Annotated in this window: 49 protein-coding genes and 1 pseudogene; 28 read left to right on the forward strand and 22 right to left on the reverse strand. The window is 35.5% G+C overall.

Annotated elements, in window-relative coordinates:
- Positions 1–137: 137 nt before the first annotated feature.
- The 7 genes and pseudogenes from O9307_RS01585 to O9307_RS01610 form a co-directional block, all read right to left on the reverse strand.
- Complete coding sequence (locus O9307_RS01585) at positions 138–425, reverse strand: hypothetical protein (RefSeq protein WP_298294658.1); 288 nt, start codon at positions 423–425, stop codon at positions 138–140.
- A gap of 219 nt (positions 426–644) precedes the next feature.
- Positions 645–845, reverse strand: a pseudogene (locus tag O9307_RS01590) (tyrosine-type recombinase/integrase); the annotation flags it as partial.
- Positions 846–861: 16 nt separating this feature from the next.
- Positions 862–1,038, reverse strand: a complete 177-nt coding sequence (locus tag O9307_RS14705; protein ID WP_366099854.1) for a transposase — start codon at positions 1,036–1,038, stop codon at positions 862–864.
- A 116-nt stretch (positions 1,039–1,154) separates the two neighbouring features.
- Positions 1,155–1,541: a DUF6444 domain-containing protein gene (locus O9307_RS01595; protein ID WP_298294660.1), complete on the reverse strand. Its 387-nt coding sequence runs from the start codon at positions 1,539–1,541 to the stop codon at positions 1,155–1,157.
- 315 nt (positions 1,542–1,856) lie between these two features.
- Entirely contained in the window at positions 1,857–2,618 is a 762-nt protein-coding gene (locus O9307_RS01600) for a succinate dehydrogenase/fumarate reductase iron-sulfur subunit (RefSeq protein ID WP_064715732.1), read from the reverse strand.
- 67 nt (positions 2,619–2,685) lie between these two features.
- Positions 2,686–4,695 (reverse strand): fumarate reductase/succinate dehydrogenase flavoprotein subunit, encoded by a 2,010-nt coding sequence (locus O9307_RS01605; RefSeq protein WP_298294664.1) that lies wholly within the window; start codon positions 4,693–4,695, stop codon positions 2,686–2,688.
- A gap of 11 nt (positions 4,696–4,706) precedes the next feature.
- Positions 4,707–5,372: a succinate dehydrogenase cytochrome b subunit gene (locus tag O9307_RS01610; RefSeq protein WP_298294666.1), complete on the reverse strand. Its 666-nt coding sequence runs from the start codon at positions 5,370–5,372 to the stop codon at positions 4,707–4,709.
- Between the two features lie 341 nt (positions 5,373–5,713).
- Between O9307_RS01610 and O9307_RS01615 the strand changes: the two genes are divergently transcribed.
- A complete protein-coding gene (locus O9307_RS01615) occupies positions 5,714–7,075 on the forward strand; it encodes a hydroxymethylglutaryl-CoA synthase (protein WP_298294667.1) in 1,362 nt (453 codons plus the stop codon).
- A gap of 105 nt (positions 7,076–7,180) precedes the next feature.
- On the opposite strand, the gene O9307_RS01620 is transcribed toward O9307_RS01615, so the two are convergent.
- Entirely contained in the window at positions 7,181–8,662 is a 1,482-nt protein-coding gene (locus O9307_RS01620) for an XRE family transcriptional regulator (RefSeq protein WP_298294669.1), read from the reverse strand.
- A gap of 120 nt (positions 8,663–8,782) precedes the next feature.
- On the opposite strand from O9307_RS01620, the gene aceB reads away from it, so the two are divergent.
- Both aceB and aceA read left to right on the forward strand, forming a co-directional pair.
- Positions 8,783–10,384 carry a malate synthase A gene (gene aceB / locus O9307_RS01625; protein ID WP_298294671.1) on the forward strand — a complete coding sequence of 534 codons (1,602 nt, stop codon included), beginning with the start codon at positions 8,783–8,785 and terminating at the stop codon, positions 10,382–10,384.
- Between the two features lie 522 nt (positions 10,385–10,906).
- Entirely contained in the window at positions 10,907–12,187 is a 1,281-nt protein-coding gene (gene aceA, locus O9307_RS01630) for an isocitrate lyase (RefSeq protein ID WP_298294673.1), read from the forward strand.
- Between the two features lie 525 nt (positions 12,188–12,712).
- On the opposite strand, the gene O9307_RS01635 is transcribed toward aceA, so the two are convergent.
- Positions 12,713–15,337, reverse strand: a complete 2,625-nt coding sequence (locus O9307_RS01635) for a glycosyl hydrolase (protein ID WP_298294675.1) — start codon at positions 15,335–15,337, stop codon at positions 12,713–12,715.
- Between the two features lie 210 nt (positions 15,338–15,547).
- On the opposite strand from O9307_RS01635, the gene O9307_RS01640 reads away from it, so the two are divergent.
- The 3 genes from O9307_RS01640 to O9307_RS01650 all read left to right on the forward strand — a co-directional run bounded on the left by O9307_RS01640 (position 15,548) and on the right by O9307_RS01650 (position 18,855).
- Entirely contained in the window at positions 15,548–16,840 is a 1,293-nt protein-coding gene (locus O9307_RS01640; RefSeq protein ID WP_298294676.1) for an aminopeptidase P family protein, read from the forward strand.
- Positions 16,841–16,996: 156 nt separating this feature from the next.
- Entirely contained in the window at positions 16,997–17,797 is an 801-nt protein-coding gene (locus tag O9307_RS01645) for a TIGR00266 family protein (RefSeq protein WP_298294678.1), read from the forward strand.
- 275 nt (positions 17,798–18,072) lie between these two features.
- On the forward strand, positions 18,073–18,855 hold the full coding sequence (locus tag O9307_RS01650) for an alpha/beta hydrolase (protein ID WP_298294680.1): 783 nt from the start codon (positions 18,073–18,075) through the stop codon (positions 18,853–18,855).
- On the opposite strand, the gene O9307_RS01655 is transcribed toward O9307_RS01650, so the two are convergent.
- From O9307_RS01655 to O9307_RS01670, 4 genes are all read right to left on the reverse strand, one after another.
- Positions 18,852–21,614: a PD-(D/E)XK nuclease family protein gene (locus O9307_RS01655; RefSeq protein ID WP_298294682.1), complete on the reverse strand. Its 2,763-nt coding sequence runs from the start codon at positions 21,612–21,614 to the stop codon at positions 18,852–18,854. The genes O9307_RS01650 and O9307_RS01655 overlap by 4 nt on opposite strands.
- Positions 21,615–21,683: 69 nt before the next feature.
- Entirely contained in the window at positions 21,684–23,168 is a 1,485-nt protein-coding gene (locus tag O9307_RS01660) for an OmpA family protein (RefSeq protein ID WP_298294684.1), read from the reverse strand.
- A 109-nt stretch (positions 23,169–23,277) separates the two neighbouring features.
- Complete coding sequence (gene kbl, locus O9307_RS01665) at positions 23,278–24,468, reverse strand: glycine C-acetyltransferase (RefSeq protein ID WP_298294686.1); 1,191 nt, start codon at positions 24,466–24,468, stop codon at positions 23,278–23,280.
- A 31-nt stretch (positions 24,469–24,499) separates the two neighbouring features.
- The gene (locus O9307_RS01670) at positions 24,500–27,658 is read right to left on the reverse strand and encodes a UvrD-helicase domain-containing protein (RefSeq protein ID WP_298294688.1); all 3,159 of its coding nucleotides are present in this window, start codon (positions 27,656–27,658) and stop codon (positions 24,500–24,502) included.
- Between the two features lie 429 nt (positions 27,659–28,087).
- Between O9307_RS01670 and rbfA the strand changes: the two genes are divergently transcribed.
- Both rbfA and O9307_RS01680 read left to right on the forward strand, forming a co-directional pair.
- Positions 28,088–28,480 (forward strand): 30S ribosome-binding factor RbfA, encoded by a 393-nt coding sequence (gene rbfA / locus O9307_RS01675; RefSeq protein ID WP_298294690.1) that lies wholly within the window; start codon positions 28,088–28,090, stop codon positions 28,478–28,480.
- A 1-nt stretch (position 28,481) separates the two neighbouring features.
- A complete protein-coding gene (locus O9307_RS01680; RefSeq protein WP_298294693.1) occupies positions 28,482–29,681 on the forward strand; it encodes an ABC transporter permease in 1,200 nt (399 codons plus the stop codon).
- Between the two features lie 51 nt (positions 29,682–29,732).
- Here the strand turns inward: O9307_RS01680 and dusB are convergent, their stop codons facing one another.
- Positions 29,733–30,725 carry a tRNA dihydrouridine synthase DusB gene (gene dusB / locus O9307_RS01685; RefSeq protein ID WP_298294695.1) on the reverse strand — a complete coding sequence of 331 codons (993 nt, stop codon included), beginning with the start codon at positions 30,723–30,725 and terminating at the stop codon, positions 29,733–29,735.
- Positions 30,726–31,008: 283 nt separating this feature from the next.
- Here dusB and lepA point away from each other — a divergent pair, with 283 nt between their 5' ends.
- On the forward strand, positions 31,009–32,805 hold the full coding sequence (lepA, locus tag O9307_RS01690; RefSeq protein WP_298294697.1) for a translation elongation factor 4: 1,797 nt from the start codon (positions 31,009–31,011) through the stop codon (positions 32,803–32,805).
- Between the two features lie 108 nt (positions 32,806–32,913).
- Here the strand turns inward: lepA and O9307_RS01695 are convergent, their stop codons facing one another.
- Complete coding sequence (locus O9307_RS01695; RefSeq protein WP_298294699.1) at positions 32,914–33,846, reverse strand: 1-phosphofructokinase family hexose kinase; 933 nt, start codon at positions 33,844–33,846, stop codon at positions 32,914–32,916.
- Between the two features lie 105 nt (positions 33,847–33,951).
- On the opposite strand from O9307_RS01695, the gene thiL reads away from it, so the two are divergent.
- Positions 33,952–34,998, forward strand: coding sequence for a thiamine-phosphate kinase (gene thiL, locus O9307_RS01700; RefSeq protein ID WP_298294701.1), 1,047 nt, complete (start codon positions 33,952–33,954; stop codon positions 34,996–34,998).
- Positions 34,999–35,308: 310 nt separating this feature from the next.
- Here the strand turns inward: thiL and O9307_RS01705 are convergent, their stop codons facing one another.
- The 4 genes from O9307_RS01705 to purN all read right to left on the reverse strand — a co-directional run bounded on the left by O9307_RS01705 (position 35,309) and on the right by purN (position 39,398).
- On the reverse strand, positions 35,309–37,207 hold the full coding sequence (locus O9307_RS01705) for an amidophosphoribosyltransferase (RefSeq protein WP_298294703.1): 1,899 nt from the start codon (positions 37,205–37,207) through the stop codon (positions 35,309–35,311).
- Between the two features lie 66 nt (positions 37,208–37,273).
- A complete protein-coding gene (locus tag O9307_RS01710; RefSeq protein WP_298294705.1) occupies positions 37,274–38,197 on the reverse strand; it encodes a PfkB family carbohydrate kinase in 924 nt (307 codons plus the stop codon).
- Between the two features lie 105 nt (positions 38,198–38,302).
- Positions 38,303–38,782, reverse strand: a complete 480-nt coding sequence (gene rnhA, locus O9307_RS01715) for a ribonuclease HI (protein ID WP_298294706.1) — start codon at positions 38,780–38,782, stop codon at positions 38,303–38,305.
- A 52-nt stretch (positions 38,783–38,834) separates the two neighbouring features.
- A complete protein-coding gene (gene purN / locus O9307_RS01720) occupies positions 38,835–39,398 on the reverse strand; it encodes a phosphoribosylglycinamide formyltransferase (protein ID WP_298294708.1) in 564 nt (187 codons plus the stop codon).
- Between the two features lie 175 nt (positions 39,399–39,573).
- On the opposite strand from purN, the gene O9307_RS01725 reads away from it, so the two are divergent.
- From O9307_RS01725 to O9307_RS01750, 6 genes are all read left to right on the forward strand, one after another.
- Positions 39,574–39,810 carry an acyl carrier protein gene (locus O9307_RS01725; protein ID WP_007137004.1) on the forward strand — a complete coding sequence of 79 codons (237 nt, stop codon included), beginning with the start codon at positions 39,574–39,576 and terminating at the stop codon, positions 39,808–39,810.
- Between the two features lie 188 nt (positions 39,811–39,998).
- Positions 39,999–41,252: a beta-ketoacyl-ACP synthase II gene (fabF, locus tag O9307_RS01730; protein ID WP_064715764.1), complete on the forward strand. Its 1,254-nt coding sequence runs from the start codon at positions 39,999–40,001 to the stop codon at positions 41,250–41,252.
- A gap of 6 nt (positions 41,253–41,258) precedes the next feature.
- The gene (gene rnc / locus O9307_RS01735; RefSeq protein WP_298294711.1) at positions 41,259–41,999 is read left to right on the forward strand and encodes a ribonuclease III; all 741 of its coding nucleotides are present in this window, start codon (positions 41,259–41,261) and stop codon (positions 41,997–41,999) included.
- Between the two features lie 114 nt (positions 42,000–42,113).
- The gene (locus O9307_RS01740) at positions 42,114–42,602 is read left to right on the forward strand and encodes an IPExxxVDY family protein (RefSeq protein WP_298294713.1); all 489 of its coding nucleotides are present in this window, start codon (positions 42,114–42,116) and stop codon (positions 42,600–42,602) included.
- Between the two features lie 5 nt (positions 42,603–42,607).
- Complete coding sequence (pyk, locus tag O9307_RS01745) at positions 42,608–44,038, forward strand: pyruvate kinase (RefSeq protein ID WP_298294715.1); 1,431 nt, start codon at positions 42,608–42,610, stop codon at positions 44,036–44,038.
- A gap of 134 nt (positions 44,039–44,172) precedes the next feature.
- Positions 44,173–44,943 carry a Bax inhibitor-1/YccA family protein gene (locus O9307_RS01750; protein ID WP_298294717.1) on the forward strand — a complete coding sequence of 257 codons (771 nt, stop codon included), beginning with the start codon at positions 44,173–44,175 and terminating at the stop codon, positions 44,941–44,943.
- Positions 44,944–45,093: 150 nt separating this feature from the next.
- Here O9307_RS01750 and O9307_RS01755 read toward each other — a convergent pair whose 3' ends face one another.
- Entirely contained in the window at positions 45,094–45,702 is a 609-nt protein-coding gene (locus O9307_RS01755; protein ID WP_064715769.1) for a superoxide dismutase, read from the reverse strand.
- Between the two features lie 169 nt (positions 45,703–45,871).
- A complete protein-coding gene (locus O9307_RS01760) occupies positions 45,872–46,555 on the reverse strand; it encodes a ComF family protein (RefSeq protein WP_298294720.1) in 684 nt (227 codons plus the stop codon).
- A gap of 97 nt (positions 46,556–46,652) precedes the next feature.
- Between O9307_RS01760 and O9307_RS01765 the strand changes: the two genes are divergently transcribed.
- From O9307_RS01765 to O9307_RS01805, 9 genes are all read left to right on the forward strand, one after another.
- Complete coding sequence (locus O9307_RS01765) at positions 46,653–48,194, forward strand: glycine--tRNA ligase (RefSeq protein ID WP_159689264.1); 1,542 nt, start codon at positions 46,653–46,655, stop codon at positions 48,192–48,194.
- Between the two features lie 211 nt (positions 48,195–48,405).
- The gene (locus O9307_RS01770) at positions 48,406–50,007 is read left to right on the forward strand and encodes a hypothetical protein (RefSeq protein WP_298294724.1); all 1,602 of its coding nucleotides are present in this window, start codon (positions 48,406–48,408) and stop codon (positions 50,005–50,007) included.
- Between the two features lie 17 nt (positions 50,008–50,024).
- A complete protein-coding gene (locus tag O9307_RS01775) occupies positions 50,025–50,453 on the forward strand; it encodes a hypothetical protein (protein WP_298294726.1) in 429 nt (142 codons plus the stop codon).
- A 4-nt stretch (positions 50,454–50,457) separates the two neighbouring features.
- Entirely contained in the window at positions 50,458–50,868 is a 411-nt protein-coding gene (locus O9307_RS01780) for a hypothetical protein (protein WP_298294728.1), read from the forward strand.
- A gap of 89 nt (positions 50,869–50,957) precedes the next feature.
- Positions 50,958–51,374 carry a hypothetical protein gene (locus tag O9307_RS01785; protein ID WP_298294730.1) on the forward strand — a complete coding sequence of 139 codons (417 nt, stop codon included), beginning with the start codon at positions 50,958–50,960 and terminating at the stop codon, positions 51,372–51,374.
- 49 nt (positions 51,375–51,423) lie between these two features.
- A complete protein-coding gene (locus tag O9307_RS01790; protein ID WP_298294732.1) occupies positions 51,424–51,843 on the forward strand; it encodes a hypothetical protein in 420 nt (139 codons plus the stop codon).
- An 86-nt stretch (positions 51,844–51,929) separates the two neighbouring features.
- Entirely contained in the window at positions 51,930–52,355 is a 426-nt protein-coding gene (locus tag O9307_RS01795; protein WP_298294734.1) for a hypothetical protein, read from the forward strand.
- Between the two features lie 41 nt (positions 52,356–52,396).
- Positions 52,397–52,810: a hypothetical protein gene (locus tag O9307_RS01800; protein WP_298294736.1), complete on the forward strand. Its 414-nt coding sequence runs from the start codon at positions 52,397–52,399 to the stop codon at positions 52,808–52,810.
- Positions 52,811–52,889: 79 nt separating this feature from the next.
- Positions 52,890–53,153, forward strand: a complete 264-nt coding sequence (locus tag O9307_RS01805) for a hypothetical protein (protein WP_298294738.1) — start codon at positions 52,890–52,892, stop codon at positions 53,151–53,153.
- Positions 53,154–53,209: 56 nt separating this feature from the next.
- Here the strand turns inward: O9307_RS01805 and O9307_RS01810 are convergent, their stop codons facing one another.
- The gene (locus O9307_RS01810) at positions 53,210–53,713 is read right to left on the reverse strand and encodes a DUF3575 domain-containing protein (RefSeq protein ID WP_298294740.1); all 504 of its coding nucleotides are present in this window, start codon (positions 53,711–53,713) and stop codon (positions 53,210–53,212) included.
- Positions 53,714–54,055: 342 nt separating this feature from the next.
- Here O9307_RS01810 and O9307_RS01815 point away from each other — a divergent pair, with 342 nt between their 5' ends.
- From O9307_RS01815 to O9307_RS01825, 3 genes are all read left to right on the forward strand, one after another.
- Positions 54,056–54,856 (forward strand): LytTR family DNA-binding domain-containing protein, encoded by an 801-nt coding sequence (locus tag O9307_RS01815; protein WP_298294743.1) that lies wholly within the window; start codon positions 54,056–54,058, stop codon positions 54,854–54,856.
- A gap of 174 nt (positions 54,857–55,030) precedes the next feature.
- A complete protein-coding gene (locus O9307_RS01820) occupies positions 55,031–55,225 on the forward strand; it encodes a 3-oxoacyl-ACP reductase (RefSeq protein WP_298294745.1) in 195 nt (64 codons plus the stop codon).
- Between the two features lie 347 nt (positions 55,226–55,572).
- A complete protein-coding gene (locus O9307_RS01825) occupies positions 55,573–57,306 on the forward strand; it encodes a tetratricopeptide repeat-containing sensor histidine kinase (protein ID WP_298294747.1) in 1,734 nt (577 codons plus the stop codon).
- Positions 57,307–57,488: the final 182 nt, after the last annotated feature.

Raw genomic sequence — 57,488 nt, forward strand, 5'->3', positions numbered from 1 at the left:
ATTAGGGCTTTTTTGATGAAGGTGTTCTAACACTTCAATCTCTTCTTTTTTTAGGGTTACATATCTCATAATGAGATAAATATACAAATTTAACTACATATAAACAATAAAATACGACATTATTTTATTCTGATTACTTAATAGGCATTATTAGATAAATAACTTATCAAATTTATCCCTTTCTTTTTTAATTCTTCTTTTTCATTTACTGTAGGTACTTTTGTAAACTGAATTAATGTATAAATAATTTTAGGATTTTGCTTTGCTGTGCTTTTTTTAATCAAATTAAATTGATGCGTAAAATTTGAAATTGTAGTAATCCTATTTCCATTAATAGAAATAGAAAAATCATCTTGTTTACTTTTCTGCGACCATCCAAAAATCGAGAAAAGAAACAAAGTAAAAAAAAATAATTTTTTCTTCATTTTAAAGGTTTTTGTTATTAATTAGTCTAATAAAGTAAACATAAAACAATAAAACAAAACAATAAAACAAAACAAAAAAATAATATTTCATAATAAATAGTAATAATTACATAACTTACGTTATCTAATTAAAAATCAGTTAGAATCATTTTTTATAAGAAAAATCTTTTAATCTTATGCTTTTATTTATTTAAAGTGAAATAATTGTGGATCAGAATATTAAAGTTTAATTAGTGGAATTAGATTTGCAGCGTCTTTCATTTTTTGGTCAACAATTTTAGCATAAATTGCTATTGTTCGTATTTCTTGATGTCCTAATCTCTTAGATACAGTATAAATATCTGCTCCGTTTTCAAGTAAAGGCATTGCATTTGTGTGTCTGGTACTATGGAAAGTTTTGTGTTTTGATATTCCGGCTCGATTTAATATTATGATTTCAAAACAAATTAATTTTTTTCACTCGAATAATCCCATAAGCAAGTGCTGCTTTTTGGGCAAATTTTTCGACTAAATTGCACAGCGTCCCTTGACTAATATCCAAGTTACAAAAATCGGAGAAAAACTCGCTCATTCTAGCAAAAGGCAAATACTGACGGGTGTGCAAGTAAGCAATTGTAGCCTAAACATTAGTGCCATAGCTAATGGTAAAATTGACATTATTAGGAAAATTGGCTTGGCAAGATACTCCACAAGAGCATGTTTTTTTTTATAAATACGATGCTCGGTATATTAGGGTTTTATCGGCGGAATGTCAATAATTTGCCTTCTGCCGATAAATTCTGATGGGGCATCATGGAGTGTATTGCCACAAGAGTTACAAAAATCGGGCTCGTGAATGATTATTATATCTGGATTTTCAACCATTTTTAAAGTCGTTCCTTTGTGTCCATTTTGTCCACCTACTTTTTTGCCACTACTAACTCGCAAGCTTTGATTTTTTAAAACTCTGTTTTGGTCATTTGATGGAGCAACGGAACTGTTTTTGCTGTTTTTTGGGTGTTTTAAGTCTTCGATTTCTGCCAAAAGCTTAACGATTATCGATTTCAATTCGATAATTTCTTGACCTAGTTCTTGGATTATTTCTTTGTCAGAAGACATACTTGTTGTTTCCTGCAAATCAATGAAATGATTTTATATATTTCAAAATCCAAAAGCGACAGCCGAAAAAATCAATCTTTTAGATTTTTTATATTACTTTGGGATTGATCCTTACTTTAACAATCCTAAGACTGCTTCTTTGGCATTTGCCTTGCTATATGCCCTATTCTGGACAGTTTTACTGTGGCTATTTTACAAAAACAAATTGATTTTCAAAGTATAAATCAAGCATTAATGCCAAATAAAAAACGCATTCAACTATTACATTGAATGCGTTTTTATCTTTAGAGAACTTTATAACTCTTCGATTACAAAGTTTTAAAATACTTGTTGCTATTTCAAACTTGCTGATAAATATTCTCTGTTCATACGAGCAATATTCTCTAATGAAATTCCTTTTGGACATTCAATTTCACAAGCTCCAGTATTGGTACAGTTACCAAAACCTTCTTCATCCATTTGACGTACCATGTTCAATACACGATTCGTAGCTTCTACTTTACCTTGTGGTAAAAGTGCATATTGTGATACTTTAGCCCCAACGAACAACATCGCTGAACCATTTTTACAAGTAGCTACACAAGCTCCACAACCAATACAAGCAGCCGCTTCAAAAGCTTTGTCTGCATCAGCTTTAGGTACAGGAAGGGTATTAGCATCGATAGTATTTCCTGAAGTATTTACAGAAACAAATCCTCCTGCTTGTTGAATTCTTTCGAAAGAAGATCTATCAACAACTAAATCTTTAACTACTGGAAACGCCACACTTCTCCATGGTTCTATTACGATAGTATCCCCGTCGTTGAACATTCTCATGTGTAATTGACAAGTCGTGATTCCTGTATCTGGTCCGTGTGCACGACCATTGATATACAAAGAACACATTCCGCAAATTCCTTCGCGACAATCGTGATCAAAGGCTACAGGCTCTTTTCTTTCGTTTACTAATTGCTCGTTCAATTGATCTAGCATTTCTAGAAATGAACTCGCTGTAGAAACATCATTCAACTTATATGTTTCCATCTTTCCCTTAACTTTAGCGTTTTTTTGACGCCATATTTGTAAGGTTATATTAATATTTTTTGCTGCACTCATGTTTTTTATTTTTAATGTGATTAGCTTTTAGTTTACTTACTACTAACCGCTAATTATAACGCTATTACTATTTATAATTTCTAGCGGCTATTTTAATAAACTCGTATTTCAATTCTTCTTTATGAAGTACTTCGTCGCTGATGTTATCGCCTTTGTATTCCCAAGCTCCAACAAACTTAAAGTTTTCGTCATCACGAAGTGTTTCACCTTCAGCATCTTGGTATTCTTCACGGAAGTGACCACCACAAGATTCTAAACGTTGCAATGCATCAATTGCCATTAATTGTCCTAATTCAATAAAGTCAGCCACACGTAAAGCTTTCTCTAATTCAGGATTCAACTCATCTGCACTTCCTGGCACATAAACGTCTTTGTAGAATTCTGCTTTCAAAGCTGCAATTTCAGAAATGGCTTCAGTCAAACCTTTCTCATTACGCCCCATACCTACTTTATTCCACATAATCAAACCTAAACGTTTATGGAAATGATCTACAGATTTTGTTCCATTGTTGTTTAAGAATTTATCTATTGAATCTTTAACGCTTTTTTCAGCTGCTGCAAATTCAGGTAAATCAGTAGAGATTTTTCCTGTACGAATGTCATCCGCTAAATAATCAGAAACAGTATATGGCAATACGAAATAACCATCGGCTAAACCTTGCATCAAAGCAGAAGCCCCTAAACGGTTGGCTCCGTGATCAGAGAAATTCGCTTCTCCAGCTACAAAACATCCTGGAATAGTTGACTCTAAATTATAATCAACCCAAACACCACCCATGGTATAGTGTACCGCTGGATAAATTTTCATTGGCGTTTCGTATGGATTTTCGTCCGTGATTTTTTGGTACATGGTGAACAAGTTACCATATTTTTCTTCCAACCATTTTTTACCTAAAGAAAGAATCTCTTCTTGAGAAGGATTATGATTTCCTTTAGCAAAAGCAACTTGTTTTCCTTTGGATTGAATTTCAGAAGAGAAATCCAAATACACTCCTTCATTAGTATCATTAGCTTCGATACCGTGACCAGCATCACAAACCTCTTTAGCAGCTCTTGATGCTACATCACGAGGCACTAAGTTACCAAACGCAGGATATTTTCTTTCTAAGTAGTAATCTCTATCTTCTTCAGCTATTTGTGTTGGCTTCATTTTACCTGCACGAATCGCTTCAGCATCTTCTTTTTTCTTTGGTACCCAGATACGTCCAGAGTTTCTTAATGACTCGGACATCAAAGTCAATTTCGATTGATTGGTTCCGTGTACTGGAATACAAGTTGGGTGAATTTGTACAAAACATGGATTAGCGAATAAAGCCCCTTGCTTGTGGATTTTCCATCCTGCTGTTACGTTAGAACCCATCGCATTTGTAGACAAGAAATATACATTTCCGTATCCTCCCGTAGCAATAATTACCGCGTGAGCCGAATGTCTTTCTAACTCTCCAGTAACTAAATTACGAGCAATGATCCCACGAGCTTTTCCGTTCACTTTTACTAATTCTAGCATTTCGTGACGGTTGTACATATCGATTTTCCCTAAACCAATTTGTCTAGATAAAGCAGAATAAGCTCCTAACAACAACTGTTGTCCGGTTTGTCCTGCGGCATAAAATGTACGTTGTACTTGTGTTCCACCAAAAGAACGGTTGTCTAGCATTCCACCGTAGTCACGCGCAAAAGGAACTCCTTGTGCCACACATTGGTCAATAATATTTCCAGACACTTCAGCCAAACGGTGTACGTTTGCCTCACGTGCTCTATAATCTCCTCCTTTGATGGTATCATAAAACAAACGGAAGGTGCTATCTCCGTCATTTTGGTAATTTTTTGCAGCGTTGATACCTCCTTGAGCTGCAATTGAGTGTGCACGACGTGGAGAATCTTGATAACAAAATGCTTTAACATTATAACCCATTTCAGCAAAAGATGCTGCTGCAGAGGCTCCGGCTAAACCAGTACCCACAACGATAATATCAATTTTTGGGCGATTGTTTGGAGCAACTAATCGTAAGTGATCTTTATAATCTGTCCATTTTTTAGAAATGTGACCTTCAGGTATTTTAGAATCTAATTTCATTTTGATTGATATTAATGATTAAAATGATGAAATAAAGCAATAAATATGAATCCAACAGGAACCACAATTGCAAATGCATATCCTAATTTTTGAATAGTAGTCGAGAATTTGTTGTTAAATCCAACAGATTGGAAAGAAGAACTAAACCCATGCCATAAGTGAATCGCTAATAAAACGAAGGCCACCACATAGATACCAGTACGAACTGGACTTTCAAACTTAGCCACCAATTCTTCAAAATATCTTGTTTCATTGATTGCGCCTGACTCAACATATTTATAAGTCATTTCATGGATCCAAAAATCGAAGAAATGCAAACCTAAAAAAGCCAAAACTACCAATCCAGAAATAATCATATTCCTTGAAGCCCAAGAAGCATTAGCAGCTCCGTCATATTTTACATAACTTACTGGTCTTGCTTTTCTGTTTTGATATTCTAATACCATACCCATTACAAAGTGAAAAACTACCCCTGCGATAAGTATGGGTTGCATTACAAATTGAATCAAAGGATTGTATCCCATAAAGTGAGACATTGCATTAAAAGCATCTGCACTAAAAACAGACACCATATTGATGAAAAAATGCAATGACAAGAAAGTAATTAAAAAAAGTCCCGATAATGCCATTGCCACTTTTCTAGCAATAGAAGACTTTAACAACGTAGTTTGTGCCATATTTTTTTATATTGATTAATAAAAATTCCACACAAAAATAAGGGAATTAAAAAGGAATCACAACCCTTTCCTATTTATTTATAATGATTTTAAAGTGTTTAACATAAAGTAGTCATAAGGAATAAAAAATCAAAACATATTAAACAAAATTTAAAAAAATCTAAAATAATTAACAAAAAACAAGAAGAAAGAGTAAAAATTTAGAAAAAATTAGCAATTTAGCATCAAAACGATTTATTCTTCTTATTTATTAAAAAAAATTCATATTCAGAAGAATAAAAGGATAAAAATATTGTATTTGGCTCCTGTCATTTTACCTTTGCAATTCAAAAATTTGTACCATGAAAATCGGAATTGACGCCCTATCCTTTGATGTAGCCAAAATACACTTACCCATACAAACCTTAGCAGAAGCTCGAAATATAGAACCCGCAAAATTGCAAAAAGGACTCGGATTGACCAATATGACTCTCGCCGATGCCCATCAAGATACTGTAGTTTTTGGTGCCAATGCTTTAACCAAACTCATTCAAGATCAAAATATAGCTTTAAACGATATCGCTAGAATTTACGTTGGAACCGAAAGTGCGATTGACAGTTCTAAACCTATCGCTTCGTTTTTGGTAGCCTTGATGGAGCAAAAATTTGGAGAAAACTGTTTAACGCATTGCGATGCAGCTGATTTTACTTTTGCTTGTATCGGAGGGGTGGATGCACTACAAAATTGCCTGGATTTCGTGCAGTTGAATCCCACCAAAAAAGCAATTGTTGTTACTACTGATTTTGCCAAATACGACCTCAACTCTACCGGAGAATACACCCAAGGTGCAGGAGCCGTAGCTATGCTAATCTCCGCCAACCCAAGAATTATAGTTTTTGAGAATCATTGGGGCGTAAGCACGAAAGGCGTATTTGACTTTTTTAAACCTTACAGAACAATTTCAAAACAAAAAATCACAGGCAATAACAACAACGAGGCTTGGTTTGATAATTTGGAAGACGAAATCGAAATTCACAAAGACCAACCGGTGTTTGACGGGCAGTATTCGAACCAATGCTATATGGACCGTACCAAAGATGCCTACTTTGCTTTCAAAAAAGCAAAAAACACTGCTGAAACAATTTATAACAGCTGGAAAAGCATTGTAATGCATTTACCGTATGCCTTTCAAGGCCGACGCATGTTGACCGAAATTTATGCTTTAGATGCAACCGAAGCCGTTATTACCGGAAACGAAACCCCAGAAGAATACCAAAACAAGCTCAAAGAAATCAGCAAAACCCCAGCTTATCAAGATTTTGTGAGTCAAAAATTGCAACCTGCTGAAATCGCTTCTTCTTTAATTGGAAACTTATATACAGGTTCTATTTTTATGGGATTGCTATCGACTTTGGCACATTTTTCAGAAAACAATACTGAAATTGCCAACGAAAAAATGGGCTTTTTAGCCTATGGAAGCGGTTCAAAATCGAAAGTTTTCGAGGGAACGATTCAAGCGGATTGGAAAAAAGCCTTGCAACCCGTGGCACTTTTTGAAACTTTAGAAAAAAGTGTCGCCATAGATTTTGAAACCTACGAGAAACTCCACAAAAAAGAACAAAAACAAAGCATTCGCACCCCACAAAACGAATGGATTTTGGACCGTATCGAAAACGAAAATCCCAACTTACTAGGTGCTCGTTATTACAAATGGGCCGAGTAGAAAGTAAATTATAAAAAAAACAGATTTCATTGATTTCCAACATAATCAATGAAATCTGTCTTATAAAACACTCTTTTAACTTACAACAAACAGATAGACTAAGCTTTAACTAAACTTCGCCATATACTTCTGAACGATGGCTTCGGTATTTTCGTTGCGTATTTTTTGATTGAGATGAATGGGTTCTGAGGCGCGCTCTTGGCAATCTTTCACGGCACAAGTTTCACAGGTTACACCCACTAATTGTCTAGGCACCACATCACCTTCTAAAAATTTGAACTTTTTCTTTACCGATGCCGTGATTAAAATCCCCACCGAAATACTTCTCAAACAATCTTTCTTAAACGGATCAGGAGTAGCCGAAGAAAACACTAAATATTCATTACTACTGTTTTCGTAACGCGATACTTGCGCATCAAAAAAATGCGTCTTGCCTTGTGCTAACAATTGCTCAATTGTTTTAATCGACACCCATCTGCGGCAGTAATGCTCGTTCATTTCGTTGGCGTGCGGTTCTTGTTGATTGGTAATATGTAGCTCCTTTTTGATTTGGTAGGTATCGGCGCCTATTTTGTGAGACAAACGCAAGAAAAATAAGTTTTTCAAATTGAAATCCTTCGGCAAAATATTCGTCAATCGCTGATAGAAGGATTCTGGCGAGACGTTGAATTGCGTCATCAATTGCACCATTTCTTGTGGTTTTGGATTCTCTTTGGCCAAAAACAAATTCAATTCATCAATCAGATTTTGTCTAGGCAACAACAAAGCACCTGCAAAATAAGAGGCATAAAAATTATTCAAGACTTGGTCAAAATTGTCGAATTTAATCCAACTGAACGTGTACAAACGCTCTTTAATTTCCATAAAATTATAAGCGATTTCTTTGGCCAAAACAAAAGCCTTTTGCCCTTCATCAATTTCGTCTGAAAGCAATAAGGTTTTGCTCGTAGGTACATAAATTGAACGTAAATCTCCCATTTCTTCTTGTTCGGAAAACACCAATTCTTTAATGGTATAGCCGTATTCCTCTTTTAGAATCGCCTTTAACTCCTCGATAGAGATATTTGTAGTTACATCCACGTGAAAGGCTTTGCAGAACAGCAATACCTTTTCTTCTAAATCTTCAAAATAATTATTGTGCGCTTCTTGATACGAACGCAGAGACGCCAAAAAGAAACTTTCTCGCGTAAGATTATAATGTTGTGCAATTTCGATAATCGTACTGATGAAGGCCGTCACTTTTGCAGGCGCATTGGCAATAATATCAATCAAATCGGCTTCTTGGATACCAAACAATTCCAACGGAATTTCTTTTAACACGCCCGATTTCAAAATTTCACCGATAGGAGCCAGATTATTATCGAGTTTCAAAGACACCATTTGGTCATAAGAAACCTCTAGTTTTTCGGCCAGCAGAATAATTTTATCCGTTTTGGGATATTTTTTTCCTTTTTCGATTTCGTTCAAATACGATTTGGACAACTCTGTAATCTTCGCCAAACCAAATAAAGACAAATCCTTATTCATTCGAGCCTGCTTGAGTTTAAGCCCAAAAATCAACTTAATATAATCTTTCTCTATGTTCATAAAATCAAAGATAAATTAAAAAACCAAAATACGCAAAAAACATTTTTTTCATTTTTTGCGAACGTTCGCTTGTTTTGTAAAAAACTTTTTGTAGTATTGCAATATCAAAATGAACTAGTTATGAAAACACTAACCGAAACCACCGAAAAAAAATGGCAATTTTTGAATGAAGAAATTGCACAACACGACAACATTTTAACCGAAGAAGCTATTGATTTTTTGACGGCTTTACACGAAAATTTCAACAGTAAACGATTGGAACTTTTAGAAGCCCGCAAAAAACAACAAGTCCAATTTGATAATGGTGTGTTACCCACCTTTCCTTTGGATACCAAAAGCATTAGAGAAAGCAACTGGCAAGCAGCTCCAATCCCAAAAGATTTAATCGATAGACGAGTGGAAATCACTGGACCAGTAGATAGAAAAATGGTGATTAATGCTTTAAATTCAGGTGCTAAAACTTTTATGGCCGATTTTGAAGACAGCACTTCGCCTACTTGGGACAACATAATGGAAGGGCAACAAAACCTAAAAGATGCCGTAAATAAAACTATAACACTTGACGACCCTTTACGCAATAAAAAGTATGCACTAAAAGAAAAAACAGCCGTTTTGATTGTACGCCCAAGAGGATTACACTTGAACGAAAAGCACATCTTAATAGAAGACGAAGAAGCTTCTGGTTCTCTGATTGACTTTGGGTTGTATGCTTTTCACAATCACGACCAATTGGCCAGAAACGGTTCGGCTCCTTATTTTTACTTACCCAAATTAGAACATTATTTGGAAGCCAGATGGTGGAACGAAGTGTTTGAATTTGCACAAGAATACCTTGGAGAGCAACACGGCACATTTAAAGCAACGGTTTTGATTGAAACCATAACCGCTAGTTTTCAGTTGGATGAAATCATCTACGAATTAAGAGACCATATCGTAGGCTTGAATTGCGGGCGTTGGGACTATATTTTTTCATACATCAAAAAATTCAGAAACAATCCTGCCTTTATCGTACCAAACCGTGACCAAGTTACTATGACTTCTCCATTTATGGATGCTTATTCTAAATTGGTGATTCAGCGTTGTCATAAACGCAACATTCACGCAATGGGCGGAATGGCTGCACAAATTCCGATTAAGAATGACCCTGAAGCCAACGAAATTGCCTTCAAAAAAGTAATTGCCGACAAAGAAAGAGAAGCGAGAAACGGACACGACGGAACTTGGGTAGCGCATCCTGATTTGGTTCCGATAGCGATGAAAGTGTTTAATGAAAATATGATGACCAAAAATCATATTCACATCAAGAGAGCTGATTTGCACATTACCGAAGCGGATTTGTTGCAAATTCCAGTAGGAACGATTACCGAAGAAGGGATTCGCAAAAACGTAAATGTTGCCGTACTGTACATCACTTCTTGGCTAAACGGGCAAGGCGCTGCAGCGATTCATCACTTGATGGAGGATGCCGCCACGGCCGAAATCTCAAGGTCACAATTGTGGCAATGGCTTCAAAATGAAGTGACGTTGGATTCGGGTGAACAATTAACGACCAAATTGTATCACCGCATTGCTTTGGAAGAATATGAAAAAATCAGAAAGCAAGTGGGTGACCGAGCACACGAGGAGGAAAACTACATTTTAGCCGAAAAATTACTAGACGAACTGGTAGTGAACAAAAAATTTGTTGAGTTCTTGACGATACCGGGGTATAAGTATTTGTAGTGGTTCAAGGCATTAGGTAACAGGCAAAAGGCAATAGCCATAAGGCATTAGTTTTTACAGTTGCTGAAAAATTTATTCAATCCTTTTAGCTATTGCTTATCCCATTTAACTTTTGGCTATTGCCTTTTGCCAAAAAAAATCACATTGCTGGCATTTAGCCCCGATCGCAGTGGCATCCTCTGTACTCGCGAACGAGCGAGGACAGAGATATAACGGAGAGCGGGAACCCCTATTTCCTGAAAAAGCCCTTTGCTTGCCGCTCCTGAAGAATAAAATATTTAACCTGCTGGGTGAATTTCAAACAAAAAAATATAACCACATAGAATCAAAGATTCAGCAAATTTGAAAAAGAATTAGATAGAAATAGTGCTATTTCTCACATAGGATGGCTATGTGAAAAGTAAAACGTCTATTTACTTCTATAAAAAATCTATAAACTCTATGCTTCTATGTGGTGTCAAAATAAATTCTCCCTTCAAAACTATTTAATCAAAATAAACCAAAAAACTTAAATCAAAAATTATGAAAACCACCGAGACACGCATTCAAGAATTAGTAACTGATTGGTTAACAAACCCAAGATGGGAAGGCATTGAACGTCCTTACACCGCTGAAGAAGTGGTACAATTGCAAGGTTCGTATCAAATTGAACACAGTATCGCTAGAATGGGCGCTACGAAACTTTGGAACCGATTGAAATCGCAGGATTTTGTTGCCGGATTAGGTGCATTGACTGGTAATCAAGCCATTCAAGAAGTGGAGGCTGGACTAGAAGCGATTTACTTGAGCGGCTGGCAAGTGGCGGCCGATGCGAATGTGGCTGGCGAAATGTATCCTGACCAATCATTGTATCCTGCCAACAGTGTACCCTTGGTTGTAAAAAGAATCAACAACGCTTTGTTGCGCGCTGACCAAATTCAAGTGGTGAACAAAACCGCAGACAAAAAAGACTATCTGGTTCCGATTGTTGCCGATGCTGAAGCAGGTTTTGGAGGAAACTTGAACGCTTTTGAATTGATGAAATCAATGATTGAAGCGGGAGCAGCGGGCGTACACTTTGAAGACCAATTGAGTTCTGCTAAAAAATGTGGCCACTTGGGCGGAAAAGTTTTGGTTCCTACGCAAGAAGCCATCAATAAATTAATCGCTGCACGTTTGGCTGCCGACGTAATGGGAACGCCAACCTTGATTGTAGCAAGAACGGATGCGGATGCTGCAAACTTATTGACAAGCGATATAGACCCAAGAGATGCCAAATTCATCACGGGAGAAAAAACAGACGAAGGCTTCTTCTATGTAAACTGTGGTGTGGAGCAAGGTATTGACCGTGGGTTGAGTTATGCGCCGTATGCTGATTTGATTTGGATGGAAACCAGCAATCCTGATTTGGCTTACGCAAAACAATTTGCCGATGCTATTCACGCGAAATATCCAGGAAAAATGTTGGCTTACAACTGTTCGCCTTCGTTCAACTGGGCGGCGAAACTATCCGTTGCTGAAATGGAAACCTTTAGAGAAGACTTGGCGGCTATGGGGTATAAATTCCAATTCATTACTTTGGCTGGATTCCACGCTTTGAACACGAGTATGTTTGAATTGTCTAAAGCTTACAAAGAAAGAGGTATGGCGGGCTACTCTGAATTGCAAGAAAGAGAATTTGCTTTGCAACAACACGGTTTTAGAGCCGTAAAACACCAAGGTTTTGTGGGAACGAGCTATTTTGATGCCGTTCAAAATACGGTTACTACGGGAAAAGCCTCTACAACAGCAATGAAAGACTCAACAGAAGTGGCACAATTTTAAAAATATTTTAGATGTTTATACCGATTATGTATTGCTTCGCCTGTTCGCTAACGCTCGGGTCAATATAGTCCAATAAAAATTGAACTATTTTCATACTATATCGGCATTATACCTGAGCTCTTTTGGACTAAAATGTATTTTTATTTAGTATAATTGTTAAAGATGTTTGCCAAAAAAAGGCACGAAACCAACTTGGAATCGTGCCTTTTGTTTTTGTTCTTAATCGTGTCAATGCGAAAAATCTTTGTTGAAATTTAACCGCTAGGTTCGCAAAGGTTTACGCTAGGTTCGCAAAATTTTTAACCATATAAGGCATTTAAGGCCATATAAGAGTTGTAAATATGAGTCAAAAGCCCTCTTTTGGTTTTAGTAAAAGTATAAAAAGTATACACAAATTAGAGTTACTACTTTTCACCTAACTTCATTGACCTTAAATGCCTTATATGGTTCAAAAACAAGTTAGTTATCATAACCTTTCAACGTAAAACCATCGGAAATTATGGTTGATTTTTCAAACAGACCTCTTTATTTAGGCGCAACAATTTCGAAAGGTGTTGTCGCTTTCTCTTTGTCTTTTGCAAGGCTCCAAGTATATTTAGCTACTGGCAAATAATACTTGCCGTTTTTAGCAGGCGTTATTTTTAGCTTTTTATCTTTTGCCATCCATTTGTCGGCCGCAGTTTTGTCGATTGCTAAATCATAAACCACTTTGTTCAATCCTTTTTGAGCGGCAACAGTGGTTGAATACACTATTTCTTTAGAAGCATTTTCTAATTGAACACTTACATTTCCAGCGGAATTGGTATAAAACCAAAGTTCATTTTTTGGAATAAACTCGTCACCCCAAGCGCCACGTTTCGAACCCCATCTTTCGGATTTGGTTGTGCTTTTAACTTCATACACATAAAGAGTTTTGTCTAAAACCTCCTTTTTCAATTCTTGCACTTGTTTCAAACTCACTTTATATACAGAACGACCGTGTGTCCCCACAATTAAATCTTTGGCTTTCTTTTGAATCACCAAATCGTGCACCGCCACTGGAGGCATTCCGTTTGAGAAATCTTGCCAAGAAGCACCGCCGTCAACAGAAATGTAAAGACCATTGTCAGTTCCTACATACAACACGCTATCCAAAACGCTGTCTTCTAAAATCACATTGACTGGACTTGCAGGAAGATTGTTCGCTATACTTTTCCAAGTTTGCCCTGCATCTTCTGAAACATACACATAACTCGTAAAATCGTCATTGCGGTACCCATTGAGCGTTACATAAACGCGTTCTTTTTTGTAGGCAGAAGCCACTACTCTACTTACCCAAAGGTTTTGTGGCAAAGTAGTCGAAATCACTTTCCAACTCGCGCCTCCGTTATTGGTAAATTGTACTAAACCATCATCGCTACCGGTATACAACACTCCAAACTCGAAAGGACTTTCGCTGATGGTGGTCAACGTTCCAAAAGCCACATTTCCTTGTTTACCTCCTTGAGTCAAATCGGGTGAAATAGCCGTCCAAGTATCACCTTGATTCATAGAACGGTGTAAAAAATTGGAACCTAAATACAAAATGTCTTGATTGTGAGATGACAATAAAATAGGTGATTGCCAATTGTATCGATAAGGCTTATCTCCTTTTTTGGCTTTAGGAGCAATGAACTTACTTTTAGATTCATCCGCGCGATTGATGCGGTAGTAACTGCCGTATTGATATCCTGTAAAAACGATATTTGGATTGCGCTTATCAATTTGGATTTGCATCCCATCGCCTCCCATTAATCTTGCATAAGGATATTTTCCTTCTTGTTGCCAGCCAATAGAAGCACTGTAATTACTCGCTCCAACCCAAACGCCATTATCCTGCAACCCACCATAAATATTATACGGTTCTTGTTCATCAACATTTACTGCATAAAACTGTCCCACTGGAATACTGTTGCACAACTGCCACGATTTTCCGTTGTCATAGGTAATATTCAAACCACCGTCATTTCCGTTAACCAAATGATTCGGATTATTAGGATTAATCCAAACTACGTGATGATCGGAGTGCACATTGTCGCCATCAATAGCTTGAAATGTTTTACCTCCATTATCTGAAAACAACAACGGAACACCCGTTATATAAATGCGTTCTTGGTTTTTTGGATCTACCGTGATGTCACCAAAATAATAGCCATAACTAGAGTAAAAATCATCAATAAAACTCGTATTGGTTTTTACCCACGTTTTCCCTCCGTTGATGGATTTGAAAACTTCGGCACCAATTACCTCTGGATCTTCATCGTTGGGATCTTTTTCTTTTTTAGTCGAAGGACGCATTTTTTGATTGTCCATCACCGCATATATAATGTCTGAAGTAAAAGCTGATAATCCAATACGTCCGACAAATTCATCCGAAGGAAAACCACTTTCTGGGGTAGAAATCAACTGCCAAGTCGATCCTGCATCGGTACTTTTGTAAATACCCGAAGCTTTTCCGTTTCCATTGAAATTGTGTGCTTTTCTGTCTTTCTGCCAAGCACTAGCGTAGATAACGTCAAAATTACTTTCGGCCACAGCCATATCAATCACTCCGGTTTCATCATTTACAAACAACACTTGTTGCCACGATTTTCCACCATCGGTTGTTTTAAAAACACCTCTTTCCTTGTTTTTAGTGTATAAATGTCCCGCCACTCCAACAATAATCTCATTGCTATTTTTTGGGTTAACCAAAATTTTACTGATATGATGACTGTCGGTCAATCCTATATTTTTCCAGGTCTTTCCTTTGTCAAAGGATTGCAACAAGCCTATCCCTGCATAAGAAGATCTTGAAGAATTGATTTCTCCTGTACCTACCAGAATCATTCCTGATTTCCAATCCACAAAGACAGAACCACAATTTAGTGTAGGTGCCGTATCCATCACAGGTTCCATTCTCAAACCATTAGTATTCGAATACCACAAACCACCTGAGGCATACGCTACATAAAATTCGATAGGATTCTCAGGATTTACGGCCACATCAACTACGCGTCCACTCATTACTGTGGGTCCGACATTTTGCAAAGTCAACTCTTGAAACAAAGTTGGCGTCGTGGTAGTAGTACCATTTTGGCTCCAGGAAACACTAAAGGTCAAGGCAGTAATTAGGAAGGCTATTTTTTTCATATGTAAAAACTATTTTTTTAGAGGAATATGGAAGTCGCACAAAAATTAATCTCTTTTTGAACCAATTTTAGGTCTTTCGACTTTCATTTACATCAATTTTGAACGAAAATTAAGCATTAAAATAGAGACTCAAAAATTTTATACCCAAATTAACACCCGTTTCTACTAAAGTTACTATTTTTGAGTATTACTAATAAATAATTGGTTGTTATGAAATATCATCAAATAAACAGTGGGCTTTTTGTAAAAAATAGAGAAAAATTCACTGCTCAAATGAAACCGAAAAGCGTTGCGGTTTTTAATTCAAACGACATATATCCTGTTTCTGCCGATAGCACTTTACCTTTTGCACAACATAGAGATATTTTCTATTTATCCGGTGTAGATCAAGAAGAAAGCATTTTGTTGTTATTCCCAGATGCGCCTTACGAGCACTTGAAAGAAATCCTTTTTTTGAGAGAAACCAATGAGCACATTGCGATTTGGGAAGGCGAAAAACTAACCAAAGAACGTGCGTTTCAGGTATCAGGAATCAAAACAGTTTTCTGGCTACAAGATTTTGACAAAACCTTGAAAGAAATTATGATGTATGCCGAAGTAATGTACATCAACACCAACGAACACTATCGTTCAGCTGTAGAAACCGAAACCCGTGAAGACCGTTTTATCAAAAAATGGAAAGCACAATATCCAGCGCATACCGTAGCCAAGAGCAACCCAATTTTACAACGCATTCGCTCCATAAAAGAAACCGAAGAAATCGATTTAATCCAACAAGCGTGTAACATCACCGAAAAAGGGTTCCGTCGTTTGCTTTCGTTTGTGAAGCCCAACGTAATGGAATATGAGGTAGAAGCCGAATTAATTCACGAGTTCGTTCGCAACCGTTCTAAAGGATTTGCCTACACACCCATTATCGCTTCTGGAAATAATGCCAATGTATTGCATTACATCGAAAACAACCAACAATGCAAAGCTGGCGACTTGCTTTTACTAGATGTAGCGGCAGAATACGCCAATTATTCAAGCGATTTAACCCGTACCATACCAGTTTCTGGAAGCTATTCTGAAAGACAAAAAGCCGTATACAACGCAGTTCTTCGTGTGAAAAACGAAGCTACAAAAATACTTACTCCAGGTACACTTTGGAAACAATATCACGTAGAAGTGGGCAAAATTATGACTTCCGAATTATTAGGTTTAGGTCTGATTGACAAAGCCGACGTTCAAAACGAAAATCCTGATTGGCCTGCTTACAAAAAATATTTTATGCACGGAACTTCTCACCATATGGGACTCGACACGCACGATTATGGATTGCTCCACGAACCAATGGAAGCCAATATGGTGTTTACCGTAGAACCTGGAATTTACATTCCTGCCGAAGGTTTCGGTATCCGAATTGAAGACGATGTGGTAATTCAAAAATCAGGAGAACCGTTCAATTTGATGCGCAATATTCCGATTGAAGCAGACGAAATCGAAAGCTTAATGAACGCTTAAAAATAGTACAAGAATTACACTAATTCTCGCGAAAAAGTAGAATTCAAAATAAATACAACTAACGGCATCTCTCATGGATGCCGTTTTTTTATGCCCAAAAATGTAACATTTCAATTTAACCACTTACTAATTCCTTAAACGGTAAAACACAAAATCATGATAGCACACGAAATAGACTACCATATTTATGGCGAAGAAATGCAATATGTAGAAATAGAACTCGACCCACAAGAAATTGTCATTGCCGAGGCGGGAAGTTTTATGATGATGGACAATGGCATCCAAATGGAAACCATTTTCGGAGACGGTTCCCAACAACAAACGGGTTTGTTTGGCAAATTACTAAGCGCAGGAAAAAGAGTTTTAACAGGAGAAAGTCTGTTCATGACCGCCTTTATCAATCAAAATTACAACAAAAGCAAAGTCTCCTTTGCCTCGCCGTATCCCGGAAAAATCATTCCAATTGATTTAAGACAATTTGGCGGAAAATTCATTTGCCAAAAGAACGCATTCCTTTGCGCTGCCAAGGGCGTAGCCGTTGGTATTGAATTCTCCAAAAAGTTAGGCACAGGCCTTTTTGGTGGCGAAGGTTTCATCATGCAAAAACTTGAAGGCGACGGAATGGCTTTCGTACATTCAGGCGGAACTTTAGCCAAAAAAGAATTACAACCTGGCGAAATCCTAAAAGTAGACACCGGCTGTATCGTAGGTTTCACCCAAGATGTCGATTATGATATCGAATTTATTGGCGGCATCAAAAACTCTCTCTTCGGTGGCGAAGGCTTGTTTTACGCAACTTTGCGTGGCCCTGGAACAGTGTACATTCAGTCGCTTCCGTTCTCTAGATTGGCCGACCGTATCATTGCTTCAGCCCCAAGAGCTGGCGGAAGTAGCCGCGAAGAAGGCAGCCTTTTAGGCGGACTCGGCAATCTTTTAGACGGCGATAATCGCTTCTAATAACAGAAAAAAATCAAAAAAACCCTACCCCAAAAGACACCAATTTTGGGGTATTTTTTTTAGGAGCAGTAAGCATAGGGATTTTTTGGAAACACCGTCCCGCTTTCCGCTACAATCTTTTTTTTACACCTGACAGGTTTTAGAAACCTGTCAGGTGTAAAAAAAAGGATTTCCACTACAATCGGGGCTAAAAAGCAACATTTGGCTCTTTTTGGTTACATTTTGAATTCAAAAAATCTAGAAATAAAAAGTACTTTTGCACAAACGCTCGAACTTTGAAAACCCTTCACTACAAAAACACCTCCATCGCATTCACCGACACCGGAAAAGGAACCGCTATTGTTTTACTGCACGGCTTCCTAGAAAACCAATCCATGTGGAAGGCTTTAGTACCCGTTTTGAGTCAAAAATACCGCGTCATCACCATCGATTTGTTAGGTCATGGCCAAACCGAACCTTTGGGTTACATCCAAACTATGGAAGACAATGCCGATGCGGTACACGAAGTGCTTTCAAGTTTACGTCTCCGAAAAGCGGTTTTCATCGGTCATTCAATGGGCGGTTACGTAGCTTTAGCCTATGCCGAGTTGTATCCCAAAACTGTCAAAGGACTGGTATTACTCAATTCCACCGCCAAAGAAGACAGCACTGAACGAAAAACCAACCGAGATCGGGCCATTAAAGCCGTAAAAAAAGATTACGCGACCTTTATTCGCCTTGCGATCGCCAATTTATTCAGCGAAGACAACCGCGACCGTTTGAACGACCACATCGAAAGAGTAAAAATAGAAGCTTTACAAACGCCTCTGCAAGGCATCATCGCCTCACTCGAAGGAATGAAAATCCGCAAAGACCGAGAAGTCTTGCTCCACACTACGGCTTTTCCTAAATTAATAATCTTAGGAAAAAAAGATCCCGTTTTAAACTACGAAGAAACCATCATACAAATTCAAGGAACAACCGTTGAATTGGTAACTTTCCCAGACGGTCACATGAGCCACATCGAAAATGAATCCGAATTGGCTAAAGAATTATTATCATTTTTGAAGAAAATTTAAACCTTCTCCTTAAAAGGAATTGCTGGATCTAAAATTTCTTGCAACAAGCCTACTAATTGCTCCAAATAAGCAGTCAAAATAACTGCATTAATAGTAGTTTCTTCTGTTTTTTCTTCTTTTAAAGCAAAAGCTAAAAATCCAGCTTTACTATTCTTAAAGGAGATAATACCCGCTTGCATTGGTTGGTCTTTGGCTAGGATTTCATACATAAAAGCATACGCCAAAATTTGAATAATTTTGTCATTTTTGATTTCATCCACCAATCCGTTCCACGTTTTTAAGGTAACGTTACTTTTTTCGACTTTACCCGTTTTGTAATCAATAATTCGGATGGTACCGTTTCGGACTTCTATTCGGTCAACATTCCCTGCAATTTTCACCGGAAAAGGCAAGCTCGGATGTTCCAAAATGCGCTCAAAAGTCGCTTCCAAAGCCAAAATTTTAACAGCATCTCCCGCTTTTATCGATTGCAATTCGGACTTTAAGAAATTAAAGACGTTGCGTTTGGCTACTTCAAAAGCTAATAAATTTCGTCCTTTTGTAATTTCTCCTTCTTTGTAGATTTCTTTGAATTGTTTCAATACCTCTGAATCAATTTTTTGAATAGCCTGCTCGATATCTTGTTCCGAAATGAACTTGTCTATAAAAGGCGTGTACAATTCCTCCAAAGTTTTGTGAATAATCGTCCCTAAAGTATTCAAAGCAATAGTTTCTTCGACTTCTTCAGTATCTCTAATACGCACTATTTTTTTGAAATAAAAATCGATAGGATTACGAATATAACTAGTCAACGCCGAAGGTGAAAACCCTTTCTCTGCAATCTCTTTCAAACGCTCCATAACCAATGGCGACTTTTCAACACTCATCGGCAAGTAAGCCGAATCAGGAACGGTGGCATTATAAATCTCATGAGTAAGTGTATGATTCGAGCGTTGCTCCACTTCGAGTTGTGTGATGAAACGGCTTTTTTCACCACCATCTAATCCTTCATTTTCGGTATTGTAAATCAAATACACATTTTTGGCACGTTGCAATAAATGATAAAAATGATAGGTATAAATCGCATCTTTTTCTTTAAAAGTGGGCAATCCTAATTCTCTCTTGACATCATAAGGAATAAAAGAATTCATCGATTTACCCGCAGGAAATTTTCCTTCATTCATTGAAGTCACTATGACGGTATCAAAATCCAACACCCTGCTTTCCAAAACTCCCATAATTTGCAAACCATTCAACGGCTCTCCTTCAAAGGAAACCTCAGCCAAATCAATTATCTGTTTATAAATAGCAAAAAGAGTCGGTATTTGATCAATCTGCAAATGTTGAGCATAATAACTCTTCAACTTGTTAATCACCGTAAAAATTGAATACACAAAAGCCTTGGTTAATTTCTCTTCTTCATTATCGTTACTCAAATTATTGCGTAAGAGCAACAACAAACTAGAAATAACATCTAAAACCGCCATAGAACCATTGTCCCATTTTTGAAACAACAAATCGAATAATGTGTTCGTTTTAGATTGGAGCTCAATTATTTTCTTATGTGTAATAAAAGTGTAATTATTCTCTTTTATAATCCGAACCAAGTGATTCGCATTAGCAAAAGATTCTACTAATGGATGCGTAAGAATATCGACCACATCTTTGTAATAAAACACATATTGAGAAGGATTTCTTTTTAAAGCATTCGTATGCATTTTAAACAATTTCGCCACTAACAATTGCGCTGGGTTATTTTTACTAGAATATCCCATAGTAATATTTAACGCACCTACCGAAGCAGGAAGAGAATATAACAAAGGCATCAAAAGGTTTTCCTCACCTAAAACTACCGCCACTTTATCGAGATTCGGCGTTTCTTGTTCAGCAATGGTCTTTTCAATAAGACTACCAACAATTTTGGCTTGCCCAATAGTTTTGGGAGTACCGATTACGTGAATATTTTTAGCCTTAGAAAAATCATCTTGAATCCACTCAAAAGGGTGGGATTTGTAGTGCTTCCAACTTTCTTTAAATCTTCGAATAAATAATCCCGCGTCGTGATAGGGATCATTTAAAAATGTTTGATCTGCATCCCAAAAAATGGTGGCTCTATCATTAGCTATTAAATGCTGAATGATTTTTTCTTCGGCAGCATTTAAAGCATTAAAACCTGCGAATACATAAAATTTAGCTTCAATTTTTTTAGAAAACGCAGGTAGATTTGTTACTGCTTCTCTATAAATCAACCCTTGATATCCTGTTTTTTTTTCTAGTAAATATTGGTACAGCGATTGGTAATAATGTGGTAAAAGCTTCCAAAAATCAATATAGTTTTCAAGTAATTGTGTTTTATCTTCAACAGCTATTCCCCATTTTTTAATGTCTTCAATATCTTTTAAATAAGACAAAACGTGATTTGGATCCAATAAATACCGATCAATTTCATTAAAATCCTGCAATAACATTTTGGCCCAATTGGCAAATAATTCAAAGGATTGCTGGTTTTGTTTGGAAGTGATTGATAAATACACTCCATAGAACTCAAACAATAATTCGATTGAATCCATAGAACGAATCCCAGAAACGTCTTGGACAAAATCCTCTATACTCGTAATCTCTGGGGAAAAAACAGTTCCTGTAATGTGTTTTTTTAGCGCTTCAATTAAAAATATTTTAGCCCTCTTGTTGGGAAGAATCACTATAGTATTCGAAAAATCGTCAGAATAATTAGTGATTAATTGACTCGCAATTTGGTCTAAGAAAGAGTGTTTTGTCATTGTATAAATATAAAAAAAAGCCGTTCAATTAAGAACGGCTTTTAAATAGTATTTAAAATAATTTATTTATTATTTTATGTTAACTTTCATTCCGTCAACACCACCAACATAAATTACTTCAGTTCTTCTGTTTTCAGCTCTACCTTTAGCAGTTTTGTTAGTTGCTACTGGTTTAGTTGATCCGTATCCGTTAGAAGACAAATTAGCTGGATTAATTCCTTTTGCCACTAAAGCATCAACTACTGTTTTCGCTCTTGCTTTAGATAAAGCTAAGTTAGATTTTGGTTTACCAACGTTATCTGTATGACCGTTAACTTGGAATTTAGCAGTTGGGTAGTTTTTCAAGATTTCTTTGATTGCATCTAAGCTTGTTTCAGTGTCAGGACGAGCCTTATCTAAAGTAGATTTTCCTGTTACGAAGAAAATAGCTCTTGCTTTAACTCTTAAGTCTTCAATTACTTTTTCATCAACTACTGGACAACCTTTGTTTTCTTTAGGACCAGCTACAATTGGACAAGCATCCTCTGTATCTGGAACACCGTCTTTATCAGCATCTAATACTACTGGAATTGGACAACCTTGGTTATCTTTTGGACCAGCAACTGTTGGGCATTTGTCATCTTTATCAGCAACACCGTCACCATCTGTATCAGGACAACCTTTAGTTGAAGCAGGACCAGCAGCATCTGGACAAGCATCATCTTTATCAGCAATTCCGTCACCATCTGTATCAGGACAACCGTTGAAAGCTGCTAAACCAGCAACATCTGGACAAGCATCGCTTCCGTCAACGATTCCATCACCGTCCGTATCAGGACATCCATTGAATTGTTTTAAACCAGCAACTTCTGGACAAGCGTCATCTTTATCATAGATTCCATCTCCGTCAGTATCTTTACCTCCAAATTTGAAAACGATACCAGCAGTGTGTTGCACTAAAGATGGAGACTCTGGATTCAATCCATCGTTTCTTTGGTCATTAGGCAATGCCATTCTGTACCCAGAAGACAATGCTAAACCAACATTTTCAGTAAACCAAAAAGTTAATCCAACTCCCAAGTTAACGTGACCAAAGCTATCTTTTCCCAAGAAAGTATAACCTCCACCAGCTTGTAAGCTTGGATCAAACCATTTTGTACCAATTAAATCCATGAAAGAGTACTTTACTGTTCCATCAATTCCGTAAAACATTAAATCTCCAGGATTTGTTACACTCATTCCTCTTGCGTCAGCATTACTAGCAGTTGGATTAAAATTTACAAATTTATCAATTTTGTTAACTGATCCAGCCAATCCAAAAGAGAAACCGCCATTAATATGTCTAGACACGTTAATGTAAGATACTGAAGGAAGGATGTTCCAATTGTCTTTTACAGCAAATGGCTGAGAAAAATGTTGTTGAAACCAATTCACGTGATCTGGACCCGCACTAGATCTTGAATCAACCGCATTAGCTCCAATGGTAATAGCCCAAGGATTGTTACTGTCTTGCGCTTGCGAAGAAAAACCCGCAGCCATCAATACAGCAACTAAAAGTTTGTTAAGATGTTTCATAATGATTCTATTAAAATTTAGTTAATTATAAACAAAAATAGCAACTTATTTTTTAGTGACAAAATTAAAAGATAAAAAATACCTACAAAAAATAACGAAGCTGTTTGCTTTAAATAACTTTTAAAGCTTTACCTACTTTTTCAAAAGCAGCTAAAGCATTGTCTATGTGTTCTTTAGTGTGACTTGCCGATAACTGAACCCTAATTCTGGCTTTCTCTTTTGGTACTACCGGAAAAAAGAAGCCTATAACATAAACCCCATTCTTTAACAATTCATTAGCCATTGTTTGCGCTAATTTAGCGTCATACAACATAACGGGTACAATAGCTGAATCCCCATCAATGATATCAAAACCAGATTTAAGCATCCCTTGTTTGAAATAATTGGTATTCCACTCTAATTGATCTCTCAAGGTTGTATCTTTTTCCAACAACTCGAATACCTTAATAGATGCCCCAACAATTGCTGGCGCTAATGAATTAGAAAACAAATAAGGTCTTGAACGTTGACGCAAAATTTCAATTATTTCTTTTTTAGCTGTAGTATAACCCCCCATAGCACCTCCCAATGCTTTTCCTAAAGTTCCTGTGATGATATCCACACGTCCCATTACGCCTTTAGCCTCCAAGGTTCCTTTTCCTGTAGCACCGATAAAACCAGCTGCGTGACATTCGTCTACCATAACCATTGCGTCGTATTTATCGGCTAAGTCGCAAATTTTATCTAAAGGCGCCACAAGCCCATCCATTGAGAAAACCCCATCAGTAACAATCAATTTAAAACGGGTACCTGCTTCGGTAGCTTTGATTAATTGCTGTTCCAAATCCTCCATATTACTGTTTTCATAACGATAGCGAGCCGCCTTACACAAACGCACTCCATCTATTATAGAAGCGTGGTTCAAACTATCTGAAATGATACAGTCTTGCTCTCCTAATAAAGGTTCAAAAACACCGCCATTAGCATCAAAAGCTGCAGCGTATAATATAGTATCTTCGGTACCGTAAAAATCGGCAATCTTTTTTTCTAAGGTTTTATGAATATCCTGTGTCCCACAAATAAAACGAACGGATGACATTCCGAAGCCGTGAGAATCTAAAGTATCTTTTGCGGCTTGTATTACTTCGGGATGCGAAGAAAGCCCCAAATAATTATTGGCACAAAAATTAAGTACCGTTTCTCCATTCACTGTAATTTCTGCCCCTTGAGCTGAAGTAATGATTCTTTCTTTTTTAAAAAGGCCATTAGCTTCGATGGTTTGCAATTCGTTTTGCAAATATTCTTGTATCTTACCGTACATAGTATGTGTTTTAATATTCTAAATTTAGTTTTTATGACAAATTTACTATATCGATTGCTAATCCGATATATACCAATACCTTTTTAACTACTTTATATCCCATTTTCTCAATAGCATCTTGATAATTGTCCAGTTGCTGCTGATATTTAACATTATGAACTCCTGTTTTATAATCCAACAACAGCATTTCATTGCCCCTTTTCAAAACCATTCGGTCGGGTTTCATTGTTTTTCCTTCTTTTTGAATAATGGCTTGTTCGTTAAAAACCTGATTCCCTTCCTCAAAATACCCCTCCAACTCAGGATGTGATACAATGGCTTGAATCGTTTGCGTCACCGTTGCTGTTTGTTCGAAATGAATCCAACCATTTGCCAAAGCTATCTCAACGGCCTTTTCTATATCCTTTTGATATTTTACCAGTGATAAGATTTCGTGCACCACGTTTCCGTAAGCAATAGCCTCCTGCTGTTGCGTACCCCACATCAAGGCTTCTTTTTGAGCAATCTTGATATTTTTAGGATCTAAAAACGCTTTCATCACTGGAATTGACTTGGTAGAATCGATATGTTTTACAGATTTTGAAAGCTTGGTAGCAGAACCAAATTCATAGGTTAATTTTTCGCTATCAAATTGATTTTTGCTTTCTAAATAATTAATAAAAAAAGTACACATATTATTCTTAGGCAAAGCACCTTTATTGGATAAATTCATATTAGAAATAATATACAATTGCTCTTCTGCCCTAGTCAATGCCACATATAACACATTGATATTGTCTAACAATTCTTCTTCTTTCTTTTGATTGTAAACCAATGATGCTTCTGCACCAAAACCCTCAACCGCACTACTATTATCTACCAAGACTTTTTCTAAGCCAAGCTCTTCTTTTTCGGCATCGAGCCAGAGTTTATCTTTGGGTTTCCGTAAATAATCTTCTTCTGCAAAAGGCATAATTACCACTGGAAACTCCAGCCCTTTGGATTTATGAATGGTCATTATTCGGACTGCATTACTACCTTCTGGAGAAGGAATACTGAATTTGGAACCATTTTTCTCCCAAAACAGTAAAAAATCTGCTATTCCAGCTTGATTGCGAATGTCTCGCTCTAAGACAATATCTAGAAAATATTGCACATAAGAATTGCTGTTTGCTGCATTCAGAAACTTAGCAATACTAATCTCAACTGCTTCATACAAAGCTTTTTTTCGAATGTCTTGAAATGAAAATTGTACCCCGAATTGCTGTTGCAGCCAACCTTCAAAATCAGCTTCGTTTGACAATGCCATTCCTTGTGCGATACAATCAGGGACAGCGAATACATCTTGTTTGTTTTTGGCAATGAAATACAAAAAATTCACCTTAGCTTCTAAGTCATTGCTATTGTTCAAATACTTCAATAAATGAATCAAAAAACGGACTTCGGTGGCGTTTTGAATCATCAAAGTTTCTGAAGACAACAACGGAATGTTTTGTTCCGTTAAATAATTCGCTACCGCAATTCCTTGTTCTCGTTTTCGGGTAAGAATAACAATGTCTTTGTATTCAAAACCTTGAGCGATTACTTTTTGAATCGTTTGCAATGTTGCCAAAGCATACAATTCTGTTTTATCAAGTGTTTCCTCCTCTTCCTCATTAGTGACTGACTGAGGAATAAAAGAGATATTTACATAGCCTCCCGTTTTATCATTCGATTTTTGATGGCTGTGATTTTCGTATAAATCTTTGTAATCTTCATTGGTAAATTCAGCCGATAACATCTTGAAAAAAGCATTATTAAAGTCAATTACTTCAGAATAACTTCTATAATTTTTATCCAAGTGAATCAGTTGTTTATCTGGATTGCTAAACGGATTATGGTCTTTGCTCAAAGCGATAAATTGCTCTGCCTTTCCTCCTCTCCAACGATAAATGGATTGTTTGGGGTCGCCCACAATCATCAAAGTTCCTTTTACGCCATAATCATCTTGACCCGCCAAGGCATTATCAATTAGCGGAATGAGATTTTGCCATTGCATTTCGGAAGTATCTTGAAACTCATCGATAAAAAAATGGCGATAACGCTCTCCCAACCGCTCATAAATAAAAGGCGCAGGTTGGTTTTGAATCTCTCGATGAATAATTGCATTGAACTCGGCAATTGAAAGCACATTTTGTTCTTCTTGAATTTTGGCCAATTCATTACTTACCGTGTTCAACAAAGACAAAGGAGTAATGTTTTTGAGGAACGCTTTATAAAAATTAATCTTTTCAAAGGTTTTATAAATGGAAGCTAATTGACTCAAAAAATCAGGGAGTAAAGTCTCGATAATTGCTCGATCTTTGGCAGTTTTGTTGATGGCGACATCTTCTAAACCATTAAACATTTTGTTTTTTGGATTGAATTTCTTGTCAACAATGCTATTGATATGATTTGGAAAAGTTCCTCTCGAAAAAGATTTTACATCAATTCCGTTCGTTTCTATTTGTTCCAAAATCGATTGTGCTACCACAACTGTTTCTGCTTCTAGTTGCTTATTAATAGCTATTAATTTCTTTTTAACAGCTACAAAATCTGGAATTGTTTTGTCTTTAAAATGGGCGATTTCATTTCGATTATTTTCATTAAGCACCAATCTACCAGTTTCTAAAATTTCTCTTGAAATGTCCCAAGACTTATCATCATCGGTTTTTTCCATGGTAAAATCGATGAGTAATTGCGTTAGGGTTTTATCTTCTCCAGCTTGCGCAATAATGGCATCTACGGTTTCGATTAATAAATTTTCGGTATCCAAGGTCACTTCGAAAGTCATCGGGAGATTCAAATCGAGAGCAAAAGCGCGAATGACTTTATGGGTAAATTTATCGATGGTAGAAATATCAAAAGCCGCATAATTATGAATAATATGCTTGATGATTTGTTGCGCTTTGGTTTTGATTTGAATCAAAGACAACTGAGTATCAATAGCCAAATCCTGCATTAAATCAAGCGCTTTGGTATTTGGTTCTTCTTTGGCAAATTCGGATAGGCTACCTACAATCCTGCTCTTCATTTCTTGCACCGCTTTGTTGGTAAAAGTGATGGCTAGAATATGGCGATAGGCATCGTTTTTGGGGGCTACCAAAATAATTTTGAGGTATTCTTTGACCAATGCATAGGTCTTCCCCGAGCCAGCAGAAGCGTCATAAATTGAAAAGGAAGTGTTTTGCATAGTATGTTTGTTGTTAATAAACTTTTATTCCCCTTTAGGTGAAATTATTTTTACCACATAGGGAGAAACATAGAATTTATAATGCGTAAAAGAAAAGATAGACGTTTTACTATTCACATAGTATACTTGTGTGAAATAGAACTATTTCTATTTATTCTTTTTCATAAACTGCAATCTATTGCTCTATGTGGTTATTTTTTTATTTGAATTTCACCAAACTGTTGGAAATGTCGAACAATAAATAAAACTTCTCGATTATCCTAAACCATAGCCCTGATGGAAGCGGCATCCTTTGCTGCCGGGGTTCGGCAGCAAAGATATAGCGTACAGCAGGAAATAGCTCCTGATTACCAATCAGATTATTCTAGAATCAGGATTGTTACGTTGAAAATTTGTTCGAATAAAGCTTAAAAGTAGTATTTTTGCAGTATGGAAACAAATAGACAGAAAAAAATAGGCGGTGTAATCCAAAAAGATTTGGTGGACATTTTGCAAGGTGAAGTGAGAAAAAATGGCGTTACTAACTTAGTAATTTCAGTATCCAAAGTAGTGGTAACCTCAGATTTATCGGTAGCTACGGTGCATTTAAGTATTTTTCCTCAAGAAAAAGCACAAGAAACCTTGGCAGCTATAAAAACGAATACCAACTTGATTAAACACGATTTGTCGCAACGTGTTCGTTTGCAATTGCGTAGAGTTCCTAATTTGGTTTTCTTTATTGATGACTCGTTGGATTATATCGAGAAAATCGACAATGCCTTGAAAAATCAAGAAAATCCTATTGAAAACAGAGATTTATTAGAAAAACGCAGACAGTTTTAAATTGAATTTTCCGCTTTACATCGCGCACAGATACCTTAGAAGTAATAGCAAAAATAGCGCTATTAACATCATCAATCGTATTGCTAGTTTGGGCATTATTGTGGGTGCTATGGCGCTTTTTGTGGTGCTGTCGGTATTTAGCGGTTTGAAAGAATTTAGCCTTTCGTTTACCAACGAAATTGACCCCGATTTAAAAGCGACGCCCACCCTTGGCAAATCGTTTTTTGTTACTCCCCAACAAAATCAAGATATCAAAAAAATAGCTGGAATCGCTTCGTTCTCCAAGATTATTGAAGAACGAGTGCTTTTTACGTTTGCAGACAAGCAAGAAGTGACTTATTTGAAAGGAGTAGACACGCAATTCACCAAAGTAAACGCCATTGAAAAAAAATTGTACAACGGGCAATGGCTGCAACCCAACACCTATCAAGTTGTAGTGGGATACGGAATGGCGCAAAAATTCTCGATGGGTTTGTTTGATTATAATACGGCTCTAGAAGTTATGGTGCCAAGACCGGGAAAAGGTACGATTAATATTCCATCAGAAGCCTTCAATCAAACGGATTTGATTCCGATTGGGATTTATTCGATTAGTGAAGATTTGGATTCAAAATATGTTTTTGCCGATTTAAGCTTGGCGCAAGAATTACTCGAATATCAACCCAATCAAATTTCGGGAATTGAATTTAAACTCCGGCCAAATGCGGATGAAGACGATGTAATTGAGCAATTACAAACGATTTTCAAGAATAAAATCACGTTAAAAAACAGAGCGCAATTGAACGAGTCGCTTTATAAAATGTTGAATACCGAAAACATCGCGGTGTATTTGATTTTTACTTTAGTGATTGTCGTGGCGCTTTTTAACTTGATTGGCGCTTTGATTATGATGATTTTGGACAAAAAAGGCAATCTGAAAACCTTATTCAATCTCGGAACCGAAATCAAGAGCCTTCGCAATATTTTCTTGCTTCAAGGGACTTTATTGAGTGTTTATGGCGGAATTATTGGATTGCTTTTGGGCATCGTAATTGTGCTATTGCAACAACAATTCGAGTGGATTATGATTACCCCAACATTGGCTTATCCAGTCGTTTTTAGTTTTGAAAACATCGCTATTGTAATGGGGACCATTATCACCCTTGGCTTTTTGGCTTCGTTGATTGCTAGTAGTCGTGTGAGTAAAAAGTTATTAGAGTAACATTTTGTAACCCTAACAGGGTTTAAAACCCTGTTAGGGTTAGAGGTAAAATCATACCACTTCATACCCAGAATAAGCGTCGATAATCTCGTCAAGAACTGCGAATAATTCTTCAGGTTTATCAAGAGTAACCAATTGTTGTTTGTAGGTTTTGAACGAATGAATTCCTTTGAAATAATTGGTATAATGTGGTCTTGTTTCTACAATTCCGTGACGTTCGCCTTTCCAATCCATAGCCCAAATCAAGTGGTTGCGAACCGCTTCTACTCTATCAGCAACGGTGGGTTTGGCCAGATGTTCTCCCGTCTTAAAGAAATGTTTGATTTCATTAAAAATCCAAGGATAACCAATCGCGGCACGACCAATCATAATCCCGTCAACACCGTATTTGTTTTTGTATTCTAATGCTTTTTCTGGAGAATCGATATCGCCATTTCCAAAAATTGGCATGGTGATTCTTGGATTGTTTTTGACACGAGCAATGTGTGACCAATCGGAATGGCCTTTGTACATTTGGGCACGAGTCCTAGCATGAATACTCAATGCAGCCACACCAATATCTTGCAAACGCTCGGCCACCTCATCAATATTGATGGAGCTATCATCCCAACCCAAACGCGTTTTTACGGTTACAGGTAAATGCGTGCTATCAATCACCGCTTTGGTCAAACGAATCATCAAATCGACATCTTTTAAAACGCCTGCGCCTGCGCCTTTACAAACGACTTTTTTTACTGGACAACCAAAATTAATATCGATTAAATCTGGATTTACGGTCGAAACAATTTTGGAAGATAATGCCATCGCTTCTTCATCACCACCAAAGATTTGTATTCCAACGGGACGTTCGTAATCGAAAATATCCAACTTCATTCGGCTCTTGATGGCATCGCGAATTAGACCTTCTGAGGAAATAAATTCAGAGTACATCATATCAGCTCCGTGCATTTTGCACAATCTGCGAAAAGGCGGATCGCTTACGTCTTCCATAGGTGCAAGAAGTAAAGGGAAATCTGGAAGTTCTATGTTGCCAATTTTGATCATATTCTGGAAATTTGGCGCAAAATTACGCTTTTTAAATGAAAGGATAAAAAGGTAATTTTGAAAGACTTACTAGATATGGTTGTTGTTGGCTTTGAAGCTATTGAATTTAGCGTATATTTGCAGATTAATTGTCGTTTAGCAGGGTTTGCGTGAGTGATAGTAGCGGCATCCTTTTATGTAGCGATAGCGGAATAAAAGATATAGCGGATAGCACGACGGCTTTTTCTGCCGGCACGCCCCAATTTTGATTCGGCAAGTTATACAGTATTGATATTTATTGAAAATGAAACATATAAGAAATTTTTGCATTATTGCACACATTGACCACGGAAAAAGTACGCTGGCTGACCGATTGTTAGGCGCTACGCAAACGGTTACCGCTCGTGAAGAAAAAGCTCAATTGTTGGACAATATGGACTTGGAGCGCGAACGTGGCATCACCATTAAGAGTCACGCCATACAGATGGAATACACCTACAAAGGCGAACAATATATCTTGAATTTGATTGACACTCCGGGTCACGTGGATTTCTCGTATGAAGTTTCTCGTTCGATAGCCGCTTGCGAAGGCGCGCTTTTGATTGTTGATGCGGCTCAAAGTATACAAGCACAAACGATTTCTAACTTATACTTGGCTTTAGAAAACGATTTGGAAATTATTCCAGTTTTAAATAAAGTCGATTTGCCAAGCGCTAATCCTGAAGAGGTAAGCGATGATATTATCGATTTGTTGGGCTGTGAATTAGAAGATATTATTCACGCCTCTGGAAAAACAGGTTTTGGTGTCGAAAATATTTTGGCGGCCATTATCGAAAAAATTCCACCTCCAAAAGGGAACAAAGAAGAACCTTTACAAGCCTTAATTTTTGATTCACATTACAATCCTTTCCGCGGGATTGAAGTTATTTTCCGTGTGGTGAATGGAGAAATCAAAAAAGGGCAAAAGATAAAATTTATGGCTACTGGCAATGAATATTTTGCCGATGAAGTAGGTACTCTAAAATTGAATCAGGTGCCAAAAAGCATCATCTCCACTGGGGATGTTGGGTATTTGATTTCTGGAATTAAAGAAGCCAAAGAAGTAAAAGTAGGGGATACCATCACAGATGCCAAAACTCCTACCACCAATATGATTACAGGTTTTGAGGACGTAAAACCAATGGTTTTTGCGGGAATTTACCCTGTAGATACAGAAGATTTTGAAGAACTTAGAGCTTCGATGGAAAAACTACAGCTAAACGATGCTTCGTTGGTATTTACGGCTGAAAGTTCGGCGGCTTTAGGATTTGGTTTCCGTTGTGGATTCTTAGGAATGCTACATATGGAAATTATTCAGGAGCGATTGGAGCGCGAGTTCGATATGACGGTAATTACTACGGTTCCGAACGTTTCTTATTTAGCGTATACCAAAAAAGAGCCTGAAACAGCTATTATCGTTAACAATCCATCCGATTTGCCGGAACCATCAAAACTGGACCGTGTAGAGGAACCTTATATCAAAGCAACTATCATTACCAAGTCTGATTTCGTGGGTAACGTAATGAGTTTGTGTATTGAAAAACGAGGTATTATCACAAACCAAACGTATTTGACTACGGAACGTGTGGAGTTAAACTTTGATATGCCATTAGCCGAAATAGTATTCGACTTTTATGACCGATTAAAAACAGTTTCTAAAGGATATGCTTCGTTTGACTACTCTCCTATTGGAATGCGTACTTCTAAATTGGTTAAATTGGATGTATTATTAAATGCTAATCAAGTGGATGCGCTTTCTGCACTAATTCACGAAAGCAACGCATACACGATTGGTAAAAAAATGACCGAAAAATTGCGTGAGTTGATTCCGAGACAGCAATTTGACATTCCGATTCAAGCCGCAATTGGAGCTAAAATCATTGCTCGTGAAACCATAAAAGCCTTGCGTAAAGACGTTACCGCCAAATGTTACGGTGGAGATATTTCTCGTAAACGTAAACTATTGGAAAAACAGAAAAAAGGTAAAAAACGTATGCGCCAAGTAGGAAATGTAGAAATTCCACAGGAAGCGTTTATGGCGGTTCTTAAACTGAACGACTAGTTTTTTTAGAGAAAAGAATATAGAAAATAGAATAAAGAGAAAACCTGACGATGTAAAAGTTATCAGGTTTTTTGTTTCTAATTTCCCCTTCTGGGGATTAGGGGGCTTTTATTTATCCTTCAGCCAATCAAACAAACGCTGCGCATCCGAGCCTTTGAATAATTGGGTACCTTCGTTCATCGTGGCAGCTGAACCACAAGCTACTCCCCAACGAATGACTTCTTTCAAGGGTTTATTTTGAGAAAGTGCCCATACCATTCCTCCTACCATACTATCACCAGCGCCTACTGTACTCTTTTTAGCAACATTGGGAGCAGGAACAAACTCATAATGATCTTTGGTCACCAAAACAGCGCCTTGTGGACCAAGGGATACCACTACTATTTCCGCACCTCCTTTGGCTATAATTTGCTTGGCTGCTTCATTTACTTCTTCCATTTCTAGTCGCTCTTCTCCAATTAACTTGGCTAGTTCACCAACATTTGGTTTGATTAAATAAACGCCAACTTCAAGGACTTTTTCTAAAGCTTCTCCCGAAGTATCAATAATTAATTTTGAGTTGTTCTCTTTAGCAATATGCGCTACTTTTTGATAAAAATCGGCATTCAAACCTTCATTTAAACTACCGCTAGCGACCAAAAATTTGGGTTTGTACTCAGCAATTTTTGCTAAAAATCGCTCACTTTCTTCTTGTTTTAACGAACCTCCTGTAAATCCAAATCGGTATTGTGAGTTGGTATTCGTATCTACCGCCACAAAACTTTCTCGTGTCCAACTCTCAACAACAACAGCCTCACTGGCAATATTTTCTTTTGCTACTAATTCTTCCAACAATTGCCCTATTGCTCCACCTGAAGTAAATAAAGCCATAGAATTACCTCCCAAACGAGCAATCGCTTTAGAGACGTTGATTCCGCCACCTCCAGCGTCGTATCTTGGGATTTCGCAACGGATTTTTTGTTCGGCTACTAATCCTTTAAAACTTGTGCTTTTATCAACTGCTGGGTTGACCGTTAGGGTCACTATATCGAATGCTTTCATACTTTCAATTTTTAATTACATAAAGATGCATATTTTCAATGAAAATCGAAGCATACTTGGCAATTAATTCTTTGTACCTTTGCCTTTTTAAAACCATAAATAAACATGATTGAAGATAAAAACCCTCAACGTACTAGTATTGCTCAATTAGGTGAATTTGGGTTAATCGACCATTTGACAAAAAACTTTGAAATTAACCAAGAATCAACATTAAAAGGAATTGGTGACGATGCAGCTGTTTTAGATTTTGGCACAAAAAAAACAGTAATTTCAACCGACTTGTTAATTGAAGGAGTACACTTTGATTTGGCTTATATGCCTCTGAAACATTTGGGCTACAAAGCAGTTGTAGTTAATCTCTCTGATATTTGTGCCATGAATGCCAAACCTACACAAATCACTGTTTCGGTAGCCGTTTCCAATCGATTTCCTTTAGAAGCTTTAGAAGAATTATATGAAGGAATTGCACGAGCTGCCAAAGAATACAAAGTTGATGTTATAGGTGGCGATACCACTTCTTCTCAAAAAGGAATGATTATTAGCATTACCGCTTTAGGTGAAGCAGATGAAAACGAAATCGTTTATCGAAACGGAGCCAAAGCTACCGATTTATTAGTAGTGACTGGAGATATTGGTGCTGCATATATGGGACTTCAAGTTTTAGAAAGAGAAAAACAAGTCTTTCAAGTAAATCCAAATTCACAACCTGATTTAGATACCTATACTTATTTGATTGAGCGACAACTAAAACCAGAAGCAAGAACCGATATTCGTACCTTATTACACGCTTTAGAAATACAACCAACAGCAATGATTGATGTATCTGATGGTATTTCTTCTGAAATCATGCATTTGTGCAAACAATCTAATGTGGGGTGCAATTTGTATGAAGACAAGTTACCATTAGACCCTCAATTTATTTCTGTTTGTGAGGAATTCAACATTGATAGTACAACTATCGCAATCAACGGTGGAGAAGATTATGAGTTATTATTTACTATAGCAATGTCTGATTTTGATAAAATTAAAGGAAACCCAAACTTTACAATTATTGGACACATGACAGAACCAGGTGAAGGCCTTCACTTAGTTACTCGTGCAAATACAAAAATTCAATTAAAAGCAAGAGGCTGGAATGCCTTGAGTGAGTAATCATTTTAGCAAAAAAAAGAGTCGTTTTCTTAATTGAAAACGACTCTTTTTTTATTATACCTGTCTAAAAAAATACTCTTAAAATAATTCTAAAAAATCAATACAAAAGCAATAAATTTATTAGAAACAAAACACTTTAACATTAAAAATAAAAAAGGTGGAATCTCTTCCACCCTTTTTGCCCCAAATCTACCATAAACTTAACCTACTAATATTATGGTTTAGTAAACTTACTATAAAGCTATAGTACTAACAATCTTTTTCGATGAAATGCAAAAAAATCCGATTAAATACAGATTTTATGATTTCTTTAATACGCTCTTGCGTCTTTACCCTCATAAAAATTCATAAATGCACGATTGACCACGCGATTTCCTCCTGGGGTAGGGTAATCACCTGTAAAATACCAATCTCCTAAATTTTTAGGACAAGCTATATGTAAATTCTCAACGGTTTGGAAAATAATTTTTACTTCTGCATTGATTTCAGAAGAACTTAACATTTCTGCAATCTTATCAGAAACCTCTTGAGGCGTAAATGGCTCATATATGGCGGTAACATAATTTACCACTTCAATATCTTTAAAGTTCTCTTGAGCTTTACACTTAACGTATACTTCATCGACAATATGATATAGATTTCTTTCTTTAAGCAACTCTAAAGCTGCTTTAAAAGCAATTAACCCTTCTAACTTGGCCATGTCTATTCCGTAACAGTCTGGATAGCGAATTTGAGGTGCTGAAGAAACCACAACAATACGCTTTGGATTCAAACGATCCATCATTTTAATGATACTTTTCTTTAATGTAGTTCCACGAACGATACTATCATCAATAATCACTAAATTATCCGTTGGCTGAACCACTCCATACGTCACATCATAAACATGAGCTACTAAATCATCTCTACTACTATCCTCAGTAATAAAGGTTCTTAATTTAGCATCTTTAATCGCTACTTTTTCGGTTCGGATTTTAACAGCTAATAGCTCTTGTAAACTCTCAGCTGTTAACGTATTTCTATTGGCTAAAATATAATTGTTTTTACGCTGATTTAAGAAATCCTGTGCCGCTTCAACCATTCCAAAGAAAGACGTTTCAGCAGTATTAGGAATATAAGAAAAAACAGTGTTATCAGTATCGAAATCAATGGTTTCCAAAACAGCTGGCAATACCAGTTTGCCTAACATTTTACGCTCTTTATAAATCTCTGCATCACTTCCTCTTGAGAAATAGATTCGTTCAAAAGAACAGGCTTTTTTGGTAATTGCTGGAAGAATTTCTTGCATGGAAACAGTTCCATTCTTTTTGATGATCAAAGCAGCTCCTGGATCGATTTCATGTACTTCATCAAAAGATACATTAAACACCGTTTGAATCACTGGTCGCTCTGAGGCCACCACAACAATTTCGTCATCTTGGTAAAAATATGCAGGGCGAATTCCCGCTGGATCTCTAAAAACAAATGCATCTCCATGCCCTAAAAGCCCTGCCATCGCATAACCTCCGTCAAGATTTTTGGCAGCACGTTGTAAAATCTTTGCAACATTTAATCGTTCGGCAATTACAGGCGAAGCTTCTCTTTTATTTAACCCTTCATTTTTGCAATCTTGATACAAATCAGTAACGGCATCATCAAGAAAGTGACCAATTTTTTCCATCACTGTAACAGTATCCGCCATCTCTTTTGGATGTTGACCTAACTCTACTAAATTTTCAAAAAGTTCTTTAACATTGGTCATGTTAAAGTTTCCAGCTAGAATCAAATTACGGTGCATCCAGTTATTTTGACGTAAAAATGGATGTACACTCTCGATACTATTTTTACCGAAAGTACCATAACGTACATGCCCCAAAAACAACTCCCCTAAATAAGGAATATTCTCTTTTTGAAGCGCAACGCTATCGGCATATTCAGGGTGTTCAGAAAGTTCATCATTAATTCTCGAGTTGATTTGAGCAAAAACATCTTGAATGGGCTGGGCATGATTCGAACGCACTCGACTGATATATCTTTGACCTGGCTCAACATCTAATTTTATACTTGCAAATCCAGCACCGTCTTGTCCTCGATTGTGCTGTTTTTCCATAAGCAAATACATTTTTTGGATGCCATAAAAAGCAGATCCGTACTTTTCTTTGTAGTATTCAATTGGCTTAAGAAGCCTAACTAAAGCGATTCCACATTCGTGTTGTAAAGCGTCACTCATGGTATTTGTTGTTGTGTTGTATTAAATTGTGTATTAAAAAAAGCTCAGTTTCCTGAGCTTAAGTCATTATAGTTCGATATCAAATTGAGTCAATGCTTTGAAGAGTCTCAAGCGTTGATTCACTTCTTCTGCATCTAAACCAACCATTCGTTCCGTTCCAAATTTCTCCACACAAAAGGAAGCCAAATTAGAGCCGTAAATGATTCCGTTTTTCATGTTTTCAAAAGAAATATTTTCACTTTGAGCAATATATCCAGAAAATCCTCCTGCAAAAGTATCACCCGCACCTGTTGGGTCAAAAACTTCTTCTAATGGTAAAGCAGGAGCAAAAAATACTTCGTTTTTATGAAACAAAAGGGCTCCGTGCTCGCCTTTTTTAATCACAACATATTTTGGCCCTAATTCCTGTATTTTGGCCGCAGCTTTTACCAAAGAATATTCGCCAGATAGTTGTCTTGCTTCTTCATCATTTATGGTAATTACATCTACGCGCTTAATAACATCTAGCAATTCAGGCAGTGCACAATCCATCCAAAAATTCATAGTATCCAAAACTACTAGTTTCGGAGTAGTCTCCATTTGATCCAAAACACTACTTTGTACTAATGGATGAAGATTTCCTAACATTACTACTTCAGCATCTTTGAAATTTTGAGGTACTTTTGGTTGAAAATCAGCTAAAACATTAAGCTCTGTAACCAATGTATCTCTCGAATTCAAATCATTGTGATACAAACCACTCCAAAAGAAAGTCTTACCATCTTTAACAATTTCAATTCCTGAAATATCTATGTTTCGAGAAGTTAATAAATCCAAATGCTCTTGTGGAAAATCATCTCCAACTACAGAAACAATAGCAGAGTTTAAGTTGAAAAAAGAAGCTGACAAACCAATATATGTTGCCGCACCTCCTAATATTTTATCTGTTTTCCCAAAAGGGGTTTCAATTGCGTCGAAAGCTACTGTTCCAACAATCAATAATTTATTCATTTGCTGTGTTTCGAATTAAGGCGCAAAGATAGTTTATAAAGTGTAAAGTTGCAACGATTGCAAGTCCCAAAGAAACAAAAGAAAAAAACATTGATTTTAAGGTTATTACATCATTTTTTGATCCTCTTTTTCATAAAAAGAATCAATAGAAAGTTGCTTTTGTTGCGAAGCCATCACGGCCAACTCATCGCAACGTTCGTTTTGAGGATGATTATTATGACCTTTGATCCATTTAAAATCTACTTGATGCTTGCGATAAATAACTAAAAAACGCCTCCAAAGATCTGCATTTTTCCTGTCAACAAATCGTTTTTTTTCCCATCCAAAAACCCATTTTTTTAAAACAGAATCTACCACATACTTAGAGTCAGAAATGACCAAAACGGAAGTGTTTTCATTTTTTAGCTTTTCAAGACCAACAATTACAGCTAAAAGCTCCATTCTATTATTAGTAGTTAAACGAAATCCTTCATAGAATTCTTTTTTATAAGGTTTGCCTACCCACTCCATAACTACGCCATAGCCACCAGGACCGGGATTGCCTTTGGCCGCTCCATCGGTATAAATATGAACTTGATGTGACATTTAGAGAAATTAGTTTTTAATTAAGTGATTTATATGATTTACTTTTAAAAGTTTAGTCACCTAATAAATTGTCTATAACAGTAGGAAAGTGTTTTTGTTCTAATTCATGAATTTTTACCGCTACATCCTGTGGGGTATCTTCGGGAGTAAGAGCGACAGAGGACTGAAAAATAATCGCTCCCTCATCGTAATTTTCATTTACATAATGAATAGTGATCCCAGTCTCATTTTCCTTGTTAGCAACCACAGCTTCGTGAATATGCATGCCATACATACCTTTGCCTCCAAATTTTGGCAATAATGCGGGATGTATATTTATAATTTTATTTGGATAAGCATCAATTAGATTTTGAGGAACTTTTAATAAAAAACCCGCCAATACAATTAAATCAGGCTGAAAAGCATTTATTTTATGTAATAAAAAACCTTCTTTTAGTTCTTGATTTGAAAAAATTTGAGAAGAAACTTCTAATTTTGCAGCACGTTCAATCACCTTTGCAGATGGATTATTAGTGAAGACATTCACAACTTTAGCTTTAGAAGAATTCGAAAAATATTTAATGATATTTTCTGCATTTGTTCCCGATCCTGAAGCAAAAACAACAATTTTTTTCATGTTACAACTCATTTTATTTTGCAAAAAACGACATAAAAAACGAAAAAAAACAGCTTTGATTGTCCTTTGTTAAAATAAATTTTAGTTTTTATGCAATACATTTATAAACTAAATAGTAGTTTTAAAATAAAGTTTTTTATTTTTGCCAACAAATTAAATTCTAAAATTAAAGATTATGTCAGACATTGCATCAAGAGTAAAAGCGATTATCGTAGACAAATTAGGTGTTGACGAAAACGAAGTTGTAACAGAAGCAAGCTTCACAAATGATTTAGGAGCTGACTCATTAGACACTGTTGAGCTTATTATGGAATTCGAAAAAGAATTCGACATTCAAATTCCAGACGATCAAGCAGAAAACATTGCTACTGTTGGTCAAGCTATCTCTTACATCGAGGAAGCAAAAAAATAATAAATTTTCACCCGTTTGCATTCCTTGTAAACGGGTGTTATTATTTTTAAAATCAATTTAATACTTAGGAGAGGGATTTTCCTCCTTATAAATACTTATATTGTAATACCCATGTCTCTTTTGTACTCTATATACAATAAAAGAATGCGTGGGTTTTATTTGTTTAAAGCTAACAAAACACATACGTTATGGAATTAAGACGAGTTGTAGTTACAGGATTAGGTGCACTAACTCCAATTGGAAATAACATCCAAGAATACTGGCATGGTCTTTTGAATGGAGTAAGCGGAGCTGCTCCAATTACATACTACGATACCGAAAAACACAAAACAAAATTTGCGTGTGAAGTAAAAAACTTCAATATTGAAGATTATATGGATCGCAAAGAATCTCGCAGACTAGATAAATTTGCACAATACGCTATTGCCGCAAGTGATGAAGCTATTAAAGATGCTGGATTAACAGACGACAATATTGACAAACAAAGAGTAGGCGTTATCTGGGGTGCTGGAATTGGTGGACTTGAAACTTTTCAAGACGAGGTATTGTATTATGCAAAAGGTGACGGAACTCCAAAATTCAATCCTTTTTTTATTCCAAAAATGATTGCAGATATTGCTCCAGCTCACATTTCGATGCGAAATGGCTATATGGGTCCCAATTATACAACAGTTTCAGCTTGTGCTTCTTCTGCTAATGCATTAATTGACGCGTTTAACTACATCAGATTAGGAATGTGTGACGTGATTATCTCTGGAGGCTCTGAAGCAGCGGTAACAATTGCAGGAATGGGGGGCTTTAGTTCGATGCACGCTTTATCTACTAGAAATGAAAGTCCAGAAACCGCTTCGAGACCTTTTGATGCCACGAGAGATGGCTTTGTATTAGGTGAAGGTGCTGGCGCACTTGTACTTGAAGATTACGAACATGCAAAAGCGAGAGGTGCAAAAATATACTGTGAAATTGGTGGTGGCGGAATGTCATCCGATGCCTATCATTTAACCGCTCCACATCCAGAAGGAATTGGAGTTATTGCTGTAATGAAAAACACCCTTCGAGATGCAGGAATGAATCCAGAAGACGTAGATCACATCAATACACACGGAACTTCTACACCTCTTGGAGACGTGGCTGAGTTAAAAGCTATAAGTGCAGTGTTTGGCGACCATGCTAAAACCATCAATATCAATTCGACCAAATCTATGACAGGTCACTTGTTGGGAGCAGCAGGAGCAATTGAAGCTATTGCTTCCATCTTGGCCATGAAACATGGAATAATTCCTCCAACGATTAATCATAGCGTTGTAGATGACAAAATCGACCCATCACTAAATCTTACTCTAAATACACCACAAAAAAGAGAGGTAAATGTGGCTATGAGTAACACTTTTGGTTTTGGCGGGCACAATGCTTGTGTATTGTTTAAAAAATTAGTTGACTAATTTCGTATGCGAATTTTAAAAAAAATATTTTCAAAATCCCGTTCTCTCGAAGACGGGATTTTTTTTAATGCTCTCGAAAAAATATTAGGTTTTCCACCAACCGAGTTAGAATCCTACCGGAAAGCATTCACACATCGTTCCTCGAACAAAGTAGACAAAGAGGGCAATCCTATGAATTATGAACGATTAGAGTTCTTAGGAGATGCCATGCTAAGCTCGGTAATTGCTGGTTATTTATTTAGTAAAGCACCTTATGGAGACGAAGGTTATTTAACCAAAATGCGTTCCAAAATAGTAAGTAGAGAACACCTAAATGAACTAGGAAAAGACTTAAATTTAATCCAATTCATCGAAAGCAAGGTTCCGGTACAACATTTTGGAGACAACATTCATGGCAATATCTTTGAATCTTTAATTGGCGCCATTTATCTGGATAAAGGATATGTTTTCTGTGAAAAATTCATCAACTCAAGAGTAATTACACCTTATGTTGATATTAGCCGATTAGAAGGCAAAGTAATCAGCTATAAAAGCTTGGTTATCGAGTGGTGCCAAAAAGAAAAAAGAATATTTCATTTTGATATTTTTGAAGACAATGCCATTGACGGACAACGTTTATTTGGCGTCCGATTGAGTATTGACGACAAAGTAATTGCCAAAGCAAGAGCTACTTCCAAAAAGAAAGCTGAAGAAAAAGCAGCCCAAAGAGCTTATTTTGCCTTTCAAGAAAAAATAAACAAGAAATAATCTTATTTTTCTTAAAACTATATCGTTTTCGTTAAGGATTTAACAAAATCATATTAATCTTTCTTAGAAAATCTTCCATAGAAGTAGTACCTTTACTGCTAATTTATTTTTGAAATGGCAGTTCACAAAGTAAGTTTAGATGAGTTTGAAGAAATAGACTATTCTATCATTGCTATACATACTCCTTTGGAGGATTATCGTTTGGCTTATTTCATTAATCTTGCCTTAAACATTAATCTTAGCAGAAGTCCAAAAGACATTTTGATTGATATAAAAGAAGGAAAATCTTTTTTCTCGAAATACTCTTATTATGATGCCAAAAAAGACAGTACTTGGCATCTAATTCAAAATAAAAATGAAGTAATTCAGAGCGATACTAAGCAAAAATCCAATCTGTTTTTCGATCAAAATCTAGAAATAACGGCTCAAGTATATTTGTTACCTGAACTAAAAAAAGCAGACTATTTCTTAAAAATTGAAGCTTGTCATAGCAATTTTAATAAAATAAAAACAGTTGCTGATTTAAACACTATAGAAACCATAAGTATGGTATATAGCGTAAAAACAGAAACCATAAAATCAAAAAACAATTTAATTTTTTAACAACAATGCTTACAAACAAAAAAACGAAAATTGTAGCCACACTAGGACCTGCATGTAGTACAAAAGAAGTCATCAAAGACATGATTGAGGCAGGAGTTAATGTATTTAGAGTAAACTTTTCGCACGCTGATTATGAAGATGTAAAAAACAAAATCAGTATTATTCGTGGCCTAAATGACGAATTTGGATACACAACAGCAATATTAGGCGACCTACAAGGTCCAAAATTACGTGTTGGCGTGATGGAAGAAGGAGCATTTGTTAATGAAGGTGACTTAATTACATTTACTACGGCAGAAGATATTCTTGGGACTTCTAAAAAAGTTTTCATGAAATATCAAAACTTTCCAAACGATGTAAATCCAGGGGAAAGAATACTTTTAGACGACGGAAAACTTATTTTCGAAATCGTTGAGACTGACAAAAAAAGCGAAGTACTTGCCAAAGTTATTCAAGGTGGAGAATTAAAATCAAAAAAAGGAGTTAACCTTCCTAATACAAAAATCTCTCTTCCAGCTTTGACAGAAAAAGATATTGCTGATGCAAAATTTGCGATTGAACAACAATTAGACTGGATTGCCCTTTCATTCGTTAAAACACCAAGAGATTTACAAGACTTACAAGAATTAATCGCTGAGCATTCTGAATTCAAAATTCCAATTATTGCCAAAATCGAAATGCCTGAAGCATTAGAGAATATGGACAAAATTGTAGCTTTTTGCGATGCTTTAATGGTAGCTCGTGGAGATTTAGGGGTTGAACTTCCTGCTCACGAAGTACCATTGGTTCAAAAAGAATTGATCAGAAGAGCTAAAACGGCAAGAATCCCTGTAATTGTAGCCACTCAAATGATGGAAACAATGATCACAAGCCTTACTCCAACTCGTGCTGAAGTAAATGACGTTGCAAATTCTGTTATGGATGGTGCAGATGCTGTAATGCTATCTGGAGAAACGGCAACAGGTAACTATCCGGTCCAAGTTATTCAGAAAATGACACAAATTTTGGAAGCGGTTGAAGATTCACCACTGATCAATGTTCCTCAAAATACACCACAAATAAAAACAAATCGTTATATTACTAAAACAATTTGTCACCATGCTGCGATGATGGCCAACTCAATCAATGCAAAAGCTATTTGCACATTGACAAATAGTGGCTATACTGCTTTCCAAATATCGGCTTGGAGACCTAATGCACACATCTTAGTATTTACATCAAACAGACGTATTCTGACACAGCTTAATCTATTATGGGGAGTTAAATCCTTTATGTATACAAAAGATGTTAGCACAGACGATACCGTTACTGATGTAAACGAAATCGTAAAAGAGAAAGGTTTTGTGAAAAAAGGAGATTTTTTAATCAATTTAGCAGCTATGCCAATCAAAGACAAAGGAATGGTTAATACTCTAAGAGTATCTGAAATAGCCTAATCCCTAAAGTATAGATTTAAAGAACGCTCCAAAAATTTGGAGCGTTTTTATTTATATTTTACTTTAAAAATATCCGGAGTATTTATATCTTTAACCTTCATTAATTTTCATTCCATAACTATAAAACAACACTTATGGCTTTTAATAATTCGAACAACCCGTTTTTAAACAACAAAACATTCAAAAATCAAGGAAATTCTAACGAAGTGCATCAAGCTACAATCATTGATTATAACTCCGAAATGTCCCTGACTGGAACCATAAACAAAAGTCTAATTCTTTTTTTATTGCTTACAGCCGCAGCAACAATTACTTGGTGGATGGCATTTAATGATATGAATCCAATCGTACCTGCTTTTGGTGGAGCTATCGTTGGGCTAATTTTGGTAGTAATTGCTGCTTTCAAACCTCATCTATCGCCTTATTTAGCACCTGGGTATGCTGTTTTTGAAGGGCTTTTTATTGGAGGTATTTCTGCTATTTTTGAGGCTAAATATCCTGGCATTGTACTACAAGCCGTTGGAGCAACATTTGTTACCTTTTTAGTTTGTTTAGGCCTTTACAAGTATAAAATTGTAAAAGTTACAGAGCAATTCAAATCTGTCGTTATTGCTGCAACTTTGGCAATTGCAACCTATTACCTAATTTCTTGGTTGTTTTCAATGTTCACGAGTTTTACTCCCGTTCATCACGACAATTCATTAATGAGCATTGGAATTAGCGTTTTTGTAATCATCATTGCTGCATTGAATTTGTTCCTAGATTTTGACAGAATAGATCAAGGCGTAAATCAAAGAATGCCTAAATACATGGAATGGTACGGAGCTATGGGATTACTTATTACCTTAGTGTGGTTATACATAGAGTTCCTTAGATTACTCTCAAAACTTTCCAGTAAAGATTAATTAAAAAAGGAAACTTCCGAAAAAAATCATTGCGACTTCTAAAAATTGCATATGAAAATTTGGTTCAGTAGGTTTCTATATCTTTTTTACATACAAAAAAGGCTGTCCAAAAGTTAGGACAGCCTTTTCTATTTTGGTTACGAATTGTTTTTACTTTTCTAAAACAAAACGTCTTGTTACTTCAGTCCAATTGATTACATTGAAAAAGGCTTCAATATAGTCTGGTCTTCTGTTTTGGTAGTGCAAGTAGTAAGCGTGCTCCCATACATCCATTCCTAAGATTGGAGTTCCGCCACAACCAACACCTGGCATCAATGGATTATCTTGGTTTGGTGTACCACAAACTTCTAATTTACCGCCTTTTTGAACACACAACCAAGCCCATCCTGACCCAAATTGTGTAGCTCCAGCTTTAGCAAACTTAGCTTTGAATTCTTCAAATGTACCGAAAGAAGCTTCGATAGCATCAAGCAATTCGCCTGTTGGTTGTCCTCCTCCATTTGGAGACATTACAGTCCAGAACAAATTGTGATTGTAATATCCACCACCATTGTTACGAACAGCAGCATTAGTCTTGTCTAAATTGATTAAAATATTCTCGATCGTTTTGCCCTCCATATCCGTTCCCGCAATAGCAGCGTTCAGGTTAGTAGTATAGGCATTATGATGTTTAGAATGGTGAATTTCCATTGTTCTAGCATCAATATGTGGTTCTAATGCATCGTATGCATAAGGTAATTGAGGTAATTCAAAGGCCATGATATCTTAATTTAATTGATTTATAAAATTTATCCAAATTTATACAATTAACTTTATACTTTAAAAAACAATTTTGTTATAATTCCTATTTTGTTTTTGAAAACCTCATTTATTGAAGGATACACTGAAAGATGTCATTTTGATTTTTAACATATAGGAAAATTTAATCTCAGGAATGCGCCATAGCCATACATACAATACTTATTTTGGCACCAGGAATTGTCAAAAGCGCTCTTGAGCAGGATTCTAAAGTTGCTCCGGTTGTCAAAACATCATCGAGCAATAAGAAATGTTTGTTGTGCTCTTTTTCTTCAAAAACCACATCAAAAACTTGGTCAATACCTTCCATTCTTCCCAATAAATTTTTCTTAGATTGGGTTTTCGAATCTATCTTTCTGAGTAAAATATGATTTTCAACAGGAATGTTTAATACACTTGATAACGCATTTGCAAAAGTATCTACTTGATTGTATCCTCTTTTATGCCTTCTTTTTTTATGAATAGGAACGGGTATAATTGCATCTACACTTTTGATAAATGCATTGTTTTTTAACTCTTCGGCATACCAATATCCTAATTGCGTGCCTATTTCCTGATGCCCACGGTATTTCAAATTATGAATTAATTCTTGGACCATTCCTTTTTTATGAAAGTATAAAAACGCCGAGGCATGGATCACAGGAATCCTACCATAAAATTTTTTAAACGCTTCGTTTTCTGTTTGTAAATGATGATGGGTTTGCGGTAAATGATGCCTACAATTGGTACAAATGACCGTTTCATTGGTCAATAAAAAAGAATGACATCCCGAGCAAACCGGAGGAAAAAAAAGATGAATGAGACTTTTAAGCATCTAATCAAGGATTTAATGCTAAAAATAAGCAAAATGATGATTCAAACTTGTTGATTTTTGTTTTTTTTAAATCCACTTTTTATATTTTTGCAACACTATGGCAAAACAAGAAGATTTATTTAAGAATGTAGTTTCGCACGCAAAAGAGTATGGATTTATTTTTCCGTCAAGCGAAATATACGATGGTTTAAGTGCAGTATATGATTATGCACAAAACGGTGTAGAATTAAAAAAGAACATACGCGAATATTGGTGGAAATCGATGGTACAAATGAACGAGAACATTGTAGGTCTCGACGCTGCCATTTTGATGCATCCAACCACTTGGAAGGCTTCAGGCCACGTTGATGCTTTTAATGACCCATTGATTGATAACAAAGACTCTAAAAGAAGATACCGTGCCGATGTTTTGATTGAAGATTATGCCGAAAAACTAAATATTAAGGCTAAAAAAGAAATCGAAAAGGCAAAAGTTCGTTTTGGAGAGGCTTTCAATGAACAAGAATTCATTACGACCAATCCAAGAGTAGTAGAATATTTAGCCAAAGAAAGAGAAATTCTTGAAAGAATGGGACGTTCTTTGGGTAATGGTGATTTAGAGGATGTAAAAGCTTTAATCGAAGAATTAGAAATTGCGTGTCCAGAATCAGGTTCTCGGAATTGGACCGAAGTACGTCAATTCAACTTGATGTTTGGTACCAAATTAGGTGCTTCTGCTGATACGGCAATGGATTTATATTTGCGTCCAGAAACGGCTCAAGGAATTTTTGTGAATTTCTTGAATGTTCAAAAATCAGGTAGAATGAAAGTTCCTTTTGGAATTGCACAAACAGGAAAAGCTTTCAGAAACGAAATCGTAGCCAGACAATTCATCTTCCGTATGCGTGAATTTGAACAAATGGAAATGCAATTTTTTGTACGTCCAGGAGAAGAAATGCAATGGTACGAACACTGGAAAGCTACTCGTTTGAAATGGCATTTATCGCTTGGTTTAGGAGCAGAAAGATACCGTTTTCATGACCACGAAAAATTAGCACATTACGCTAATGCTGCTGCAGATATCGAATTTGAATTCCCTTTTGGTTTCAAAGAATTGGAAGGAATTCACTCAAGAACCGATTTCGATTTGAAAGCACACGAAGAATATTCAGGTAGAAAATTACAATATTTTGATGCCGAATTGAATCAAAATTATGTTCCTTACGTAGTTGAAACTTCAGTTGGTTTGGACAGAATGTTCTTGGCAGTTTTTGCTACTTCTTTAAAAGAAGAAACGCTAGAAGACGGTTCAACAAGAACAGTACTAAAATTACCAGCGGTTTTAGCACCAACTAAAGCAGCTATTTTACCTTTAGTGAAAAAAGACGGTTTACCAGAAATTGCCAAACAAATCATTGAAGATTTACGATGGGATTTCAACGTGTCTTACGATGAAAAAGATGCAGTAGGAAGACGTTATAGAAGACAAGATGCCTTGGGAACACCTTTCTGTATCACCGTAGACCATCAAACCGCAGAAGATCAAACGGTAACCATTCGTCATAGAGATACAATGAAACAAGACCGTGTAGCTATTGCAGATTTAAAAGCTATCATCGAAAATGAAGTATCGATGAAAAACTGGTTGATGAAGATGTAAAAAATTTTAAAAATGCATATAAAGCTCCTTGTTTTTTTCAACAAGGAGTTTTTTTGTACATAATATCTTAAAAACAACTCTTATTTCTTATTCTTTTGGCTATTTTTGTTAATTATTATGTAAAAATTAAAATATGATTTATAACAAATTATCATTCCACTTCTTTTTTCAGAATCAACTTTTAAAATTACCGCCTCATCTTAGGTGGAAAATGGTAAAAATCGTAGCAGTTTTGTTTTTTTCAATATTTCTCTCTTGCCAAACAGAGGAGGATTTAGAAGTACCCAATGCTATTGCTGAAACTTACAAAAGTGATATACAGCACTATTTGAGTAGTATTCCAACAAACCAACAAGAGGGAACTTTATTTACGGGTAACGATTTAAAAAACACCATTGATTATCAAAGTATAGCAGCGATTAAACTCAACGATATACAAACCCTTTTGATTGCAAATCTGGGTAATGTAACTAATAATGATAAAGCAAAGACCACTAAAATTGTTTTTTATCTTCAAAAGAAAAGGATTACGAATGCGAAAATAGTTACTTTCGAAAATGCATTTTCGGATTACAATAGTACTATTAAGTACATGCTGAACAATGAAAATGAGGCGATAACATATTCAGGAAAAGTGACAATACACTCAGTTGAAGGTAGATTTGAATTTTCTGGAGACTTAGATCAAGGACGGTTAAAAGCACATTCTAGAGCGTTTCGTAAAAAAGATCTTACCAATAAAAGTGATAAGTATTGTACTTATTGGTATAGAGTAGATAGTATTAATGGACAAGTTGTTGCTATCACTTTTTTGTTTAAAACTTGTGAAACCGACACACAAGATGGCAGTGGTCACGGGGATGGTACAAGTACAGGAGATTGGGCTATATTTCCTGCAACACCTATTGATAAGCAAAAGCTTACCCACATAGAGCCCAGTGGAATAATAACCATCTACCAATATAAGGCAAATGGGGATCGATGGGATATTATCAATGTCACTATCCCAGAGAATGCCGTAATAATATATACACCTCATAGTCAATTACAAAGTGTACCAATGCCTCAACACCAGCAAGTAGTTGTTGGTAGCCAATTTATCTATCAATACAATTCCTATGCTGGGACATGGGTAGGACAGCCGAAAGAAATAATAATTGACACTTGTGCTGGGATAAAGAAACTGATTTCAAGTATTGCGGTAGATACAGAATTTACTACTGCTGTTTCAAGTATTAAAGCTGCCGCCAGTGCGGATGGCTTTGAGCATAGTATCACTTTGGGCAAAGATAGTAATGGAAAAATAACGCAAGCTCCCATGAATAATGGCACATCACAGTATTTAGTAAAAGTAAACACAACTTGGGCGGGAGCTTTTGCAGCTATTCATAACCATCCTAATGGTACGCCAATGTCAGCAGGAGATATATATGCAGCGGTAAAACTGAACACGTTACGTCCCGATTTTACCACTACATTTTTAGTCCTACCAGACGGCTCGATGTATGCTTTAGTGGTAACCGATTTAGAAGCTGCCAAAGCCTTTGTTACTAATTATCCAGCAGATGTTATTGGGAATAATAGTCCTGAATTTCCAAACTTTATATTTGACCAGATAGAGGCAATTCAGACTTCAGACATGACCTATACTAGTATCGAAGGTAAAACTAAAGCAATTTCAATTATTTTGGACAAATACAATTCTGGAATAACGTTACTAAAACAAGATAGCAATGGAAATTTTAATCCAATTAAAATGGAAGAAACCGTGCAAAATGGCAACACAATTTATACTCCAAAACCTTGTAATTAATACTAAAAATGAAAAAAATGAAAAATATACTTAGAACTTTCGCTCTTTTATTTATTTTAATAAACAATAGCTGCAAAGCGCAACAAATGGTTCAAACAACAAATGATGTTTATCAATTAAAAACAAATGAACAGCAATTTATTAATAAACCTCTGAAAAATCTTCTCAAAGAAATAAAACCCGAAATAAAAACAGGATATGCAAGTAATGATAATCCATTCTTTTTCAGATTTAAATTTATAACTCATGACCAACAGAAAAAGAAAAAGAAAGAAGGAAGTTGGGAAGATCAAGTATCTCTATACGTTTATGTCAAAGATCCAATAGATTGGAAATGGGAAAAAAGACCTAAAGAAATTGGGCTGTCTTGGACAAAAGAAGATGCAGAAAAATACGGCAACCTTACCGTAATTAGGATAAAAGTAATTAGCCCGCCCAAAGATTAAATTAATGAAAAACGTATTACATTTTCTAGGTTCTCTAGTTTTTTTAATCAATTCTAGCTGTAAAGCGCAACAAATGGTACAAACCACCGCAGATGTTCCAAAACTAAAAACAAATGAACAACAGTTCATCAACAAACCATTAAAAAAATTATTGGACGAGATAAAGCCAGAAATAAAAATTGCCTACGGTAATATAGGTGACCCTAGCTATTTTTCCTTTAGATTTATAGATACAGAAGAAATTAAACGTATACCCTTAGGAAGTGCATTGGGTTTGTATGTGTATGTTAAAGAACCGTTGGAATGGTATTTTGAAAAAAGAGAGAAAGGAAAAGAATACCAATGGACAAAAGAAGATGTAGAAAAATATGGTAATTTAACCGTTATTCGAATAAAAATAGGCGGTAAGTATTAGTGTATTACTTGGTTAATTTCGTTCGTATATGGCAATATCAAATCCTTTGATAAATCTCAAAGTTAGTATTAATATTAAAATTTAGAGTCATGAAAAACGCATTACATGTTCTAGCCTCGTTTGTACTTTTAATCAATTATAGCTGTAAATCGCAACAAATGGTGCAAACCACCGCAGATGTTCCAAAACTTAAAACAAATGAGCAACAGTTCATCAATAAACCACTAAAATATTTATTAAAAGAGTTAAAGCCTGAAATAAAAACGGCAGGGGTAACTAATGAAGAGGGGTATTCTTATTTTGGATTTAACTTTTTACCATTAGAAGAACAGAGAAAGGGTCTTGGGAGTCGAGAGGACAAAGTGTCCTTATATATTTATGTAAACGGTCAAGTAGATTGGGATTATGAAAAAAGACCAAAGGGACAAGAATTAAATTGGACAAAGGAAGATATTCAAAAATATGAAAATCTTATTGTAAAAAGGATTAAAGTTATTTATGATTAGGAATAAATAGTCAAAATTAGGACTTGTTGTTTTCATTAATTTTAAAATCATGAAAAACGTATTATATTTTCTTATTTCTCTAGTTTTTTTAATAAATTCTAGCTGCAAAGCACAACAAGTAGTACAAACCACAGCCGATGTTCCAAAACTAAAAACAAATGAACAACAGTTCATCAATAAACCGCTAAAACTTTTATTAAAAGAGATTAAACCTGAAATAAAAACGGCATGGGTAACCAATGAAGAAGGCTATTCTTACTTCTCATTTAGATTTACAACATTGGAAGAACAAAAATGGAATATTGGGACTAAAGAAGATAAGATAGTCTTGTATGTTTATGTAAACGGCCAAGTAGATTGGGATTACGAAAAAAGACCAAAAGGACAAGAATTGAATTGGACAAAAGAAGATTTAGAGAAATATGGTAATTTAACCGCTATTCGAATAAAAATAGGTGGTAAGTATTAACGTATGACTTGGTTAATCTCGTTCATATATGGCAATATCAAATCCTTTGATAAATCTCAAAGTTAGTATTGTTAAAATTTAGATTCATGAAAAACGTATTACACATTCTAGTTTCTCTAGTTTTTTTAATCAATTATGGCTGTAAAGCACAGCAACTAGTACAAACCACAGCCGATGTTCAAAAACTAAAAACAAATGAACAACAGTTCATCAATAAACCTCTAAAATATTTGTTAAAAGAGTTAAAGCCTGAAATAAAAACCGCATGGGTTACCAATGAAGAAGGATATTCTTATTTTTCATTTAGATTTATAACATTAGAAAAACAGAGGAAGGGACTTGAGAGTCGAGAAGACAAAGTATCCTTACATGTGTATGTCAAGGAGCAAATAGTAGATTTGGATTTTGAAAAAAGGCTTAAAGAGAAAGACAATACGTTAACAAATGAATTTATTCAAAAACATAAAAATCTTATTGTACAAAGAATCAAAGTTTATTATCCGAAGGAGTAAATAACTTAATTGAATTTATTGTTTTCATTAATTTTAAAATTATGAAAAACGTATTACATTTTCTAGCTTCTCTAGTTTTTTTAATCAATTACAGCTGCAAAGCACAGCAACTAGTACAAACTACCGCCGATGTTCAAAAACTTAAAACAAATGAGCAACAATTTATTAATAAACCTCTAAAAGACCTTCTCAAAGAGATTAAACCAGAAATAAAAACGGCCTTTGGAAATATAGGAGATCCTTGTTTTTTTTCTTTTAGATTTATAGATCCAGAAGAAATTAAACGTAGGTCTTTGGAAAACCCTTCTGTGGGATTATATGTATATGTTAAGGAACCGTTGGAATGGTATTTTGAAAAAAGAGAAAAAGGAAAAGAATACCAATGGACAAAAGAAGATTTAGAAAAATATGGAAATTTAACCGTTATTCGAATAAAAGTTATTGGTAAAGATTAGAAGTAGTATGCTTTGCTTTTGATTTATAAATGTATAATAGGAATAATCTCTAAATATAGTTGCTTACAAAAAATACAAAATGATGAAAAAAGCATTAAAAATTATCGTAGCCTTACTATTTATGACTACTTATAGCTGTAAAGCGCAACAAATGGTTCAGACAACCAAAGATGTTTATAAATTAAAAACAAATGAGCAACAGTTCATCAACAAACCACTGACGAGTCAAACCGTAACCATTCGCCACAGAGACACGATGAAACAAGGCCGTGTAGCTATTGCTGACTTAAAAGCCATCATCGAAAATGAAGTATCGATGAAAAACTGGTTGATGAAAATGTAATCACATATCTATTTATAAAAAGAAAGGCTTCTCAAATCGAGAAGCCTTTGTTGTATTTAATTAAATCTGTAACCAAAAGTAATGCCACCTCGACCAACTATTTTATAATTAATATCTGAACCATTAAAAAGATTGCGGCCAATTCCACCATTGATTTCAAAGATAAATCCTTTTTTGGTAATCCATTTTCCTCCTAAACCAAATCCTAATGCGAAATCAATACCATTTGAATTTTCTATAGGGCTGTCGCTTTCGTAGTTATTTAGCATGCCAAAGCCCTCTGCGAAAAAACCTGCTGCTGGCTTTTTGCCAAAATAATAACGATAGTATGGGGTAAACATGAGTTTTATGTCAATGTAGTTAGCTAATGGTAAAAACAAAGAAGCACCAAAGGCAGATTCCTCATTAAGAACTCTTTCATAACTTACTTCTAAAGCTTCTGCTATTAGGTAAGCAGCGTTTATTTTTAATTCATTTTTCTTAAATGAAACGGGTTCCGTTTCTTGAGCAATTCCTGACATTGAGAAACCTAATACCAACAATACTAGTATTTTTTTCATAAGTGTAAGATGTTTTTTAGTTTTTCAAATGTAAGAAAAAAATGTAAGTTCAATAATTATGCTTTTGTTTTTTCATATTTTTTGCTATTCTTTTTCAAGTGCCATAATTAACAGGGTACACTGATGCAGTTCATCGGATTTTTTTGCATTTCATCTGTTTCTATCAACATTCTAAAGGTTTGTTTTAACAAAATGAAGGAAAGAAAAAGGATTACAGTAATTTTAAAAGTCTAAATTGTGATTTTTGTTTAAAATGGTACTTTTGTTTACTATCAAATTATTCCCAAAAAAAGATTTAGAATTTAGACAACCGACTTCTAAACTGAATATAAGCGTTGTTGAATGAGTTTTACCTATATTATTATTGACGATTCACAAGAGAGTGCTTTACAAACCAAAGCTACGGCTGATGGAATTTCAGGCTTAGAATTTCTAGGAATGGCATTTACACTTGAAGAAGGATTGAATTTAGTACTAGAAAAAAAACCTCATCTTATTTTCTTAGAAATTGTCCCATCAGACAAAAAAAGTAATCTATCCCTGTCATTTATAAGTGAGTTACATCGATTTTTATCTATTTTACCAGAAGTCATTATAACTACTACCAAAAAAGACTGGGCTTTTGAAGCAATAGACTATGGTGTTTTTGATTATTATTTAAAACCTGTGCAAGGCATCAAAATAGTAAAATCGATTCATAAATTAAAAAAAAAGGCCTGTTCGGGAGTACCAATTCAAAACACTCATGCTGAGCAAAAAAAAAATTCACCACCAGTGACTAGCCTAACACCTAAACCATTAATCATTTGTATTAAATCCTACGGTGACTATCGCTACATCAATGCCGATACTATTTGCTATTTTAAGGCCGATAATAATTCTACGGATATTCATTTACAATCTGGCGAAATGATAACAGCGTTCAAAACATTAAAACATTTCGAATCAATTTTAACTTTTCCCTTCATTCGCATCCATAATAGTTACATCGTAAACCGTAAGTTTATTTCCCGAATTCAAATGGGTAACTCCCTGTGTTTCATTAAGAATAACACTACAAAGCTGCCGTTTTCGAAGTCCTATAAAACTAATATTGACCTAATTATTTCTGATTTTTCCAAAGAAAATTATGTAGAAATCTGATAATCAGTAGATTTACTCAATATTGAATAGTACTTACTAACAAATGACTATATTCTACCAAAAAAGGGGTTTTTGTGTAGGAAAAATTCCGTGTGGCTACTTAGATTTACAAAACTATTCCGAACATTATCGGAAAGAAACGTAAAATCAAATTAAAACATAAAGCCACAAATTATGAAAAAAGCTATCTTAACTATCGGATTATTTACATTAGTAATGGGATTAACTTCATTTACAACACCAGAGCAAAAAAGAACAATTGATACTAATTCTCCAATTGAAATAAACGGAAGTAGTAGTGTTGGAGGAAATAAAAAGGTTGACATTAACGGAAGCAGTAGTGTTGGAGGAAACAAGAAAGTTGATTAACAAATAGTTCTCAGAATAAATTAAAAGCTACCAGTTATTGGTGGCTTTTTTTATATCAATAGTTTTACTATTTTTGGTAAAATACAAATCAACTATTGACAAAATATATATACATATTTTTTTTTCTTCTTCTCCTTTTTTCTTGTAATAAGAAAGAAAAAGTAGATATACATAGAATAAATCCTGAAGATAGCTTAAGTTTATTTTTGACAAAAGCTAACGAGACAAATCTTCCACTAAGTTCAAAATTAAATTTTAATAAGAGAGCGTTAAATATTCTGATTAATCAAGAAAATGATTCAATTAATAGGGTTAACTTGTTTAGAGTAGCCAATAGGTATTTTAACATGAATAATTGGACGGATTACAATACGACTGTTCTTTTGCTTTTGAATAAATCTAATGAAAAAAAGGACTATTTAAGTTCTGCCAAAGCCTACACTTATTTGGGGGACTATTATGTTTCCCAGTCTATTTCTGACAGTGCCTTTTTTTACTATTTCAAAGCTGAAAAAATTTACTTACAATTAAATGATAAATTTAATTTGGCTAAAACACGACTAAATAAAGCCAATCTACAATATGGAGAAAGTGATTTCTTAGGAAGTGAAGTAGCAGTTTTTAATTCGCTAAGGGTTATTAATGGATTAGATTCTAAAGAAGTTTACTATGATTCGTATAATTTATTAGGAGCTGTTTATAATGAGATAAGTGAGTATAATAAAGCACTCGAGTTTCATTTTAAAGCTTTGTCGATTAGCACAAATAAAGATATCCCCTCTGTTTATCAATCCAAAGCAACATCGTTAAATAACATTGGATATGTATACCACAATCTAAAAAATTACCAAAAAGCTCAACAGTACTATCAAGAAGGATTAAGACAAAAAAATCTAAAATACGATAAGCCATCCTTGTATGCCATGCTTTTGGATAATTTAGCTTATTCAAAATTCAAGCTTAAACAAGAGAAAGACCTTCCAGGATTATTTTTAAACTCTTTAAAGTTAAGAGATAGCCTAAAACTAACATCTGGCATTGTTGCCAATAAAATCCACCTTTCAGAATATTATAGCTACCATAATGATAGCCTACAAGCCGTTCGGTATGCGAGAGAAGCACTTTCCTCTGCCCGCAAAGACAAAAATTTTAGAAACGTTTTGGTTGCTTTAAAACAAATGGGAGTTGTTGAACCCCAAAACGCATCGCTTTATTCCAAAGAATACATTCATATCAATGACAGTCTTCAAAAAGCAGAACGAAAAATGGGAGAAAAATTCTCTCGAATTGAGTATGAAACCGATGTGATTAAAAGCGAAAACACTGATTTAGTCGTACAAAACCGAAATTTATTTTATATTTTTAGTGTTTTAACTTTAATGAGTATTTTTACCTTTATTTTTGTCTCTTTACGCAACAAGCACCGACTGTTGATGTTTAAAGAACAGCAACAAATAGCCAATGGTGAAATATATAATTTGATGATTTCACAGCAAAAAACTATTGAAGACAATCGAGCAAAAGAAAAGAAAAGAGTCGCCAGAGAATTACACGATGGTGTTTTGGGGAAAATGTTTGGGGTTAGAATGAATCTTGACACCATGAATAACGCTCAGGATGAGCAAGCTATAAAAACTAGATTGGAATATTTAGCCGAATTAAAACAAATCGAACAAGATATTCGAGAAATTTCACACGATTTGAATAGAGAAAACACAGAATTAATTAATAACTTCGTCGTGATTCTCACGAATCTTATCGAAAATCAAAGGAAAGCTTTTAAAACTAAAATAACTTTTTATTTAGATAAAAACATTCAGTGGGAAGGCATTTCTAATGAAATCAAAATTAACTTGTACCGAATCGTTCAAGAAGCCTTACAAAATTGCAATAAATATGCACAATCTAAGTTAATAACGGTTAGCTTTGTAATGGAGGGAGATCAGATGATTAAGCTTTCTATACAAGACAATGGTGTAGGATTTAATCTTAAAAAAATTAAAAAAGGTATTGGTTTACAAAATATAGAATACAGGACCAAAGAATGTAAAGACCTGAACTCGATTAATAATTTGGGTTGAAAATATTGCACAAAAAGGTAAAATTTAGTATATTTAAATCTCTGACAATTAAATATTTAACTAAATTCTACCTTATGATTTGTTTCGATAAAATTACTGATATTTTTTCTATTGTAGATGAATTTTGTAAAGATTTTGACAAAACTACACGACCTTTTCTATTAGGAAAACCTTCCAAACGC

The sequence above is a fragment of the Flavobacterium sp. genome (genome assembly GCF_027531905.1).
GTDB lineage: Bacteria > Bacteroidota > Bacteroidia > Flavobacteriales > Flavobacteriaceae > Flavobacterium.

What these genes read in the sequence shown, in the direction of transcription:
- O9307_RS01760 (WP_298294720.1), bottom strand. Translation starts at nt 46,555, where the DNA reads ATGCTTAAAAGTCTCATTCATCTTTTTTTTCCTCCGGTTTGCTCGGGA.
- O9307_RS01790 (WP_298294732.1), top strand. Translation starts at nt 51,424, where the DNA reads ATGAAAAACGTATTATATTTTCTTATTTCTCTAGTTTTTTTAATAAAT.
- O9307_RS01620 (WP_298294669.1), bottom strand. Translation starts at nt 8,662, where the DNA reads ATGAACATAGAGAAAGATTATATTAAGTTGATTTTTGGGCTTAAACTC.
- O9307_RS01825 (WP_298294747.1), top strand. Translation starts at nt 55,573, where the DNA reads ATGAATAATTGGACGGATTACAATACGACTGTTCTTTTGCTTTTGAAT.
- fabF (WP_064715764.1), top strand. Translation starts at nt 39,999, where the DNA reads ATGGAATTAAGACGAGTTGTAGTTACAGGATTAGGTGCACTAACTCCA.
- pyk (WP_298294715.1), top strand. Translation starts at nt 42,608, where the DNA reads ATGCTTACAAACAAAAAAACGAAAATTGTAGCCACACTAGGACCTGCA.
- O9307_RS01815 (WP_298294743.1), top strand. Translation starts at nt 54,056, where the DNA reads ATGAGTTTTACCTATATTATTATTGACGATTCACAAGAGAGTGCTTTA.
- lepA (WP_298294697.1), top strand. Translation starts at nt 31,009, where the DNA reads ATGAAACATATAAGAAATTTTTGCATTATTGCACACATTGACCACGGA.
- O9307_RS01765 (WP_159689264.1), top strand. Translation starts at nt 46,653, where the DNA reads ATGGCAAAACAAGAAGATTTATTTAAGAATGTAGTTTCGCACGCAAAA.
- O9307_RS01605 (WP_298294664.1), bottom strand. Translation starts at nt 4,695, where the DNA reads ATGAAATTAGATTCTAAAATACCTGAAGGTCACATTTCTAAAAAATGG.
- O9307_RS01780 (WP_298294728.1), top strand. Translation starts at nt 50,458, where the DNA reads ATGAAAAACGTATTACATTTTCTAGGTTCTCTAGTTTTTTTAATCAAT.
- O9307_RS01705 (WP_298294703.1), bottom strand. Translation starts at nt 37,207, where the DNA reads ATGAGTGACGCTTTACAACACGAATGTGGAATCGCTTTAGTTAGGCTT.
- O9307_RS01810 (WP_298294740.1), bottom strand. Translation starts at nt 53,713, where the DNA reads ATGAAAAAAATACTAGTATTGTTGGTATTAGGTTTCTCAATGTCAGGA.
- O9307_RS01805 (WP_298294738.1), top strand. Translation starts at nt 52,890, where the DNA reads ATGATGAAAAAAGCATTAAAAATTATCGTAGCCTTACTATTTATGACT.
- purN (WP_298294708.1), bottom strand. Translation starts at nt 39,398, where the DNA reads ATGAAAAAAATTGTTGTTTTTGCTTCAGGATCGGGAACAAATGCAGAA.
- O9307_RS01600 (WP_064715732.1), bottom strand. Translation starts at nt 2,618, where the DNA reads ATGAGTGCAGCAAAAAATATTAATATAACCTTACAAATATGGCGTCAA.
- O9307_RS01820 (WP_298294745.1), top strand. Translation starts at nt 55,031, where the DNA reads ATGAAAAAAGCTATCTTAACTATCGGATTATTTACATTAGTAATGGGA.
- O9307_RS01615 (WP_298294667.1), top strand. Translation starts at nt 5,714, where the DNA reads ATGAAAATCGGAATTGACGCCCTATCCTTTGATGTAGCCAAAATACAC.
- O9307_RS01610 (WP_298294666.1), bottom strand. Translation starts at nt 5,372, where the DNA reads ATGGCACAAACTACGTTGTTAAAGTCTTCTATTGCTAGAAAAGTGGCA.
- O9307_RS01775 (WP_298294726.1), top strand. Translation starts at nt 50,025, where the DNA reads ATGAAAAATATACTTAGAACTTTCGCTCTTTTATTTATTTTAATAAAC.
- O9307_RS01710 (WP_298294705.1), bottom strand. Translation starts at nt 38,197, where the DNA reads ATGAATAAATTATTGATTGTTGGAACAGTAGCTTTCGACGCAATTGAA.
- O9307_RS01755 (WP_064715769.1), bottom strand. Translation starts at nt 45,702, where the DNA reads ATGGCCTTTGAATTACCTCAATTACCTTATGCATACGATGCATTAGAA.
- aceA (WP_298294673.1), top strand. Translation starts at nt 10,907, where the DNA reads ATGAAAACCACCGAGACACGCATTCAAGAATTAGTAACTGATTGGTTA.
- thiL (WP_298294701.1), top strand. Translation starts at nt 33,952, where the DNA reads ATGATTGAAGATAAAAACCCTCAACGTACTAGTATTGCTCAATTAGGT.
- dusB (WP_298294695.1), bottom strand. Translation starts at nt 30,725, where the DNA reads ATGATCAAAATTGGCAACATAGAACTTCCAGATTTCCCTTTACTTCTT.
- O9307_RS01660 (WP_298294684.1), bottom strand. Translation starts at nt 23,168, where the DNA reads ATGAAACATCTTAACAAACTTTTAGTTGCTGTATTGATGGCTGCGGGT.
- O9307_RS01585 (WP_298294658.1), bottom strand. Translation starts at nt 425, where the DNA reads ATGAAGAAAAAATTATTTTTTTTTACTTTGTTTCTTTTCTCGATTTTT.
- rnhA (WP_298294706.1), bottom strand. Translation starts at nt 38,782, where the DNA reads ATGTCACATCAAGTTCATATTTATACCGATGGAGCGGCCAAAGGCAAT.
- O9307_RS01785 (WP_298294730.1), top strand. Translation starts at nt 50,958, where the DNA reads ATGAAAAACGCATTACATGTTCTAGCCTCGTTTGTACTTTTAATCAAT.
- O9307_RS01645 (WP_298294678.1), top strand. Translation starts at nt 16,997, where the DNA reads ATGATAGCACACGAAATAGACTACCATATTTATGGCGAAGAAATGCAA.
- aceB (WP_298294671.1), top strand. Translation starts at nt 8,783, where the DNA reads ATGAAAACACTAACCGAAACCACCGAAAAAAAATGGCAATTTTTGAAT.
- kbl (WP_298294686.1), bottom strand. Translation starts at nt 24,468, where the DNA reads ATGTACGGTAAGATACAAGAATATTTGCAAAACGAATTGCAAACCATC.
- O9307_RS01695 (WP_298294699.1), bottom strand. Translation starts at nt 33,846, where the DNA reads ATGAAAGCATTCGATATAGTGACCCTAACGGTCAACCCAGCAGTTGAT.
- O9307_RS01795 (WP_298294734.1), top strand. Translation starts at nt 51,930, where the DNA reads ATGAAAAACGTATTACACATTCTAGTTTCTCTAGTTTTTTTAATCAAT.
- O9307_RS01635 (WP_298294675.1), bottom strand. Translation starts at nt 15,337, where the DNA reads ATGAAAAAAATAGCCTTCCTAATTACTGCCTTGACCTTTAGTGTTTCC.
- O9307_RS01770 (WP_298294724.1), top strand. Translation starts at nt 48,406, where the DNA reads ATGGTAAAAATCGTAGCAGTTTTGTTTTTTTCAATATTTCTCTCTTGC.
- O9307_RS01725 (WP_007137004.1), top strand. Translation starts at nt 39,574, where the DNA reads ATGTCAGACATTGCATCAAGAGTAAAAGCGATTATCGTAGACAAATTA.
- O9307_RS01640 (WP_298294676.1), top strand. Translation starts at nt 15,548, where the DNA reads ATGAAATATCATCAAATAAACAGTGGGCTTTTTGTAAAAAATAGAGAA.
- O9307_RS01740 (WP_298294713.1), top strand. Translation starts at nt 42,114, where the DNA reads ATGGCAGTTCACAAAGTAAGTTTAGATGAGTTTGAAGAAATAGACTAT.
- O9307_RS01670 (WP_298294688.1), bottom strand. Translation starts at nt 27,658, where the DNA reads ATGCAAAACACTTCCTTTTCAATTTATGACGCTTCTGCTGGCTCGGGG.
- rbfA (WP_298294690.1), top strand. Translation starts at nt 28,088, where the DNA reads ATGGAAACAAATAGACAGAAAAAAATAGGCGGTGTAATCCAAAAAGAT.
- rnc (WP_298294711.1), top strand. Translation starts at nt 41,259, where the DNA reads ATGCGAATTTTAAAAAAAATATTTTCAAAATCCCGTTCTCTCGAAGAC.
- O9307_RS01750 (WP_298294717.1), top strand. Translation starts at nt 44,173, where the DNA reads ATGGCTTTTAATAATTCGAACAACCCGTTTTTAAACAACAAAACATTC.
- O9307_RS01655 (WP_298294682.1), bottom strand. Translation starts at nt 21,614, where the DNA reads ATGACAAAACACTCTTTCTTAGACCAAATTGCGAGTCAATTAATCACT.
- O9307_RS01800 (WP_298294736.1), top strand. Translation starts at nt 52,397, where the DNA reads ATGAAAAACGTATTACATTTTCTAGCTTCTCTAGTTTTTTTAATCAAT.